General features: G+C 31.1%; 60 protein-coding genes and 2 tRNA genes (2 of these 62 cut by a window edge). 57 read left to right on the plus strand and 5 right to left on the minus strand.

The annotated features are described in order from the left end of the window. Positions 1 to 145, plus strand: partial view of an NADH:flavin oxidoreductase gene (locus C661_RS0102945; RefSeq protein ID WP_017413803.1) — the end only. The gene continues 854 nt to the left of window position 1, outside the view; 145 of the gene's 999 nt are visible here — the last part of the coding sequence; its start codon lies beyond the left edge, outside the window; the stop codon is at positions 143 to 145. A 178-nt stretch (positions 146 to 323) separates the two neighbouring features. Next, the gene (locus tag C661_RS0102950) at positions 324 to 686 is read left to right on the plus strand and encodes a VOC family protein (protein ID WP_017413804.1); all 363 of its coding nucleotides are present in this window, start codon (positions 324 to 326) and stop codon (positions 684 to 686) included. Between the two features lie 299 nt (positions 687 to 985). Here C661_RS0102950 and C661_RS0102955 read toward each other — a convergent pair whose 3' ends face one another. Then, positions 986 to 1,585, minus strand: coding sequence for a stage II sporulation protein M (locus tag C661_RS0102955; protein WP_017413805.1), 600 nt, complete (start codon positions 1,583 to 1,585; stop codon positions 986 to 988). 480 nt (positions 1,586 to 2,065) lie between these two features. Between C661_RS0102955 and C661_RS0102960 the strand changes: the two genes are divergently transcribed. The 31 genes from C661_RS0102960 to C661_RS0103115 all read left to right on the plus strand — a co-directional run bounded on the left by C661_RS0102960 (position 2,066) and on the right by C661_RS0103115 (position 29,419). Then, positions 2,066 to 2,863, plus strand: coding sequence for a lipid II flippase Amj family protein (locus C661_RS0102960; protein WP_017413806.1), 798 nt, complete (start codon positions 2,066 to 2,068; stop codon positions 2,861 to 2,863). A 31-nt stretch (positions 2,864 to 2,894) separates the two neighbouring features. Next, positions 2,895 to 3,551 (plus strand): zinc dependent phospholipase C family protein, encoded by a 657-nt coding sequence (locus C661_RS0102965; protein WP_017413807.1) that lies wholly within the window; start codon positions 2,895 to 2,897, stop codon positions 3,549 to 3,551. Between the two features lie 175 nt (positions 3,552 to 3,726). Further along, positions 3,727 to 4,524, plus strand: coding sequence for an APH(3') family aminoglycoside O-phosphotransferase (locus C661_RS21195; RefSeq protein WP_017413808.1), 798 nt, complete (start codon positions 3,727 to 3,729; stop codon positions 4,522 to 4,524). 1,007 nt (positions 4,525 to 5,531) lie between these two features. After that, complete coding sequence (locus C661_RS0102980) at positions 5,532 to 6,884, plus strand: MATE family efflux transporter (RefSeq protein ID WP_017413810.1); 1,353 nt, start codon at positions 5,532 to 5,534, stop codon at positions 6,882 to 6,884. 7 nt (positions 6,885 to 6,891) lie between these two features. Continuing rightward, the gene (locus C661_RS0102985) at positions 6,892 to 8,190 is read left to right on the plus strand and encodes a GNAT family N-acetyltransferase (RefSeq protein ID WP_192812642.1); all 1,299 of its coding nucleotides are present in this window, start codon (positions 6,892 to 6,894) and stop codon (positions 8,188 to 8,190) included. Between the two features lie 156 nt (positions 8,191 to 8,346). Next, positions 8,347 to 9,579: an alpha/beta hydrolase-fold protein gene (locus C661_RS0102990; RefSeq protein ID WP_026050913.1), complete on the plus strand. Its 1,233-nt coding sequence runs from the start codon at positions 8,347 to 8,349 to the stop codon at positions 9,577 to 9,579. A 179-nt stretch (positions 9,580 to 9,758) separates the two neighbouring features. After that, positions 9,759 to 10,580 (plus strand): GNAT family N-acetyltransferase, encoded by an 822-nt coding sequence (locus C661_RS0102995; protein ID WP_017413813.1) that lies wholly within the window; start codon positions 9,759 to 9,761, stop codon positions 10,578 to 10,580. A gap of 47 nt (positions 10,581 to 10,627) precedes the next feature. After that, positions 10,628 to 11,272, plus strand: a complete 645-nt coding sequence (locus C661_RS0103000) for an MBL fold metallo-hydrolase (RefSeq protein ID WP_017413814.1) — start codon at positions 10,628 to 10,630, stop codon at positions 11,270 to 11,272. 75 nt (positions 11,273 to 11,347) lie between these two features. After that, positions 11,348 to 11,791 (plus strand): GNAT family N-acetyltransferase, encoded by a 444-nt coding sequence (locus C661_RS0103005; RefSeq protein WP_017413815.1) that lies wholly within the window; start codon positions 11,348 to 11,350, stop codon positions 11,789 to 11,791. Between the two features lie 328 nt (positions 11,792 to 12,119). Beyond that, positions 12,120 to 12,881, plus strand: coding sequence for a Nif3-like dinuclear metal center hexameric protein (locus tag C661_RS0103010; protein WP_017413816.1), 762 nt, complete (start codon positions 12,120 to 12,122; stop codon positions 12,879 to 12,881). Positions 12,882 to 12,939: 58 nt separating this feature from the next. Further along, positions 12,940 to 13,524 carry a GNAT family N-acetyltransferase gene (locus C661_RS0103015; RefSeq protein ID WP_017413817.1) on the plus strand — a complete coding sequence of 195 codons (585 nt, stop codon included), beginning with the start codon at positions 12,940 to 12,942 and terminating at the stop codon, positions 13,522 to 13,524. A 122-nt stretch (positions 13,525 to 13,646) separates the two neighbouring features. Continuing rightward, positions 13,647 to 14,105 carry an NUDIX domain-containing protein gene (locus C661_RS0103020; RefSeq protein ID WP_017413818.1) on the plus strand — a complete coding sequence of 153 codons (459 nt, stop codon included), beginning with the start codon at positions 13,647 to 13,649 and terminating at the stop codon, positions 14,103 to 14,105. Positions 14,106 to 14,142: 37 nt separating this feature from the next. Then, positions 14,143 to 15,051, plus strand: coding sequence for a GNAT family N-acetyltransferase (locus C661_RS0103025; RefSeq protein WP_017413819.1), 909 nt, complete (start codon positions 14,143 to 14,145; stop codon positions 15,049 to 15,051). 33 nt (positions 15,052 to 15,084) lie between these two features. After that, positions 15,085 to 16,263, plus strand: coding sequence for a nuclear transport factor 2 family protein (locus C661_RS0103030; RefSeq protein ID WP_017413820.1), 1,179 nt, complete (start codon positions 15,085 to 15,087; stop codon positions 16,261 to 16,263). A gap of 153 nt (positions 16,264 to 16,416) precedes the next feature. Further along, positions 16,417 to 17,304, plus strand: coding sequence for a GNAT family N-acetyltransferase (locus C661_RS0103035; RefSeq protein WP_017413821.1), 888 nt, complete (start codon positions 16,417 to 16,419; stop codon positions 17,302 to 17,304). Between the two features lie 120 nt (positions 17,305 to 17,424). Then, positions 17,425 to 17,889 carry a GNAT family N-acetyltransferase gene (locus tag C661_RS0103040; protein ID WP_017413822.1) on the plus strand — a complete coding sequence of 155 codons (465 nt, stop codon included), beginning with the start codon at positions 17,425 to 17,427 and terminating at the stop codon, positions 17,887 to 17,889. A gap of 19 nt (positions 17,890 to 17,908) precedes the next feature. Continuing rightward, positions 17,909 to 19,138, plus strand: coding sequence for a nuclear transport factor 2 family protein (locus tag C661_RS0103045; RefSeq protein ID WP_157785670.1), 1,230 nt, complete (start codon positions 17,909 to 17,911; stop codon positions 19,136 to 19,138). Positions 19,139 to 19,477: 339 nt separating this feature from the next. Next, positions 19,478 to 19,936, plus strand: a complete 459-nt coding sequence (locus C661_RS0103050) for a GNAT family N-acetyltransferase (RefSeq protein ID WP_017413824.1) — start codon at positions 19,478 to 19,480, stop codon at positions 19,934 to 19,936. Between the two features lie 361 nt (positions 19,937 to 20,297). Next, positions 20,298 to 21,209 (plus strand): GNAT family N-acetyltransferase, encoded by a 912-nt coding sequence (locus C661_RS0103055; protein WP_017413825.1) that lies wholly within the window; start codon positions 20,298 to 20,300, stop codon positions 21,207 to 21,209. 129 nt (positions 21,210 to 21,338) lie between these two features. Continuing rightward, the gene (locus C661_RS23540; RefSeq protein WP_017413826.1) at positions 21,339 to 21,500 is read left to right on the plus strand and encodes a hypothetical protein; all 162 of its coding nucleotides are present in this window, start codon (positions 21,339 to 21,341) and stop codon (positions 21,498 to 21,500) included. A 196-nt stretch (positions 21,501 to 21,696) separates the two neighbouring features. Then, positions 21,697 to 22,224: a GNAT family N-acetyltransferase gene (locus C661_RS0103065; RefSeq protein ID WP_017413827.1), complete on the plus strand. Its 528-nt coding sequence runs from the start codon at positions 21,697 to 21,699 to the stop codon at positions 22,222 to 22,224. Positions 22,225 to 22,265: 41 nt separating this feature from the next. Next, positions 22,266 to 22,514, plus strand: coding sequence for a hypothetical protein (locus C661_RS0103070; RefSeq protein WP_017413828.1), 249 nt, complete (start codon positions 22,266 to 22,268; stop codon positions 22,512 to 22,514). 61 nt (positions 22,515 to 22,575) lie between these two features. Further along, positions 22,576 to 22,791, plus strand: a complete 216-nt coding sequence (locus tag C661_RS0103075) for a hypothetical protein (protein WP_017413829.1) — start codon at positions 22,576 to 22,578, stop codon at positions 22,789 to 22,791. Between the two features lie 27 nt (positions 22,792 to 22,818). Further along, positions 22,819 to 23,499, plus strand: coding sequence for a hypothetical protein (locus C661_RS0103080; RefSeq protein WP_017413830.1), 681 nt, complete (start codon positions 22,819 to 22,821; stop codon positions 23,497 to 23,499). A gap of 262 nt (positions 23,500 to 23,761) precedes the next feature. Continuing rightward, positions 23,762 to 24,346: a sugar O-acetyltransferase gene (locus tag C661_RS0103085; RefSeq protein ID WP_017413831.1), complete on the plus strand. Its 585-nt coding sequence runs from the start codon at positions 23,762 to 23,764 to the stop codon at positions 24,344 to 24,346. Between the two features lie 111 nt (positions 24,347 to 24,457). Further along, positions 24,458 to 25,288, plus strand: coding sequence for a class I SAM-dependent methyltransferase (locus C661_RS22605; protein ID WP_017413832.1), 831 nt, complete (start codon positions 24,458 to 24,460; stop codon positions 25,286 to 25,288). 33 nt (positions 25,289 to 25,321) lie between these two features. After that, positions 25,322 to 26,032 (plus strand): Ntn hydrolase family protein, encoded by a 711-nt coding sequence (locus C661_RS0103095; protein WP_242825968.1) that lies wholly within the window; start codon positions 25,322 to 25,324, stop codon positions 26,030 to 26,032. A gap of 133 nt (positions 26,033 to 26,165) precedes the next feature. Beyond that, entirely contained in the window at positions 26,166 to 26,729 is a 564-nt protein-coding gene (locus tag C661_RS0103100; RefSeq protein WP_017413834.1) for a YdcF family protein, read from the plus strand. Positions 26,730 to 26,838: 109 nt separating this feature from the next. Then, entirely contained in the window at positions 26,839 to 27,885 is a 1,047-nt protein-coding gene (locus tag C661_RS0103105; protein ID WP_017413835.1) for a DUF5700 domain-containing putative Zn-dependent protease, read from the plus strand. Between the two features lie 76 nt (positions 27,886 to 27,961). Continuing rightward, a complete protein-coding gene (locus C661_RS0103110) occupies positions 27,962 to 28,429 on the plus strand; it encodes a low molecular weight protein-tyrosine-phosphatase (protein WP_017413836.1) in 468 nt (155 codons plus the stop codon). 228 nt (positions 28,430 to 28,657) lie between these two features. Then, positions 28,658 to 29,419: a CPBP family intramembrane glutamic endopeptidase gene (locus C661_RS0103115; RefSeq protein ID WP_017413837.1), complete on the plus strand. Its 762-nt coding sequence runs from the start codon at positions 28,658 to 28,660 to the stop codon at positions 29,417 to 29,419. Between the two features lie 57 nt (positions 29,420 to 29,476). Here the strand turns inward: C661_RS0103115 and C661_RS0103120 are convergent, their stop codons facing one another. Then, a complete protein-coding gene (locus C661_RS0103120; protein WP_017413838.1) occupies positions 29,477 to 30,931 on the minus strand; it encodes a UDP-N-acetylmuramoyl-L-alanyl-D-glutamate--2,6-diaminopimelate ligase in 1,455 nt (484 codons plus the stop codon). Between the two features lie 754 nt (positions 30,932 to 31,685). Between C661_RS0103120 and C661_RS21205 the strand changes: the two genes are divergently transcribed. From C661_RS21205 to C661_RS0103200, 15 genes are all read left to right on the plus strand, one after another. After that, on the plus strand, positions 31,686 to 32,519 hold the full coding sequence (locus C661_RS21205; RefSeq protein WP_017413839.1) for a M15 family metallopeptidase: 834 nt from the start codon (positions 31,686 to 31,688) through the stop codon (positions 32,517 to 32,519). 261 nt (positions 32,520 to 32,780) lie between these two features. After that, positions 32,781 to 33,269, plus strand: coding sequence for a DUF4342 domain-containing protein (locus tag C661_RS0103130; RefSeq protein ID WP_017413840.1), 489 nt, complete (start codon positions 32,781 to 32,783; stop codon positions 33,267 to 33,269). A gap of 203 nt (positions 33,270 to 33,472) precedes the next feature. Then, positions 33,473 to 34,186, plus strand: coding sequence for a GNAT family N-acetyltransferase (locus C661_RS0103135; protein ID WP_017413841.1), 714 nt, complete (start codon positions 33,473 to 33,475; stop codon positions 34,184 to 34,186). A gap of 287 nt (positions 34,187 to 34,473) precedes the next feature. After that, positions 34,474 to 35,814: a M20/M25/M40 family metallo-hydrolase gene (locus C661_RS0103140; RefSeq protein ID WP_017413842.1), complete on the plus strand. Its 1,341-nt coding sequence runs from the start codon at positions 34,474 to 34,476 to the stop codon at positions 35,812 to 35,814. Between the two features lie 490 nt (positions 35,815 to 36,304). Then, positions 36,305 to 37,642 carry a M20/M25/M40 family metallo-hydrolase gene (locus tag C661_RS0103145; RefSeq protein WP_017413843.1) on the plus strand — a complete coding sequence of 446 codons (1,338 nt, stop codon included), beginning with the start codon at positions 36,305 to 36,307 and terminating at the stop codon, positions 37,640 to 37,642. Positions 37,643 to 37,870: 228 nt separating this feature from the next. Next, positions 37,871 to 38,359 carry a DUF4342 domain-containing protein gene (locus tag C661_RS0103150; RefSeq protein WP_017413844.1) on the plus strand — a complete coding sequence of 163 codons (489 nt, stop codon included), beginning with the start codon at positions 37,871 to 37,873 and terminating at the stop codon, positions 38,357 to 38,359. A 219-nt stretch (positions 38,360 to 38,578) separates the two neighbouring features. After that, on the plus strand, positions 38,579 to 39,268 hold the full coding sequence (locus C661_RS0103155) for a response regulator transcription factor (RefSeq protein WP_017413845.1): 690 nt from the start codon (positions 38,579 to 38,581) through the stop codon (positions 39,266 to 39,268). Beyond that, positions 39,255 to 40,502: a sensor histidine kinase gene (locus C661_RS0103160; protein WP_017413846.1), complete on the plus strand. Its 1,248-nt coding sequence runs from the start codon at positions 39,255 to 39,257 to the stop codon at positions 40,500 to 40,502. Before C661_RS0103155 ends, C661_RS0103160 begins: the two co-directional genes overlap by 14 nt. A 593-nt stretch (positions 40,503 to 41,095) precedes the next feature. Beyond that, entirely contained in the window at positions 41,096 to 42,682 is a 1,587-nt protein-coding gene (locus C661_RS0103170; protein ID WP_017413848.1) for an ABC transporter substrate-binding protein, read from the plus strand. A 167-nt stretch (positions 42,683 to 42,849) separates the two neighbouring features. Then, positions 42,850 to 43,794 (plus strand): ABC transporter permease, encoded by a 945-nt coding sequence (locus C661_RS0103175; protein ID WP_017413849.1) that lies wholly within the window; start codon positions 42,850 to 42,852, stop codon positions 43,792 to 43,794. 15 nt (positions 43,795 to 43,809) lie between these two features. Further along, entirely contained in the window at positions 43,810 to 44,655 is an 846-nt protein-coding gene (locus C661_RS0103180) for an ABC transporter permease (protein WP_017413850.1), read from the plus strand. An 89-nt stretch (positions 44,656 to 44,744) separates the two neighbouring features. After that, positions 44,745 to 45,737, plus strand: a complete 993-nt coding sequence (locus C661_RS0103185; protein ID WP_017413851.1) for an ABC transporter ATP-binding protein — start codon at positions 44,745 to 44,747, stop codon at positions 45,735 to 45,737. 13 nt (positions 45,738 to 45,750) lie between these two features. Further along, the gene (locus C661_RS0103190) at positions 45,751 to 46,725 is read left to right on the plus strand and encodes an ABC transporter ATP-binding protein (protein ID WP_017413852.1); all 975 of its coding nucleotides are present in this window, start codon (positions 45,751 to 45,753) and stop codon (positions 46,723 to 46,725) included. A gap of 99 nt (positions 46,726 to 46,824) precedes the next feature. After that, positions 46,825 to 47,028, plus strand: coding sequence for a heavy-metal-associated domain-containing protein (locus C661_RS0103195; RefSeq protein WP_017413853.1), 204 nt, complete (start codon positions 46,825 to 46,827; stop codon positions 47,026 to 47,028). Positions 47,029 to 47,407: 379 nt separating this feature from the next. Further along, a complete protein-coding gene (locus C661_RS0103200) occupies positions 47,408 to 48,019 on the plus strand; it encodes a glycerol-3-phosphate acyltransferase (protein WP_017413854.1) in 612 nt (203 codons plus the stop codon). A 263-nt stretch (positions 48,020 to 48,282) separates the two neighbouring features. Here C661_RS0103200 and C661_RS0103205 read toward each other — a convergent pair whose 3' ends face one another. Further along, the gene (locus C661_RS0103205; RefSeq protein ID WP_017413855.1) at positions 48,283 to 48,618 is read right to left on the minus strand and encodes a DUF2085 domain-containing protein; all 336 of its coding nucleotides are present in this window, start codon (positions 48,616 to 48,618) and stop codon (positions 48,283 to 48,285) included. Between the two features lie 30 nt (positions 48,619 to 48,648). After that, positions 48,649 to 49,029, minus strand: a complete 381-nt coding sequence (locus tag C661_RS21210; RefSeq protein WP_017413856.1) for a zinc-ribbon domain-containing protein — start codon at positions 49,027 to 49,029, stop codon at positions 48,649 to 48,651. Positions 49,030 to 49,575: 546 nt separating this feature from the next. Between C661_RS21210 and C661_RS0103215 the strand changes: the two genes are divergently transcribed. Further along, on the plus strand, positions 49,576 to 50,604 hold the full coding sequence (locus tag C661_RS0103215; protein WP_017413857.1) for a DUF362 domain-containing protein: 1,029 nt from the start codon (positions 49,576 to 49,578) through the stop codon (positions 50,602 to 50,604). A 266-nt stretch (positions 50,605 to 50,870) separates the two neighbouring features. On the opposite strand, the gene C661_RS24380 is transcribed toward C661_RS0103215, so the two are convergent. After that, entirely contained in the window at positions 50,871 to 50,996 is a 126-nt protein-coding gene (locus C661_RS24380; protein WP_017413858.1) for a hypothetical protein, read from the minus strand. Between the two features lie 300 nt (positions 50,997 to 51,296). Here C661_RS24380 and C661_RS0103225 point away from each other — a divergent pair, with 300 nt between their 5' ends. From C661_RS0103225 to C661_RS0103260, 8 genes are all read left to right on the plus strand, one after another. Then, the gene (locus tag C661_RS0103225; RefSeq protein ID WP_017413859.1) at positions 51,297 to 51,740 is read left to right on the plus strand and encodes a MarR family winged helix-turn-helix transcriptional regulator; all 444 of its coding nucleotides are present in this window, start codon (positions 51,297 to 51,299) and stop codon (positions 51,738 to 51,740) included. A gap of 193 nt (positions 51,741 to 51,933) precedes the next feature. Further along, entirely contained in the window at positions 51,934 to 53,235 is a 1,302-nt protein-coding gene (locus C661_RS0103230) for an efflux RND transporter periplasmic adaptor subunit (protein ID WP_017413860.1), read from the plus strand. 2 nt (positions 53,236 to 53,237) lie between these two features. Further along, positions 53,238 to 53,930 (plus strand): ABC transporter ATP-binding protein, encoded by a 693-nt coding sequence (locus C661_RS0103235; protein ID WP_017413861.1) that lies wholly within the window; start codon positions 53,238 to 53,240, stop codon positions 53,928 to 53,930. An 11-nt stretch (positions 53,931 to 53,941) separates the two neighbouring features. Next, a complete protein-coding gene (locus C661_RS0103240; protein WP_017413862.1) occupies positions 53,942 to 55,150 on the plus strand; it encodes an ABC transporter permease in 1,209 nt (402 codons plus the stop codon). Between the two features lie 413 nt (positions 55,151 to 55,563). Continuing rightward, positions 55,564 to 55,639 (plus strand) — tRNA-Lys (locus C661_RS0103245). A 7-nt stretch (positions 55,640 to 55,646) separates the two neighbouring features. Next, positions 55,647 to 55,722: transfer RNA gene (locus C661_RS0103250), tRNA-Lys, on the plus strand. A 281-nt stretch (positions 55,723 to 56,003) separates the two neighbouring features. Beyond that, the gene (locus C661_RS0103255) at positions 56,004 to 56,645 is read left to right on the plus strand and encodes an undecaprenyl diphosphate synthase family protein (RefSeq protein ID WP_017413863.1); all 642 of its coding nucleotides are present in this window, start codon (positions 56,004 to 56,006) and stop codon (positions 56,643 to 56,645) included. A gap of 161 nt (positions 56,646 to 56,806) precedes the next feature. Further along, on the plus strand, positions 56,807 to 57,671 hold the 5' portion of the coding sequence (locus C661_RS0103260) for a phytoene desaturase family protein (protein ID WP_017413864.1). It continues 638 nt past the right edge of the window; only the first 865 of its 1,503 coding nucleotides appear in the window; its start codon is at positions 56,807 to 56,809; its stop codon lies beyond the right edge, outside the window.

The raw sequence follows: 57,671 nt of genomic DNA on the forward strand, positions 1-57,671 counted from the left end.
TCCAGTAATTTTAACAGGTGGAATCGTAGATGCTGAGGCTGCTGAAAAACTTCTTGGAGAAGATAAAGCAGACCTAATTGGAGTTGGAAGAGCAATATTTAAGGATTCAACTTGGGCGAAAAGAGCAGTAGAAAGTCTGAGTTAGTAGAAACTAAAAGTCAGCAAAAGCATGGTAAAATTGCTTAGTATAGGTTTTAATGACGAGAGTTTATTTTATCATCTTCAAAAGGTCTTAGGGGAATCAAGAAAGGTTTATTTATACGTTAAGTACCAATTTTGGTTCCTTATAAATTCTATAAGATTATTAATTTAGGAGGATTATAATGAAATTTTGTTGGAGTACACTAAAGGTTAAAAATATGGAGGAATCACTTAAGTTTTATGAAGAGATACTTAATCTTAAGGTAAATAGAAGATTCAATGCTGGTCCAGGAATTGAAATTGCCTTTTTAGGGGATGGAGAAACAAAGATTGAATTAATATGTGATAAAAACAATGAAGATATTAATGTTGGAAAAGATATCTCTTGGGGTTTTCAGGTAGATTCAGTTGATAAAATGATTAGTTTTCTTAAAGAAAAAGGCATAGCAATTGCGGATGGTCCTATCCAACCAAATCCTCATACAAAATTTTTCTATGTAATTGATCCAAATGGTTTAAAAATTCAATTTGTGGAAAATATGTAAGGGGTTTCGAAGAATGTAGTAAAGTTTTAGAAACACTATTAAATTTACAAATTAAGCGGTTAAGATACTTACTAAAGGTTTAGAGCAGGGGCTTTAAACCTTTTTGTTTCCATTAATTTTGAAGTAATAAATAGAGTGTATTGATTAAATCAGTACACTCTACTATTCATAGTAAATGAATAAATTATCCATATTAAATTTGAACTTTTCTTCAAATAAGTGTTACTTTAGATGAAAGTAAAAGTATAGCAATTTATTAAGTATATTACCTTAACTAAAAGTCATAAGTTGATTATGGTTTATAGAAGAAATGCATTCATAAGATAAGGTACTACAAAAGCCTCTATAAAAGCAGCTATAAGTAACATGGGTAATATAATAAAAATAAAAGCATTTTTAATTTCAACAATATACTTCTTTGTTGGAACTTTTTTCACCATTGAAGTAGTGATACTTAAACAAAGGTGAATTCCAATACTAAAAGAATATAGTACTGCTGGAATTTCGAAAATTCCATGTGGAACCAATGTAACTAAAGCAATTAAAAATACATTTTTTTTAAGAATATCAAATCCTGCTAATAGCAGTCCTACAGGATAGGCATTTCTAATGCATGCTACGACAGGTAAAAATACAAAGGGAAGGAATCCACTCAATATAGTAAAAAAACAAACAATTAAATTATTAATAAAAATCTGGCCAAATACATTGAAGGCTGTATCATTTAAAGCTAGTTGAGAAGCTTGATTATCTAAAATACTAATCACATTTTCTGGATTTCTTGTAAATATAAACTTTGTAATAATTAAGGAAGTAAAGAAAAGAAAAAAGCAAAATAAAAAATATTTAAATATAACCTTATTAAATTCTATAAATTCATTAGTAAAAATTTTTTTCATAATGTCCTCCTAAAAAGCATATTTAAGCTTAATAATAAATCACATTAATTGACAGTTTACATCTGGATAAGAAGGATTGTATCCTCAAAAGCTGAAAGAAATCAAATTATCTTCTTATAAATATAACAATAAAAGAATAAAGCAATATAACAATATATAGTATTCATGCGGGTTCCAGGGATTAGACATATATAAATTATATACTGCAAACATAACAAGTAAGGCTTAATTAGAAGATTAAGCTTGTATATAGCCTATATTTTGTCAGATAAGAGGTAGGCTTAAAATTATTTCAGCTTGTACATAAATATAATTATAGTGTAATATGGAAATAAAACAATATCTTGTAAGAAATTTGGTAATACTTATATAACAGGAAGGTTAAAGAATTAAAACCTTAAAGATTTTATTTGCAGACAAGAAAAGTTTTATTGGGAATCTTAAAAAAATGAAACGGTTCATTACTAAAGGGAGATTACAATGATTTTAAATTCTGATTTACTTACAAAGCTAATTTTTTTCACAATTATTATACATATAGTAGACACCTTAGCCTACTCTGTTAGGTTGAATTCAGTTAAGAGTGGAAATTTTGCATTATCAATGTCTTTGTTCAATATTATAGTTTTAGTGGCAAGAACTGCAAACATGGTTCAGGCTCCACTGATTGGATTAATTATTGATAGAAGCATTAATGCTAACCATAATCCTATTATGGAAATTAGATATACAGTGTTTGGAACTACTATTGGTACGGTAATAGGAATTTTACTAATACCTACCTTTTTGAGGATTTTTTCTAAGGCTGTTACAAAACTTGAGGAGACAGGTTCTGTTCCAAGCTTAGTATTACAATCACTAAGCCTTGCAAATATAAAGCGTGTAGCAAGAAATACTGTATCACCATCAAGAAGTATGATTAAAAATCTCAGGTATAAAAATATTCCTAAAAGATTACTATTAATAAATATTTTTATAACTGGGGTCTATACAATAGGAGTGCTAGCAGCTTATTATGCATCAACCTTTAATCCCGCTAATAGGGTAGCAATTTCCTCTTCTTCAGGAATGATTAATGGAATTGCAAGCATACTACTAACTCTTTTTATTGACCCTAAGGCAGCAATGATAACCGATGAGGCAATGAGAGGAAAGAGAGAATATGGAGATGTTAAAGCCTTAGTAATAGTGCTCATTGGAACAAAGCTTCTAGGAACTTTACTAGGTCAGGTGCTATTAGTACCAGCAGCTAGAATCATAGAGTTTTTCTTTAGATAGTAAATAAATTTAATAAATGAGGGAGAGTAATATGGCAACATGGATTGCACATTTAAGAGTAGGGGAAAAAATGTTAAAAAGAGATTTTAACTTGGAGGTAACTCCATTTCTAATTGGAAATATTGGGCCAGATTCAGGAGTACCAAATGAAGATTGGAGCAGTTTTAATCCGCCAAAGAAAGTTACCCACTGGTTAGATAAAGATAAAAAAACTGATGCTGAAGGGTTTTGGAATAAGTATTTAAGTAATTTAAAAGTAAAAGAAGATAAGGAAAGATACTCTTTTCTATTGGGGTATTATGTGCATTTACTTACGGATATTCAGTGGTCAAAGCTTTATAAAAAGAAGAAGGAGCTTCCACTTTATAAGAATGGTCTAGAAAAGGATTCAAACTTTATTTGGACAATAAAAAAGGATTGGTATGGGTTAGATTATTTATATTTAAGTAAAAATCCACAATCCATGTTTTTTACAGTGTTTAAAAATGTTAGACAAGTTCCAGATTATCTAGATTATTTTCCAAAGGGAGCCTTTGAATTGCAAGTTAAGTATATAACTCAGTTTTACCTAGGAGAAAATGAAGAGACCAAAGAAAACTTCATATACATAACAGAGGAAGAAATGGACAAATTTATTGAAGAAGCTACTGAAGAGATTGCAAGTATATTAAAAGAAAAGTTATGTTAATTGAATTAAGTTAAGCTATAGTCTCAATGTTAAGTCATAAGGTAGTAGAAAAAAGAGAGAATAAGTGGGGGGAAAGTTTATACTTATTATCTTAAGGCTTTTATTAAGGTGTAAGATAAGGGGATATAAAAGGTTGAAAATATAAAAGAAGAACATAAGAGGGGATTCTAAGTTTATGAGAATAGATGAGATGATTTGTAGCTTTCCAAAGGAGTTAAAAGAACTTCTTGAAGGTTGTAGTTATGAAGAAAACAAAGTAGGCTGCTCAAATACTATGGTTTACAAAGTTATAAGTAAAGATGAAAATGACAATAGGTATTTGAAAGTAAGTAGCAATGAATTTGAAAACTTCAACTATGAAGTTGATTTGCTAAATTGGATGAAGGGAAAGTTGCCTGTTCCTGAAGTGCTATATCATGGACACAGTGGAGAATATGAGTTTTTCCTTATGTCCGAAGTTTGTGGCAAGGATTCTTCAATGATAGATGAGGATACTGACAAGGTAAAAGTGGCAAAAGCTTTAGGTAGAGGATTAAGATTAATTCATAGTGTACCAATTAAACACTGCAATTTTGATCAAAGGCTAGAAACTAAATTAAAGATTACAGAATTTAATGTGCAAAATGGTTTAGTAGATGAGGAAGACATAAAAAGTACTGACCCCAATATTACCCCAGAGAAAATATTAAAAGAACTACAAGATAATAAGCCTAATAGTGATGATAAGGTGTTAACTCACGGAGACTATTGCCTTCCTAATATCATATTGGATAAGGACTACAATATTTCAGGCTTTATTGACTGGGGAAGAGGGGGAATCTGTGATAGGTACCAAGATATAGGCATCGGGTGTAGATCCATAAAAAGCAATTTAGGAGAAGAAATGGTACCAATATTTCTTGAAGAATACGGCTTAGATAAAATTGACTATTCAAAGATTCATTATTATATATTATTAGACGAGCTATTTTAAAAATCTACAACAAACTTATGTAGCATTTACTAATAGGTTTGTATAAAAGGTCAAAGTGATATTAATTATCTTAATATTACTTTGACCTTTTGTGAATTATGCCATAGTGACAAGGGCTTTAGCCAGTTATAAATATAAATATGTTTAAAATAAATGAAAGAAAATTTAGAAAAAATAAAAAATAATTCTTGATATAATTAGTAACAATGTATATAATTGTAATATAAGTTTTAATGATTATTTGGAAGATGAATTATCTCATGATTTTTGGTGGTAATTCTTAGCTTAAAATTAAGCTTTCATGGAACAAAGTACATTTGTTTGAATTAGAGTTTCTTCCAAAGTAGTTGATAAAATTAATTTGTGTTTATTTAAGGAGGTTCTATTAATGATTAGATATACTTGCTAGTAATTTTCAAAAATGAAAATTCAAAAGAAGTTTTTCCATACCTAGTTATTAGGTCTTTTTGTGATGCTTCTTTAATAGTAAGTTGAAAGAGTCATTTTATAGAATCTAAATATTATATTGTTTTTCAATTATGTGCTTTAAGTTTTAATATGAAGTTTTTAACATATTAAATGCTTTAAAAAAGCCTAAATTTAATTTATCTATATGAATTATTGGTGGGTTTCTTAAAGTGTATGAACTTAGCTTTGCTAGGTTTGTTTATGTGCAAGCAGTTTTGAAAAATAGAATAGGTATTTATGACTATAGGAAGGCAGTGCTTTCTTATAGTCTTTTGTTTTTTTGATTTTTACTACAGCCATAGGTGCACTTCATAAAAGAACATAATTAAAAATAAATAAGGAAATTAAGCAATTACAGGCTTCCTTAGTTAAGGTTTAATTTATTTAGGTTCAAAAAGCCTTAAGGGAACCAGGGTAGGACTCATGTATAAGTTAAGTATTAACTACGGCTCCCTATATAATAGGAAAAAGTTTAAGTTATTTAGGGGGATTAGGATGATAAAGAAAATTTTAAATCAGCAGGAGGAATGGGGGATAAAATGATTAAAAGAATAACAAATTTTAAAGCAACGTCAGATTTAAAAAAAATATTTCAGCTATCTTGGCCAGTAATGGTGGGTATGATACTCCAAAGTTTACTTGGAACAGTGGATATGATGTTTATATCTATCCTTGGAACTACACCACTTGCAGCATCATCCATAGCTAACTCAGCAACCTCAGTGGTATTTGTGTTTTCAACCTTAGTTTCTGCAGGGGTTATAGCTTTAGTTTCAAGAAGCTATGGGGAAGAGGATATGGACTCCGTTAGAAAGTTTAGTGGGGAGGCCTTTCTAATTTCACTAATTATTGGAGGAATTCTTAGCGTTCTTTGTTATATCTACACGGTGCCAATAATAAAGCTTATGTTTAATCCAGGACCTGAAATTGTAGGGTTTGCAAGAGAGTATCTTTCAGTAATGTTTATAGGAACAGTATTTGTGTTTTTAAATTCAGCGGCAAGAACAATTATGCAGGCCCTTGGAGATACAAAAACACCTCTTTATATTTTTGGAGCATCAAATATAATTAATGCAATCTTCACGCCTTTATTTATGTTCCCTTTAAATATGGGAATAGCAGGTGCTGCCTGGGCATCTGTATTATCTATGGTATTTTCAATAGTAGCTATAGCTTATTTATTAGTTAAAAGAATTTATAATAAGAGTTTTATAAGTTTTCTTAAATCTATGAAGTTAGAACTAAGTAATACCTTAAGAATTTTAAAGATTGGAAGCTGGGCATGTATACAACAAATTGCAAGACCTATAACAGGAATGCTAATGGTAAGGCTAGTTTATGAAGTAGGGGGAAATTCAGCTTCAGCAGCCTTTGGAGCAGGAGGCCAATTATTTAACTATACTTTTATATTTCTTGTAGGATTATCTACAGCTATTGCAATTATGGTAGGTCAGAGCCTTGGAAGAAAAGATATTCATGGCTGTGACAATATCATAAAAGAGGGTATGAAACTGGCAGTTTTTAATATGATTTTATTTGCAATACCTTATTTCATTTTCCCGGAGGGAATCATGAAAATATTTTCAAGAGAATATGAAGTTATAAAGGTTGGAGCAGAGTATTTAAGAATAGTTTATGTTGGAGTAATTTTTGTTATATTCCCAACAATTTATGGAGGAGTTTTTCAGGGAGCAGGGGATACCTTCCCTCCTATGATTTCATCCTTAATTGCAAATGTGGTGTTAAAGTTACCAATTGCATATTTACTAGCTAAGACTTTTAACATGGGAACTAATGGAGTATGGATAGCAGTAGCCCTATCTGTAATTATTGAAGCAGCAATCATAATTATTTATTTTAAACGAAACAAGTGGAAAGAGAAGGTTATTTAAAATGTTAATGAAAGTAAAAATGAATAAAGCTATAAGAGACTTTTTAGAAAGTGATCTTATTTATAATTTAAATGTATTAGGTGTAATAGATAACATGCCTGATGCAGAAATATATGTGGATGATGAAGAAGCTCCTAAGGGAGTAATGGTTAGAAAGGATTATTTTAACTATATATACTCGGAAGATGATAAATTCATAGATGAAATGTTAGAAAGTCATTTTGTAGAAGGATTTTTTGGATTCTCAGGGCTTAAAAAATCTATAGCAGATAAAATTAGAACCAGATTTATGAATTCTTGGGAAAGCAAATGCAATCTATATTACTTACCTGAAGAGGCTTTAGATTTAAGCTTAATCAAAACTCCTGTTAGAGATATAGATGTAAAAGATGCTGAAGTAGTTGATAAGTACTACACTTATAGATCACCTTGGAGCATTCATGAAATAAGGGAAGATATAACAAATAGACCTTCTTCAGCAGTATATGTGGATGGGAATATTGCCTGCTGGGTATTAATTCATAAAGATGATTCTATGGGAATTATGTATACCAAGGAAGAGCACAGACAGAAGGGCTATGCGGTGGATGTAACCATTGATCTTGCAGAGAAAATCATTAAAAGAGGAAAGATTCCTTACCTACAAATTGTTGAAGGAAATAGCATGTCCCCAGGACTTGCTAACAAGTGTGGATTTATTCCCTATGGAAAATGTGAATGGTTTGGAATAAATGTAGGATTTCCTAAGGAAACAGTAGAAGCAAGCAAAAAAGGAAAAGAAATATTTATAGAAAACCTTTTAGAACCTCTTAAAAATAGGTTAAGGATTGATAACATTACAGAAAACCATGGGTATAACACCATGTTTGAGTTAGATAAAATAACTTGTAAGGTAGATGACTTTAAGGTTGAGGAAGTCAAAGATAAAGAGAATATCAAAAAGTGGTGTGAAATAGTTACTTCAGCTTATTGCAATAATAAAGAAGAATTTAAAGTATTCAATGATGAACTATTTGCCACTATGACTAAAGAAGAATTACCTTTTACTCTTTATCTAGGATACTTAAATGGAAAGGTGGTTTCAGCAACTTCTACTGTAAGATTTGAGGAAGTGAGCTACTTCTACTTTACTACTGTGTTAGAAGAAGCTAAAAATAGAGAAATTGAGATGGCAACTATAATTGAAGCTTCCAGATTAGAAATGGAAAAGGATATGGAATTAGTTATAGTCCAAACTTGTAAAGAAAAAATAGACTTATATGAAGAATTGGGATTTGTATTTATACCAGAAGAGAAATTAGTTTAATTAAATCTAATATGTGGATTTAACCACTTAAATTTAATTCAACTAAGAAAAAGCTATGATATAAGATCGTATAAAGATAAGGATATAGATAGAATAGGAGTTAGTTTTAGGGGGATTAGAGGAAATTATACAGTAAAGATGAGGGGAAGGGTTAGTATGAAAAAATCATTACTTAATAGTAAGATTATTCTTCAATTAGAAGAGTGTTTTAAACGATATGGTGATAAGGCTGTAGAAGAATTTTTGTATGATTTAAAAAAGTCAGGTACTCCAGTAATAGAAGAGATTGAAAGTGATACCAAAAATAATTTAGTTACTTTTGTATATCAAGGTGATAAAGATTGTACAAGTGTTTTGTTTGTACCAAATATAGGACAAGATAGATTTAAAGATAGTTATAAAGATTTTCAAATGCAAAGAATAGTAGGAACGGACATATGGTACATTACTTATGAAATAGAAAATGATATGCGGTTAATGTATTACTTTTCGCCAAATGATCCACTAGATAATAATTGGGGTGATAGATATGATAATAGATTCGTATATGATAGATTCAATAAAAAATTAATAACCTTTAAGGTGGAAAATGAAGAGGCATATAGTAAAAGCTCTTATGTAATAATGCCAAAAGCACCAGAAGACAAGTGGACGAGAAAAATAGAAGATGTACCAAAAGGCAATGTTAAAGAATATGGCTTTGAAAGTGAAAACTTAAAGGATAAACGCAGAGTTAGAGTTTACACACCTTATGAATATTCTAAAGAAGAAAAACCCTATGGATTTATGGTTCTAACAGATGGTGATGATTATATATATTATCTTTCTGCAATAGAAACACTGAACAATCTTATAGCTTCTAAAAAAATACCTCCTATAGTTGCAGTGTTTATTGATTCAAAAGAAGAAACAAGAGATGAGGAGCTTACCTGTAGTGACTCTTTTGCAGAAGTTGTTACAAAAGAGTTAATTCCATGGATTAGGCAGAATTATAATGTTTCTAAAAGTCCAGAAGAGGCAATAATTTGTGGGATTAGTTATGGAGGATTAATGGCAGCTTACTTAGGGTTAAACTATTCAAAGATATTTGGGAATGTTCTTTCTCAATCAGGTTCTTTTTGGTATAAGTCAGTAGGGTTTAGTGATACTAAAGAGGATTGTTTTATGAGTGACAAGTTTAAAAAAGTAGCTAAACTGCCACTGAAGTTTTACTTAAATGTAGGAGTTTTAGAACATAAGGAAATGATTTATGCAAATATAAATTTAAGAGAAACCTTAGTATCTAAGGGTTATAAAGTTGATTTTCAATGGTTTAATAGCGCTCATGACTATTTATCATGGGGAGAAACCTTGGCACATGGATTGATTTCTCTTATGGGAACAAAGTAGGTTGTAGAAAAATTGGACTAGCACTAGGTTGTGCGTCCAAAATTATATTGGAATGTTTAAATAGCAATGTAGAAAAGAAGTGGAGATGGAAAGAGTTTATATAAGGAGATTAGTTAGCAACTAGGATTAAAGTACTCCTTCTTGTCCATAGAATAATTAGTATTGGAAGTGTTGATGTAATGTTACAAGAAGAAATATTGCAGTTTATAGAAAGCATATCCCCTCAAGCAAGGGATTATGTACAAAGTTCTTTTGAAAATATTGAGGTATTATACTCTTTGATTACAGATAAAAACAGTGGTGTGTTTGTAAAAATTCATAGTGAGGATTGTTGTGTTTTTTATGCATCTTTTCTTAATGAAGATAACATAGAAGATATTCTAGAGATAATCAAAAATAAAACTAATGAAGATCTTTCAAAAGTAGGTTCAAAAGAAGTATGTTTCAATGTATATGGAAATAACCTGAAAATAATTAATTTAGTAAGAAATTTGGGCTTTAAATTAGATATTGAAGGATACTACCTTGAATATGTCAATAAAGAAATACCTCAACTAAAAAATAGTAATTTAACAGTTAAAGGCTTTGAAAGAAGTATGTTAAAAGAATATGTTCATTTATTTGATAGTGCATATTATCAAATAAATATAGATAATCATTGGGAAATAAATAGCTATGCTAAAAATGAAGATCAATTTCATGAAAAACTTAATACTTTGAATAAACATAACCAAGTTTATTCATTTTGGATAGATAAGGAATTGATTGGAGCTTACATTTTAAAAGAGAACTATATTATGGATTTTGTTGTAAATCCAAAACATCAAAACAAAGGGTATGGAAGTTATATATTAGCACACTGTGTAAAAAACATGAAGGAAACTAAGGCTATTGATAAGGTAAGACTGGGAGTGGTAAAAACAAATACTGCTGCTAGAAGGTTTTATGAAAGAAATGGATTTATTGAGGTTTCATGCTATTCAGAACACACATATAGCTAAGGTTATAAAAGGTTAATCCCCTTAGGGGTAAGTCAGGAGGAATTATTATGAAAATCCAAAAAATAAAAAATAGAGGTGTTTTATTTACATATACTACCTCTTCGGGGTGGGATTTAAATATTCATCTAATTATGGGAGAAAAATATAATTATATCATTGATACAGGATTAGGTTCTTTAAGTATGGAGCCAATTAAGGAATATATAAAAGATAGCAATAAACCTATTATTGTAATAAATACACATTATCATTGGGACCATGTGTGGGGAAATGGTTCATTTCAAAGTTCCATAATTATATCCCATAAACTATGTAGAGAGATCATTGAATCAAATTGGGAAGAGATGATGGATAAGAATAAGCAGTATTGTCAAGGGGAAGTAGAAATGTATCTTCCTAACTTAGTTTTTGAACAGGAGCTTTATTTCCCAGAAGATAAAATAAGAATTATATACACACCTGGGCATACCATTGATTCCATAAGTGTAATAGATGAGGAAGAAAAAGTGATTAATGTAAGTGATAATATTGGGGATAATCTTGATGAAATTATTCCTAATATTTATTGTAAAAAAGAGCTTTATCATGCCACTCTTTTAAAGTATATGGATATGGATTTTGATACTTGTATATCAGGCCATAATGTAATTTTAGGTAAGGAAATTATTGAGAAAATATTGAGTATTCTATAATAATTTCTACTATTAAGGAAATTTTAATTTATTGCTATGCAAAGAGTAAAAATAAGTAGTATGAGGAGGGGGAAAATGGAAGATCTTCTTTTATTAAAAATACAAGAACATATGATTGATGAATGTGTGGATTTATTTATTGATACATTCACTAAAGAACCGTGGAATGATATTTACCAATCAAGAGAACAAGTAGTGAAGTTTTTTGAGAATCATTTTATTAATAACTATTTTGTAGGTTATGCAGCTATGCTAGATGATAAAATAGTAGCTTTAAGTATTGGAATGAAAAAGCCCTGGATAAAAGGCTTTGAATATTATATTGATGAATTTTGTGTTAGTTATCAAATGCAGGGCAAGGGTATTGGAAGCTGGTTTATAAACGCAATAGAAGAAAATATTAAAGAACAAGGAATGAATGGAATAATGTTAAACACAGAAAAAGAGTATCCCTCACAAAAATTTTATGAAAAAAATGGATTTAAAACACTTGGTGACTTAATAATTCTTGTTAAGTAGCATGGAAGTTAATTGTAAGGAATTTAGTGGAAGTATGCTCCATGAAATAACATTTAAAATTGACAAAGATTCATTCCGGGATAGTTTAAATATTTGGAATACTAGATGTATGAAAGTTGATAGAGGATTTTAAATTAATGGGGAGATTTAATTGATGAGTTACCAATAGAAGAACTATTAAAGGCTCAAATGTTTATGAATCTAAAATATCTTTTTATGGAAACATGCTTTCTAATATAAACTACTGCAATTTATTTATATTAGATAATTAATGCACAATATAAGGGATTACGATTAAATAAAAGTTTGATAAATTGGGAGGTAGTATATGGAGGTTTCACATATTGTTGAAAGAATTAATGACCTTTTTGATGTAACAAATAAGGAAGTCTATTCTAGTGAATCTGGGGTTACGTACCATGCAGATAGACAAGTTAAAAAAATAGGATACTGTGTTAACCTAACCCTGGAAACTATAGAGGAAGCAAGAATTCATGGAGTTGATATGATGGTGACACACCATCCTGCATGGGATGAAATATATGGGTTAAAAGAGGCGTGCATAGAAACGCTAGCAGAGTATGGTATAAGTCATTACTATAATCACTTACCCCTTGATGACTGTAACTTTGGCACAAATGATAGTTTAATAAAAAAATTAAATTTAGGAAATGTTAAAAAAACTCATGAATGGGAAGGTTTATATTTCGGTAGAATCGCTGAATATGATGAAGAAATTGAATTCAATGATTTAGTAAAAAGTATTGAAAATCTACTTGAAGAACCCGTTAAATCTTGGAGGTTTAATAATAAAGGAGTTAAGCGAGTGGGTGTACTTTGCGGTAATGGAGGGCCAACAGCTTGCCTTAAGGAAGCTGTAGAAAATAAGTGCGATGTGTACATTACAGGTGAATGTAATTTATATACCATTGAATATGCCCAGCTTAAAGGGATAAACCTTGTCATTGGAAGTCATACCTTCACAGAAGTCTTCGGAATTGAAAGTTTAGCATGGAAACTGAAGGAGAAAATAAAAGAACTTGAGGTAGTGAGGCTTAATGAAAAGCATTATGAAGCCAATATAAAATAAGATGGAATAATAGGTGTTTAAAAGCTGATAGTTGATTTTAAATTAAGGGGGAATCTTTGTGAGAGAAGCGGCATATGAAAATTATTTTTGGCAAAATGAAAAGGTAAGACTAAGACCTTGGAGAGAAGAAGATTGGGAATGGATCTATAATACTGGATTTGATACATCTTTAGGTAGGTTAGCAGGATATAAGGTTAATTTACCTCCAACAGTTGTAGAGGCAAAAGAGTATAGTAAGGAAGTTGAAAATTGCAAAACAAAAGATGGCAGAACAGTCTATGCTATGGAAACCTTAGATGGTGTACATGTAGGAAGAATAATTTTTTCCTTAGATGAGGAAAGACACGGCACCTTTGGAATTGGACTTAGGATTGCTAAAGAATATCAAGGCAAAGGCTATGGGACAAGTGCAATGAAGATACTTTTGCAATATGGGTTCATGGAAAGAAGACTAAATAAATGTTCAGCTACTGTTTTAGAAAGCAACGAGGGTAGTATTAAATTGCATAAAAAGCTAGGGTATGACCAAGAGGGTTTACTTAAGGAAAGTATTTATATGAATGGAAGCTATCATAATGAGATATGTTTTGGCTTAACAAAGAAAATGTATTTAAAGAGTATAAGTAATATATGTAAAAAATAGGACCTCAAAGATAAATATGAATGATTTAATAGTAAATGAGATAGGACATGGGAATTTTTAAAAATTATTAGGGACCATTAAATAGATTATTATATAATAAGCAAAATCATGTGGAGGCAACTATGGTTATTGAATTGAATAATAAAAATAAAATAATCTTTGGAGAAAAGATTGATGGTATAAATTATATTCTGAGAGAAGGAGTATATGGGGTAGCATTTAATGATATTGGGCAGGTAGCAGTACTTAAAAATGAATATGGTCATTTTTTGCCTGGGGGGGGACTAGAAGATGGAGAAAAACTAGAAGAATGCCTAGTAAGAGAGTTCAATGAAGAATTAGGATGTAGTATATTTATTGATAAATTTATTGGAGAAGCATCCAAATATTATTTTTCTGAAGCATTCAATCAATATAGACATCCAATTGGATTTTTCTTCAAAGTAATTGTTAAGAATGATGATTTAGAATCAATGGAAAAAGATCAAATCTTAATTTGGATGTACCCTCATGAGTGTATAGAACTTTTACATGAACACCAAGGTTGGGCGGTATCAGAAGCAAAAAAACAACCAAGTTAATATTTGATTTTGAATGGGAAAGGACTGAGAATTAGAAATGAAGGGTATAGGTCAGGAAATTGATTTAAGGGATAATATAAAGTTAGTGTATAAGGATCCAGAGGTGTTTTCTAAATATTATATTATTTATCATGGTCAGAAGTATGCAAATTATTATTTTAGAAAGTCATCATCCTTATTATTAGAGAAAGCAAAACTTATAGATGCGGGTTATTTAATTTTAAAAGATGAGCAGGTTGTTGGTGGGGTTCTCTTAAAGCCTAATTTTATGGCGGATCTATTTATTGTTCCACCATATAAGGACTATGAATTTATAGGAGACAAGGTAATAAAATACCTAAAGAAAATATCAGATAAAAATAAGAATATACTAATTCAAGAAGTGTTAGAGGAGTATTTGCACTTTTATGAAAGTAAAGGGTGTACAATTTTTGAAGATGGTTTTTGGATGACTAGACCTACAGAATCTATGGAAGCCATTGTTCCTGAAAACTATGAGATAAAAGCTGTTAGTGAAGAGCATAAGGAAGGAATTGCAGAGTTATTAATAGCAGCATACTCAGCAAATCCCGCTTTTAAATCAGTGGATAGTAAGGAATGCTATATGGAACATGTAGATAGTGCCATTAAATATAGTAAGAACAATGCTGCACTTTACAATAGTTCAAGAGTAGTGATTTGCAGGGACACAAATAAGGTTGTAGGATCATGTTTGCATATGGAATTTGAAGAACTTCCATTAATTATGAGCTTTGCTGTTAGTCCAGAACATCAAGGAAAGGGAATTGGAAGTTATTTAATTAAGAATTCAATTAGCTGTACAAACACAATTTACCCAGCAACTAGACTATTTGTTTATAGCAACAATCCAGCAATGAAAATTTATGAACACATGGGGTTTATTAAAAACAAAACAATCAACGATATGTATTTAGTTAATGACTAAAGTGCAAAAATAAATTATTTGGGGGAATTAATCATGGAAAGATATAAGAATATAAATTCAATTGAAGAAGTAAAGAAAGTCCTCGGAGATTTTCAAGAGCTATACAAATACAAAGATATTAAAAAGGTTGATAATTATGTAGACGAAGAATTTTCTTCAAGGGAGGGTCTTGCAGTACTTGGTAGCAGCATGGGGCAGTGGTGTTTTAATACTGAGGATATAAAAACGCTTATAAAATCTCATTTGGCTAATGAAAATAACTACTGGAAGGATGTAAATTTCAAATTTCAAGAGGCTAAGATTTTTGCAGATGAAAATGTAGCCTGGGTTGTTTCTATTGGGGTTATTAGAAACACAATAACTGAGGATGAATATATTGAAAATACTATTAAGAAAGTAAAAGAACTATTAGACAGGGAAGATAGAAGCAAGGTAGATGCCCTTAAAGCGGCAAGCCAAATGGCTAATACATTAAGACAGATAGAAAAAGGTGAAAATTATATATGGCCTGTTAGGTTTACTTGTGTGCTTATAAAGGAAAATCAAACTTGGAAATTCCATCAGATGCAGTTTTCCTTTGATTCTGAGACCTGGCCAGATAGATTAGATGATGAAACTTATATTAAAAGTATATTTGAAATGCCTGAAGTAAATTCAAAGGCTAAGTATGAAGAAGTAAGAAATACCCTTCAAATACTTCAAGATGGATATATAAAAAGAGATGTAAATTATGTTGATGAATATATGAAGGAAGTTTTCTTGCTCAATGAAGACTTAATAGTAATAGGTACAGATGCAGATGAGCTTTGCCTTGGGGTTGATGCTGCTAGAGGAATTGTTGAATCTGATTGGAAGTATTGGGGAGACTTTAAGTTTAATGTAGACAATGCGTTAATTTCAGTTAATGGGGATGTTGCTTATTTTACTACAAAAGCATTTTTAGAAAGAAATATAACGGATAAAACAATGCTTGGCTGGATCAGTTCCTCAAATAAATATACATTTAGCTCTAAGGAGATACCTAAACATAAATTGTTGGAAGCTCTTAATGATACTATCGGGTATATGTACGAAATAGAGAAAGGTGAGACCTTTATTATACCAATGAGGTTTTCAGGAGTATTAGTGAGAAAAGATGGTAAATGGCTTGTTCAACATCTTCAGTACTCGGACTACAATGAGGGCATGCCTGAAGTAAGAAAGTTTGAATAATGGTGTCATACCCCATTGTAAATGTTAAGTCTTTTGTAATTTATGGTGAACTAGAGGGTTTTAAATATATTATAAAGTGAAAGTAATGAAAGAGATTTTTATTAATAAAGATGATATTAGGAGTAGAATCTATCGTTGGGGAGAGCTGATTATATGGATATAAAATTTAAAAATTATAGTAAAGATGATTATTTTAAGGTTTGTGAGTTTCTTATAAAAATATCAAAGCAGAGTGAACAGCACATTAATTGGAATTGGGCTAGATGGGGATGGATGATTCATCATGCTGAATTTGACAATAGTATATCAGATAAAATAGGAATGTGGTTTGATGAGAATGAATTAATTGGAATAGCTACTTATGATCATGTTTTAGGTGAATCAATTTTCCTTGTAGATGAAAGGTATAAATTTCTAGAAGAATCTATGCTGAAATATTGTATTGAGAATTACATGGATGAAAATGGCCTTGGAATAGCAATTAATGATGCAGATAAAGAATCAATTGAATTATTAAAAAGAAATAGTTTTGTAGTAAATGAAAATGCAGAGAATGTATTACAAATAAATCTAGAAACAGCTGATATTGAATATGTTATTCCTGAAAATATAAAGATTAGTAATGTTAAGAACTTAGATGATGTTTTTAATTATAATAAAGTACTATGGTATGGTTTTGATCATGAAGGTGATATACCTGAAGATGAGGAAAACATAGCAAAGTTTAGAAGGATGCTTTCAGCACCTCAAAATAACTTTCATTTAAATGTGGTTGCTAAGGACGGAGATAATTGGGTTGCCTTCTGTGCTTGCTGGTATGATAAAAATACGGATTATGCATATGTAGAACCAGTATGTACAGTACATGAATATAGAAGAAAAGGAATCGGACAAGCGGTTGTATTAGAAAGTTTAAAAAGATGTAAAGAATTAGGGGCTAAAAAAGCTTATGTAATATCAAGGGATGAGTTTTATAAAAACTTAGGATTTGAGCAACACTCACATTACACTTTTTATTGGTATAAAGAATGTAAGAATTAGAGCATTAACAAAGGTAATTGAGAAAAAATGTAGCTTAGCAATATGTTTTTTATCAAGGTGAATTGTATGAAAAATATATTATAAAAAGATTATTAAGGTTCTAAAAGGGGATGGGAGAAAATGAGTGAAGTTATAGTTCATGAAATGAAATATTGTGGTGGAAAAGTAAAATCTGATGTTACCTTAGTTAATTATTGTGATGCTTACTATGAGGATTATCGCAAAATTTGTTGTGATTGTTTTCGTAGTCTAAGTTTAGCTACAAATTTAGATCCTGATGAATTTTACACAAGAGAAGACATGATAAAAAAGAAGGATACAGTTTATCTGATGTTCCTTAAGGAAGAAATGATAGGGTCCGTTGAAATACATGATAATGTAATAGATCATCTCTTTGTAAATGAAAAATATCAAAATAGAGGATATGGAAAGAAGCTTTTACTCTTTGCAATTAACTATTTACAACAGCTTGGAGTTAAAGACATTATCTTGTACGTAGCAGATATAAATAAGGAAGCTGTTAAGCTTTATTTGAATAATGGATTTAAAATTACAAAAACAACAAAAGAACATTGGGGAAATTAATAAAAAAGGGGATTTAATTATGAGAAAGATTGAAATTAATTTATTAGATAAAGATACGAATGGGGCTTTAGAAAAAGTAAAAAAGTGTGATAATGATGCACATATAGAAATAAGACAAGTCCTTGAAAAGTTTCAGCAGGGATATACTGAGAGAAATTTAGAAAAGGTGGAAACCTTTGTAGAAGAACTTTTTATTAAGGGAGAAGATACTTGTGTTTTAGGCACTGCAACTGGGGAACTATTTTTAGGTAGTGAAGAAGTTAAGGAGTTGATTAAAGGTGATTGGGAATATTGGGGAAATGTGAACATTAATTGGGAAGATGCCCATATTTCTATGAAAAATCAAGCTGCTTGGTTTTCAACCACTGGTAATGTAAGCTACTCCTTTGAGCATACTCCAGAAAGATACGATGGCTATGTTGATTTTATTAAAAATATTGCTGAAGATAGTAAGATATCACCAAAGCAAAGGGTGGCTTTTATTAACCAAGTTTTAACCTTAACCTACCATCAACGTGAAGGAAAGAAGAGAGAGTATCTATGGCCAATGGGATTAAGTGGAGTACTTTTAGAAGATGGGGGTGAGTGGAAAATCTCTCATCTACAGTTTTCACTTGCAAAATCTAATTTCCCTGATGAACGATTTGAAAGTTCAGAGGAGTTTATAGAGAATTATAATAATCAAAATAACAAGGTTAAGGAATACAAAAATAATCAGATTACAGAAGAGTTAAAAGTTCTTTTAAGAACCTTAGAATCAGAATTAATTGGGCAAAGTGAAGTTTCAGAGGAAATAGTTAAAAAATGTTTTACAAAATATAATGTACCTTCAATTATAGGCACTGAAAACAACCTACACTTTGGAGTTAATAGTATAAGTGAATTTTTCTCTCAGCAAGGTGACTTAACTCTTTCACTAGACTTAGACCATGCAATTGCTCAAAACAATAAGGAACTTATTTGGGTTGAAGCTACTGGATTGTTAAAGAAAGATATAAGTGAAGATAATCTGGCAGAACTTACTTTAAAGGATCTAGGTAATTTATTTAGCAATGATGTTGAATCTAAGGAAAAAATATTTGCTGCACACAAAGCTGTAGCCTGCTCTTTAAGGGAAGGGGCTTCAGGTGAAGCTTACACTTATCCAGTAAGACTTACAGCAGTGGTATCAAGGGAAGATGAAAAGTTAGTATTTGAAAATATACATTTTTCATTCCCATCTTATTGGATATTTGAAGGGAAACTATAATGTAGAGCCATCTTTAGATTCTAATGATTAGCTAGAGTTTCAAAAGATATAAACTAATGAGGAGTAGTGTAATATTATAAGTTTGGCAGTTTAATGAAAATTATGGTAAAATTAAGAAGATAATTTACTAAGCAATTAAGTAATCAAGGCAGAATTCTAAATCCTAGTACTGTTTTTACTATAAGTTAGTGAAAGTAGAATACTAACAAAGGATTTAATTCTGCCTTGAGTTTTATCCAAATGAATACTTTTAACTTGTATTCAATAAATTATAGAGGTGTAAAATGGAAATAGTTACAGAAAGATTATTTTTAAGGGAACATGTAAGGGGGAATGGTTATGTACCAATATTATAAAGGCATGATTATTAGAGAAGGGGCCAATGGATTAAAAGGCGACACTATAAAGAAAATGTATGTGGAAGCTGGCTGGGCAAGCAATAGTCAACCTCAATGGCAAGATGAAAAGTATGAAATTTGCTTTAAAAACTCAATGTGGGTTTTCACTGTATGGCATAAGGAAGATATCATAGGCATGGTAAGGGTGGTATCAGATGGAGTTATGACTGCTACAATACAAGACTTAGTTGTTAAGAAGGAATACAGTAGAAAAGGCCTAGGAAAAAAACTTGTGGAGTTATGTCTACAAAAATTGCCTCATGGAAATTGGTGGGCACATACAACTCCTGATAATTACGATTTTTATAAAAACTGTGGCTTTGAGATTCCACAGATAGCTACAGGAGCAACAATGACCTATATGGGGTTTGCTAAGGCTAAGCTAGATGGCCATAGGTAGGCGTAAAATCTTAAGTTTGAGAAAAATGGAGCAGTCACTAAAGAAGTATATAGAAGTATAGATGGTTAAAAAGAGAAATTGTAAAACATTAAATTATAATTTAGGCATTATATGCAATTAGGCATCTGAAAATAAATAACAAGTCAAAGATGTAAAGGATATTTTGAGTTCACAAGCAAGCTTGTGCGATAAGGAAACAGGTTCTGCAGATAGTAGAGCTATCTAAGGGTTCTGTTGACGCAGTATAACACAAAATAGCCGAGCATACTGACTTATTTATTTTTTGAAGATGCCTTATACTGAACGGCAATGAAAAGTTAGCATAAGCAGGTAGACTTAATGGATTAGAGGGAGACAAACCATGGAGAGAGTTTGGTCAAAGGATTTAAAAGAATATGATTTAAAGGATGGGTATAGTATTGAGAAGGCTCAGTGGGAGGAGTTCTCAGTATACTTTGCTGTATATGAAGTATTTGAAACTAACATTTGGTTTAGGCAGAGCTTTGATACTTATTGTTCAGTTTTAAAAGATTGTGATATATGTTTTTGGATTAAGAAAGATAATTTCAGAATTGGTGGTGTATTACTAGATTTAAATTATATGAACTGTTTATTTCTTCAACCACCGCATAATGAATATGATCTTATAATAGGCAAGTTAAAAAATTTATTATTAACTTACTCAGATAGTAACAAACCAATTTATGTTGGCACAGTTAAACCAGATAAAGTTAAATACTATCAAAGAGCAGGTTTTAAGAGTGGAGAGTCTAGAAGATGCATGATTAGACCTACGGAGGAATTTCATATAACTTGGGATTGTGATTATGAAATTGTTTCAGTAACAGAGGATAAGAAAGGTGACATAGCAAAGCTATTTACTGAAGCATTTAGTAATGAAAGTAAAGATGGAACAAGTTTTGAAAAAGAGAGTGAATCAGCTGAGTTTTATTTTGCTAAAAACCCGAAAAATACTTTAGTAAATAAAGCGTCTACTCTAATTTATGAAAAGAAAACTAATGAACTAGTAGGTGCATGCCTAATTTCTATTTGGGAAGAATGGCCTAATGTTTATGATATAGCTGTAAAGCCATCCTTTCAAAAAAGAGGACTAGCTAAAAATATGCTAAAAAGGGCATTAACAGTATTAAGAGAAGGCTACCCTACACTAAGACTATTTGTAACATTAGGTAATGAGGCAGAAATGCTTTATCATCAAATGGGATTTTTAGCTGGTACGGAAACAACAGAAATGATTTTGCCTGCAAGATAAAGCCATAAATAATCAATAAAGAAATAAGAAATTGGGTTGGTTTTGTATTATAAGTAAGGGTGAATTAAGTCGTAGTGGTAATTTGGAACGAACTAAATGTGATTCTAATAATCAAGAGGGGGAAATATTTTGGGTGCATTTATACTTGTATTAATTTTTGCTGGAGTATTATTGTACATTAATATAGTTTCTACAATGAAAAAAATTAGGAAAGAACAGGGGACAGAACGTAATACTTTATTTGGGTGTATTTTAGTGGCATTGATTTTATTCTTACTTTGCTTGCTATGAGGTTGATTTTCATGATATAAGGAGTCCAATATAATGTTGAGTATGCTCGTTATAAAGTATGGCACACTTTTATTATATACCGAATTACCAGCAAAGGTATTAATATGTTATATACAGAAAATAGTATAAAAGGAAAAGAGGTGAGTTTTAGTGGGAGTTTAGTGCTTGTTATACACTCTCTCACTAAAGATAACTTATGTTTTTTACAAATTTAGAGACAGAGAGATTATTATTAAAAAATATAAATGTTAAAGATAGAGAATTTATATTTGATATGTTTTCAAATCAAATGGTAAATAAATATTTATTTGATGCAGAGCCATTGACAGATATTAGTGGTGCTGATGAAATTATTGAGTTTTATTTAGAACCTGAACCACGATTACAACATAGATGGATTATTATACGAAAATCAGATGGTGTAAAAATGGGCACTTGTGGATTTCATTGTTGGAATACTTCAAATTCCACTGTTGATGTGGGCTATGATCTAAAGGAACAGTTTTGGGGAAATGGATATATGCAAGAGGCAGTTAAAGAAATTGTTGGATTTGCTAAAGATAAGATGAAGATTGAGACTATAAGTGCTTCTATTTATATAGAAAACAAAAAGTCAGTAAAACTTGCAGAAAGTCTTGGGTTTACTAGGGTGGGTTATTCTACAGAATTATTTAGAGGAAAAGAATATCAGCATTATAGATATTCTCTTATCTTCAATAAGTAAAGGGCTATGCTAAAAATCCATTATAAGAAAGGGTGAAATATGTGAAAGAGAGTGAAATTGACAAGCGAAATATTCTTGATGAGGAACCATTTTCATATAAGGTTACTAAAGATAAGAAGGTCTTTATTTATTGGCAGGGTAAACAAGTAACCATATTAAAAGGAAAACTCAGTGAAGAGTTTTTGGCCAAAATACAAAACGCAGATACAAAAGAAACTCAGCTAGTTATGGCAAAGGTAACTGGCAACTTTAAACATGGTAATGAAAAGGATAATAAGACTAAATATTAATTACTTATAAGTGAAGATATATACAATACTTAATATGAGGGTTATAGAAAAGGGGAATTAAATGAGAAGATATACAGAACTAGAATTAAAAAAGGCACTAGATACAATAGAAGAAGGCAGCACTTTTTCAGAAGTATCAAGGGAAACGGGACTTAATAAAAGCATTCTGGCAAGAGAAAGGAGAAAGAGAAAAAATGAAAAGGGTCATATGAATATAGCTAGAGATAGGGTAAGAATAACTGAAGAAATTATAGATGCATATGAAAAAAATGTTTAAGAGCTATTGAAAGGGGATATAGTGAATATGAAGAAAATATATAAGGCTTTACTTATTGTGCTTGCTACTTTAGCTATCTTTATAGGGTTATATTATATCCAATATCCAACAAAGGAAGATAGAGCAAGTTTAGAAAGTGAAATTCAAAGTTTTCAGGATTTTGAAGGTATAAAGATACAAAATGAAAAAATAATAGACAATAAAATAATTGCAATGTATACATTTAATGGTGGAATGGGCTATGCAATTTTTAATAAAGGAATTAATGGGAGATGTTTACTTACTTCTGCTCATAATAGCAATGGTGATACTATCCTCATTGGCTGTGAAGAAACTAGTAAAGATAGCTACAAAGTTTTTGCAGGTAAGAATTATGACAATAAAATTAACACTATTGAATTTATTGATACAGATGAAAGAAGAATTACAGTAGATGTTTCAAAGGAGGATTATTATATTTTAGCACTAAGTAATCTGAAGGAAGCATCTCCAATGGGAAAATTCAATTTATATGATGCAAACGGAAATAGCATAAAGGAAGAAATTATATCAAAGTATTTACGATATGGTAAAGGCGGGGACTCAAAATTTAAGATGGAACTTAAGATGTTTGATTTATGGTATGTAGTTGTAACTTTTATTAGTGGGATATGTATTTATTTGATTTATAAACCTAGCAAAAAGGAAAACATAGCAACAATAGGATAGTAAGAGGGAGAGTTAAGCTGCTAAAAGTGGATGAGCTTTTAAAAAAGTATTGGACAAGAATTTTGAAGTAATTCAAAGAATCAATATCAGTGTTAATATATATATTATCTTGAAATTAATATTATAATTAGGGTATAGATTAATTATAATTTATTACATAAATGTAGTATTTTAAAGTATATAGATTTTAGTAATGTTACAGGAATAAAGTTGTTTGATTTAATTACAATTTTTATGATAATTTAACAGGGAGAATAATACTATGAATTTTGAAGAAAAAATGAAGATGAATAAACCATATATATCTAAATATGAGGACATGGATCCTACTTTAAAAACAAATGCAAGAAACTTGTTGTGGGAGTTTAATAATACAAAACCAGATGACAATGAAAGAAGGCAGGAAATTTTAAGGGAACTTTTTGGTTCATGCACACCAATGACCTTTATAGAACCAACTTTCCGATGTGATTATGGCTTCAATATTCATTTTAGTGGAATGGCAGTTATCAATTACAATTGTGTCATGTTGGATACTTCACCAATTCACGTTGGGAAAAATGTATTTATCGGACCAGGCACCTGTATTTCATGTGCAGGTCATGCAGTTGATTCAAAGCAAAGAGCTGAAGGGATAGGAGATTCAAAACCAATTACTATTAAAGATGATGTTTGGATTGGAGCAAATTGCACTATTCTCGGAGGAGTGACTATTGGTGAAGGAAGTATAGTGGGAGCAGGAAGTGTAGTAACAAAAGATATTCCAGCAGGTGTTATTGCAGTAGGTAATCCATGTAAAGTACTGCGAGAAATCACAATAGAAGACAAGTGGAATTTGTGTGAATAAGTTTAAATAAAATTAAATAGGGGAAGTCCTTTGGCTTTCCTTAAAACTTATATATTTTTAGCATTATTATAAAACACAGCCTATTATTAAATAGTAATTAAGGGGAAAAAAATGAGTGACGAAAATAAAAGTGGCACTAACTTATGGGATAAGGTTGCATTAAACTTTGGTAAAGTAGGACCAAAGTATTGGGATAGCTTTGGATTTAAGTTGGTTGAACTATCAATCATTGGAAGTGGAGCAAAAGTATTAGATGTTGGAATGGGTAGAGGTGCTTCATTATTTCCAGCAATACATAAAGTGGGTAAAACTGGACATGTTATTGGTATTGATAATTCAGAAGTAATGGTTAGAGAAACCTATAAAGATATTATAAGTAAGAATATAAGTAATGCAGAAGTTAAGGTAATGAATGCTGAGCACTTAGAGTTTCAAGAGGATTATTTTGATAATGTTTTCTGTGGTTTTGGGTTTGGATACCTTATGTTAAGTGAAAATAAACTACAAGGTGTAAAAAGGATTTTAAAAACTTGTGGGCAGGCTAGCTTTAGCATATGGGGAGTACAAGAAGAACAAAAATGGTTGACAAAAATCATTGGTAATTATATCAACAATGATAATAAAAGCATTAATAACAATGCTAAAAACTATATTCCTAAATTTGATACGGTGGATACAGTAACAAAAATATTAAAAGATGAAGGGTTTAAAAACATTAAGGTTTATGAAGAGAATAATGTTGTTATTTATGAAAGTAAAGAACAGTGGTGGATGGAAATGTGGGCTAATGCTGTAAGAGGGATTTTTGAACAAGTAGAAGCTTTGGGCTTAGATAAGCTTGAAGAGTTTAAAAATGATGTATTTAATGAACTTGAGAACTTTAAGAAAGAGGATGGGATATGTTTTAATATGCCAGTTATATATGCTTACGTAGAAAAGTAAGTTTATTATTATAAACAGTTAATATACGAGGAGATGATATTTGTGTGTACAAGCTTTATTTATAGAGGTAAGGATACAATTATAGGAATGAATTTTGATAACAATGGCATGAAATATGCAATAGATACTAAGAATTCTAAGTGGTTCACAGTACTTGTTGATGGGGGCCGTGGAAAATATCCTTCCTTTGGAGTAGATAGCAGTGGTAGATTTTTTAATAGCCTTGTTGTGAATTCAAACGGTAAAGGTCTATATCGAAGACCAAGCAAAAAAGTAACTCATACAACTAAGCTTGTTACAGATATTATAAATGAAGTTATTCATCCTGAGAATTTGGGGGAGTACTTAGATAATATTGAAGTTGTTAATACACCAGACTGGAGTTGTCATAATATGATTTGTGATGCAAATGCAAATGTTTGGGTGGTGGAGCCTGGCCGTGGAAATATAAATAATACAGTAAATGATTCACCATTTTTTGTTATGACTAACTTTTCTTTATGGGAGCATTTACATGAAAATGTTGAAAGTAATTGTCCACGTTATAAAGCAGTTTCTAATGAATTATCAAATGTAGAGGAATTAGATATTAGCAAAGCGTTTAATATATTAAATTCAGTAAGTCAACGAAATGAGGAATGGGTTACAGCCTTTTCATTGGTATACTCAAAAAAAGCACATACTGTATATTACTGTTTGGATGGCAATTTCAGCGAAATAGCAGAGTATAAGTTTCCTATTTAGCTGTAATAGCTTATGAGAAGGCTCTTCATTTAGACAAGCCTTAATTATGATGCTAAGCTAAATTTTACTAAGTATTTAATTAGTAAAAGTTTAAAATGTTATGTGAAATAGCTAAGGAAATGGAGGTTTTAAAATGAGTTATCTCTTTGATTGTATAACGGATTTAGTTTTTGTGAAAACGGAAATAAAACCAGCAGATATAATTTTAGTGCCAGGGGGAAGTCATCCCCAATTGATGGAGAAGGCAGCAGAATTATATAAACAGGGGTTAGCACCATATATATTGCCAAGTGGGCACTATAATCCTAAAATACCTGATTATAACTCAGAATGGGAATTTTTAAAATCCATAGGAGTAAAATTAGGTGTACCAGAACAGCGAATACTAAAGGAAGATCAAGCAGCACATACCTTTGAAAATGCAGAATTTTCATGGAAGGTTATAAAAGAAAACAATATAACTGTAAAAAAGGCTATATTAGTTTGTAAGGCATATCATTCAAGACGCGCATTATTAACTTATCAATCAGTATTTCCAAAGGATATAGAGTTTTATGTTGCATCTGTCTCAGATAAGAAAAATATTGAAGAAAATAATTGGTTCTTAGAGGAAGAAAAAGTAAGCACTGTAATGGGTGAAGTTGTAAAAATAGGTAGGTATTTTGAACCTTATATTAAAAAACTGCAAGAAAAATAAGGGGGAGAATTTAAAACACTAATTAACCCAAGTTAAGAAAGGTATTGGGTACAAGAAGCGAGATGGAACAATAACTAAAAAAATAGTAGAAATAAAGGGTGGGGATTTTATGGAGATTAACATTAGGTATGAAACAGTTTCTAAAATGCTAGAGCTTTGCAGAAAGCACAAAGAAGGAAAATTACAGAGACGAGAGTTAGAAGAATTACTAAACCATGATGATTACAAAGTAGAGTTTGAAAGATATAATCAGAAGGGTTTACCCATGTGTGGTATAGAAAAGGAAGAGTTTATAGAATACTTTATGAATTTTTTTCACTTAGATATCGCAGATATAAAGAATGAAAGATTAAAAATTCATCATGGCCAATACACTTATCTTTTTAATAACTTAGATTTTTATGAGAAAGAAATTGAAAAGTTAAATAGCTTTAGTGTCAATATATTTGAAGAAGGTCTTGAGTACACATTTAATGGGTTGCCAAAACAAGTGAATTTTAATAGATTAGATTTTATATTCACTATTAGTATAGGAAATAGTTTTGGTTGGTTTTACGAACACTACTTGCATTTTGATATACTTTATTTTTTTAAAGCAGTGGATATGAATATATTTAGAAGTTATATTGGACATGAGGTACATCATATAGGTTTCAATAAATTTACTGAGAAAATATATGAGAGAAACCTATCTCTAGAGGATCAATTATATTTATTTCTTGCCTTTGAAGGACTAGCAGTAAAATATTGTAATAACGGACAAGGGATATTAACTAACTCCATATATGACGGAGAAGCTAATATAGGAATAGATAAGTTTACTTGGAAATACTTTGAAAATGATTTTAATCATATGTATGATAATTTTAAAAACCAAATAAGATCTATTAGAGAAGGCAGGATTAAAGATATTGATGAGTTAAATGAAATCATATCAAATTATTGGCTGAATTTATATACTGATGAACAGGAAAAAAGTGAAGTTCCAAAACTTATGCATTCTAGAAATTATTATTTCGGATGTAACATATGGGGATTAATTCATGATATATATGGAAAAGAGAAAGTTTACGAAGTAGTAAGTAATCCTAAGTTGTTTCCAGAAGTATTTAATAAAGCTCTAAAGCACATAGGAAAAGAAGAACTCTATATATAATGAAATAAGGTTTTTTAAAAAGTGGTAGAATAAAATGAATTTGTTCATAATTTAAAGTAAGGAGTTTTAGGAAAATATGATAAAAGTAATGTTTGTATGTCATGGTAACATTTGTAGAAGTCCTATGGCTGAATTTGTGTTTCGCCACATGGTGAAGGAGAAAAAACTTTTGAACAAGTTCCATATAGCCTCATCAGCTACTAGTAGAGAAGAAATAGGGAATGATGTTCACTCAGGAACGAGAAAAAAGCTAAGGGAAGTTGGAATTCCTTGTGACAGCAGGACAGCAGTTCAACTTACTAAGAGGGATTATGAGGAATATGATTATATTCTTTGCATGGAAAGCTACAATATTAAGAATGCACAGCGTATTGTGGGGGAATATAAGGCTGGCAAGATTAGGAGATTACTTGATTTTTCTAGTAATCCAAGAGATATTGCTGACCCTTGGTATACAGGAAACTTTCATGAAACCTATGGAGATATTGTAGAGGGGTGTGAAGCTCTGCTAGAACATATTTTAGAAAAAGGAATCATTTGGTAAAAAGTTTCTCTATTATAATCAATGGAGCGCCGTGAAAAGTAACTTCACAATATAACTTTAATTTAAGTAAAGTATTCACCTACGGGCTTTCATGGTGAAACTTTATTTTATTAATGTTCAAAAGCCTTAGGGAAACTAAGGTACATACAATAAGCAAGTTATGGCCTAAAATTGATTTACTATATATCTACTATTTATTAATTTAAGGGGATTTAGGGGGGGATTTGTATGGCAGCTGATGGTATAGCAAATGCCATTGTCAATTTCATAATTTTTGGCATTGTTTTAGCTATAAGAAAAGCTATAAGTGGTGAAGGATTAAGCTCCTTTCTTATTCATTTTGATAAGAGGGGTATAAAGTTATTTTTAGAGGGATTAATTTTAGGTATTGTACTTGCTGCAATGTACCCGGTTTTAGTTATTATATTTGGATATGGTGAAGTAACTTTTAATGCAGCTAAACTAGGAAGAACAATTGTTATAGCAATACCAGCGGCAATTGGCTTCCTAGCAGTAGCCTTATTAGAAGAAGCTGTATTTAGAGGATATATATTTTTAAAGTTAGAAAAGAAATATTCATTAACTATTGCTTTAATAATTTCTTCAGTGATATTTGGAGGATTACATTTTGGAACATACTCAGGTAGTGAGGGATTTTGGGTAGGGCTTATTAATGCAGGAATAATAGGAGTCTTACTTTGCTTAGTTGTTTATAAGAGTAATTCTTTGATGCTAGCTATAGGTTATCACTTAACCTGGAACTTAACTCAGGAGATAATAATGAGCAAAGGGGAAACGGCAATAGGGTTAATGGTAAAAGGAAGTGTGGGATCAGGCTCGGGGGGCATGTTCGAAACAGAAATCTTAACTACAGGAATTTTGCTTATAATGGCTATGTACATCTTTGTAAGATTTAGGAGAACTGGTAAGAATAGAAGGATGAGTTTAAATAATGAAGCGAATACAAATACAGGTTATATAGATAAGTAAAGCCTAGAATATAAGTTAATGAGAATTAAAGGAAGCAAATGTTGCTTCCTTTAGTATTTATCTGTTGAAATATTCTATAAGAACTTCTTTATCATCAAAATGTATAATAGTGTCTCCAAGGATTTGATAGGTTTCATGGCCTTTTCCCGCGATGATTACTACATCCCCTGAACTAGCCTTACCTAAGGCAGTAAATATAGCCTCTTTTCTATCTTCTATTTTCAAGTAATCACAAGTTGTTTTTAAAGTGCCATGTTCAATTTCATTAATAATTGTCAATGGATCTTCTTTTCTAGGATTATCTGAAGTTATCACAACAAAATCAGAAAGGTTTCCAGCTATTTCTCCCATTATAGGACGTTTTGTTTTGTCTCTATTACCACCACAACCAAATACTGTGATTATTTTCCCTTTAGAAATTTCTCTCATAGCTCTTATTATATTTTCAAGGCTATCAGGAGAGTGAGCATAGTCAACCACAGCTAATATACCTTTATCATTTGGTACTTTTTCTATTCTTCCAGGAACCCCTGTAATACTTTTCAAACCATGAATTATTGTATCAAGATCTAAGCCAGCTAGATAGCATATTCCAATAGTTGCTAGAGCGTTGTACACACTAAACTTACCAGGTATATTAAATCTAACCCTCTTTACGTTATCTTTAAAGGTCAAAGTGAATTCTACAAAATTTAGATCATAAATTATATCAGAAGCTTTGAAGTCTGCGGCCTCTTCTATACCATAGGTGTAAACTTCACCAGTTGATATTTCTTTTATTTCTTTAGCAACTGATTCATCATTATTAATTAAAGCCCTTTTACACATCTTAAAGAGTTTAAGCTTTGCATTTTTATAATTTTCCATGGTGCCATGTTCTTCAAGATGATCTTGGGTAAGGTTTGTAAAAGCTCCAATATGAAATTCACATTGATGCACTCTCTCCTTATCAAGGGCTGAAGAGGTAACCTCCATAACCACATGTGAAGCCCCAACCTCTGCTATTTCTTTAAAGGACTTTTGTAGTTCAATGGAGTCAGGAGTAGTGGGGTTCAGTTTTTCAGTTTTGAGAACCTTGCCACCAACTGTATTTTCAATTGTTCCTATTATTCCTGTTAATTTACCAGCACTTTCTAAAACCTTTGAAACGAAATAAGTAACTGAAGTTTTTCCGTTAGTGCCAGTTACACCAATAAGATTAAACTTTTTGGAGGGTTCACCGAAGTAAATGCTTGCAATACTAGCCATCGCTTTTTTAGAGTTAGGAACTTTAATAACTGTAATATCTTCAGGAATATTTTCTATATCATGCTCAACAACTAATGCAGTAGTCCCTTTTTCTATTGCTAAAGCTGCAAATTCATGTCTATCAACATTTTTATTTTTAACACATATAAATAAGGAATTTGAATCTACTCTTCTAGAATCCCAACCTATGCTTTGAATTTCTATATTGTCATTGCCTTGAACAACCTCATAAGTTAAGTTTTTTAATAACTCGTTTAGTTTCATATCTTTACCTCCAGAATTTTAATAATTTCAGAAATATATAATAAAGTTAGTTCCATTTATAGGAAACAAAAGTCAAAGTTTATTAGATTACACCTGGGGACTTAGTTTCCATAAGTTTTTTAGGTAAACAAATTAGAAATTCAACCTAAAAAACAGATTAAATTTAAGGAACCTCAATAAATTTTAGGGACTTCAATAAGGTATCTGAAAATAAATAATAAGTCAAAGATGTGAAGAATATTTTGAGTTAGACAAGGAACTAGGTTCCGCAGATAGCAGAGCTATCTAAGGGTTCTTGTGACGCAGTATAACTCAAAATAGACAAGCATACTGACTTAATTATTTTTTGAAGATGCCCAAATGTTAATAAACAATTTGGTATAGATTTCAGTCTAATATATTATATTGATAGTGTATCCTAAATAAAGTCAGTTGATATTGCTAATAATGGTTAATATATTGCAAAAACTGCTATAATAAGCTAAACAAACAAATGAAAATAATTTAATATGGTTTATTTTATGAAAGTTTAAAGTTCAGTTTTAAATGTATATAAATAATTGAAATTATGTGTAATTGTGTTATTGCATATTAACTATAAAATATAGTATGATGTGTTACAGATGAGCAATATAATTTTAACAACACTTAATAGTAAATTAATGAATAGATAGGTGTTGTAGCCTGTTTTGGGAATAATATTTGTAATATAATTGGTATATAGGAATATGTTTTTAGAGAGGGGGATTATGCAGTGAGTGAAGAACAATTTGGTCAAGGAAAACAATTCAGTGAAAAAAATAAAAATATAGACAACATGATTAAACTTAGTTTTGTGGTTGTATTATGTAGCATAATTCTCATTGGTGGAAGAGAAACAATAAAACCAAGTAAAGGCGACAAACTTATATATAACAGTAGCCATTCTGATTCCACTATACCTGGTAGTAATAAGGATATAACAGATAGTCAAGCCTTAGTAAATGAAATTTCAGCCAAGTTAAAGGCAAAGAATAAGCAAAATCAGGAACAATGGAATTTGATGCTTGTTAATAAAAATAATGAAATACCAGATGACTTTACTGTTAATCTAGTTAAAATAGCAGGTGGACATGCTATCGATGAGCGTGTTTATGCAGATTTACAGCAAATGATGAATGATGCCAGGGCAGCTAACTTATCACCATATATTTGTGCATCTTATAGAACTCATGCAAATCAAGTGGCTCTTTATAATACTGATGTAAAAAAATATAAAAAGGAAGGTTACTCAGAAGAAGAAGCAAAGGCAAAGGCAGGTAATTGGGTAGCCGTACCAGGCACTAGTGAGCATCAGTTAGGATTAGCGGTAGATATCGTTTCCTCAAATTATCAAGAGTTAGATAAAAAACAAGAAAATACGCCTGAACAAATTTGGTTGATGGAAAATTGCTATAAATATGGTTTCATACTCAGATACCCTTCCAATAAAAGTGATATAACAGGAATTGGCTATGAGCCTTGGCACTACAGATATGTGGGGAAAGAGGCTGCAGAAGAAATTACTAAAGCTGGAATTTGTCTTGAAGAGTATCTTGAAAGAAATTAATAAAAAAGATATAGTATGTTCACGTAATTAAGTGCTTTTTAATATTATATAATAGAAAAATATTGAAAGTTGAGTTTGTTGATTTATTCAGCAAATTTTTTTTTGCAATAGTTAAAAGAAAACTAGCTTTAAGGATTAATTATAAATGAATAGTTTTCTAATCAAATTCTAATCTTTCATTAATTATACTTTAATCTTATCCCCCTATAATAAGATTATAAGGTTGAGAGAAACCAATAAAAATGTTTGGAGGAATTATAAATGACAGTAAGATTAGAAAATATTGATGAGGTAAGAAGAAGAGCTAATGTGAGTTATGAGGATGCAAAAGCAGCATTAGAGATGTGTAATGATGATTTAGTTGAGGCTCTAGTATACTTAGAAAGACAAAAGAAATTTAAGACTAATTCTTGTTGTGGAGAAGAAACTTCTTTTGGAACAAAAGTTAAAGAACTTATAAAAAAGGGAAATAACACAAAGTTTATGGTGAAAAAGAAAGAAGATGTGGTTCTTAGTATGCCTGTAACTGGAGCAACTATTATCACAGTTATTGCTCCGTATGTAACTGTGGGAGGTTTATTAGTAGCTTTCTTTACTGGACATAGAATAAAGTTTCAAGGAAAGAATGGAGATTGCACAGGAGTAAACAGTGTTTTTGACAAGGTTGCAAATACTGTTGATAATGTTAAAAAGGATTTTACCGAGGAAAAAAGTCATAGAGAAGAAACTAATCAGGAAAATAATATTTAAGGATATTTTGAAGGGATAATTTCCACATTTTTTATGGGGGGATTATCCTTCTGAGTTTTTCAATGAAATTGTTCATTATTTAATTGAAATGGCTCACATGAAAAATGTGAGCCGTTTTTATGCCTATAATTAAACTTTTGTTTTATAATTATAAGATATAAGAGCTGTTAAAAAGTAAGGAGTAATAGTAGGGGGATAAATTTATGAACAGTAAGAAAGAAATATTAGAGCATTTAAAAAAGAATCAATGTGATAATTTAAATATTATTAATTTTATAGAAAGTTATCCTATTCACCATTTTGAGAAAGTGGGAGATTCTGTTTTTATTAAAGGCACAAGTGATAGAAAATGGATTTATATTAGTAGCAAATGTAAAAAAGAGCTTCACCTAATAAAAAATAAATTAACAAAAGAAGATAAGTGTTTCGCTATAATTGAGGATTGGATGCTCCCTATTTTGACAGATGGAGCTAAAATAAAATGGAAATTATCAACTACTAGATTAGTACTGACACGGGACGCGGATTTGCCTAAATCTACATGTAAAACTGAGAATTTGACATTAGAAGATAGTAAGTTTATCTATGATAACTCTGATTACAAGGAGTTCTTGTCCACTGATTATATAAAGGAGCGCATAACAAACGGAATAAGTTCCTGTGTACGTATAAAGGGAAATCCGGTAGCTTGGGGAATGACACAGGATGATGGAGCAATAGGCTTTTTACATGTTTTGCCTGAACATAGGAAAAATGGATATGCAAAAGCAGTAACTTTAGACTTAATAAAAAAAATTAAAAATGCACAAGAAATACCTTTTGTGCACATAGAAGAAAGTAATGAAAATTCAATGAAGCTTGCTATGGGATTAGGGTTTCAGAAGGATAGGGTGGTAAATTGGTTAGAAATAGAATAGGAACTTTATATGGAAAATCAATTTGTTTACAATATGTAACATTTAGTACATATAAAGGAATACACTTAAGAAATGTAGAATATATAAAATAAACTAATGAATTCACTATAAAAGGAAAAAAACAAGGCTTAATAAATGATAGAAACAAGGAGGGATTAATGGGGCAAGTTACTAAGCGGGGAATAAATGAGTAAAATACAACTAGAGATATGTCTAAAAATTAATATATAAAATGTAGTATGTAAATAGAATAGTATAATAAAGTAATTATTTTGGGGAGGGGTAAAATGAAAAGGAGTAAAAAACTTGTTGCTATAGCATGTGCTTTATTTTTTACTTTATCATTTACAGCTTGTAAGGGGAAAGATAATAAAAACAGTTCTGAGGCTGTGGTTAATTTTGATACCATCACTTTTACTGACTTCAAAGAAAAAATCTCAGCAGAGAATATTTACAGCACAATTGAAAAGTTTTCAGCTACGGATAATGCAAGGGTTACAGGCTTCGATGGAGAAAAAAACACAGCACAGTATATAAAAAAGCAATTTCAGGAAATGGGATTTGAGGTAACGGAACAAAGCTTTCCAATAACTTCATACTTATGTAATAGTACTGAACTTAGCATTGGTGAAAATGAAAAAATTGACTCCAAGTCTTTACAGTTTACTAAAGGTACCCCTAAGGAAGGTGTCACTGCAGAACTTGTTGATGTAGGTATGGGAAGTCATGCTGATTTGGAAAATAAAGATCTTAAAGGCAAGCTTGTGCTTATGAAACGAGGGGAAGATTATTTTAAAATAAAGGTGGAAAGAGCATTTAAAAAAGGCGCTGTGGGAGCAATTTTTTATGATCCTGCAAATGAGGATTTCATATCAGCCACTTTAGGACAACTTTCCAATATGCCAGCTGTGGCTATAAGAAAACCTGAGGCTGAAAAGCTTGTGAAGCAGCTTGAGGAAGGAAATTCACTAAAAGTCACTTTAAAGGTTGATAGTGAATTTAAGGAAGCTTCCTCTACAAATATAATTGCAACTATGAAATCTAAAAAAGAAAGCAAGGGTAAACATATTGTAGTTGGGGCACATTATGATGGAGTTGACACCCCAGCAGCAAATGATAATGCCTCTGGAATAGCTACAGTACTAGAAGCAGCAAAGGTTTTATCTAAAGAAAACCTTGATTGTGATGTTAAGTTTATTGCTTTTGGAGCAGAGGAAATTGGACTCGTTGGTTCCAAGTATTATGTTGAATCTTTAAGCTCAGAGGAGAAAGATAATATTGCTGCTATGCTAAATCTTGATATGGTTGGAGTAGGGGATACATTAATGGTTCACACAATGGATGAAGGGGTTAAATCCTTACCAGCTGATTTAGCGGTAAGCTGTATGAATAAGTTCAGCTTAAAAAATGAGAGAACTGAACAACCAAACAGTGACCATTCATCTTTTCAATCTGTAGGAATACCAGCAGCATGTTTTGCCTATGGTACTGATAATAATTACCATACAGATAGGGATACTGTAGATAAAATTAAGAAGGAGAATTTGCTAAACACCTGTAACGTACTATTAAATATGTGTAAGGAAATAAGTAAAAATCCTGAAGGTTTTTCTGAAAATAATAAGTAATGTTGGATCACAGTAAAATTAGAAAATATTGATGAGGTAAGTAGAAGAGCTAATGTAAGTTATAAGGATGCAAAAACAGCACTAGAGATGAGAAACTACGATTTAGTTGAAGCTGATAATCTAAACAATTTATAAAATTAGTTTTACCCATATGCAACCCTGCATATGGGTTTTATTATGCATATGTTTAAAGATAAATTTTTAGAATTTTAGTAGATTAGAAAATTAACTCGTTTACAAAAATTAACATGGTATACAAATAAAGGTATAAGGGGGTGGAGTGTAGAATACATGTATTGAATTAGTTACAGCACACAATACAAAACTTAGTAAAATGGGGAGGAAGAAGGGGTTTTCAAGGGTGTATAGTTGCTAAGGCAAAAAAATAAGTCAATTAATTACAACTAGGAATATGGCTAGAAGTTAATATATCATGCTTATTATGTAAATGGAATAGGATAATAAAGTAATTATTTAAAGGAGGGATAAAATGAAAAAGGGTAAAAAACTTGTTGCTATAGCTTGTGCACTTCTTTATACTTTATCATTTACAGCTTGCAATGGAAATGCGGAAAGCAAGTCACAGGATGTGGTTAATGTTAGTACCATTAAGTTTACAGATTTCACAAAGAAAATATCAGTGGATAATATTTACAGCACCATCGAGAAATTTTCAGCTACAGACGATGCAAGAATTACAGGCTTTGATGGTGAGGGAACCACGGCACAGTATATAAAAAAACAATTTGAAGATTTAGGCTTTGAGGTAAAAGAACAAAGCTTTCCAGTTAATGCATACAAATGCAAGAGCACTGAACTTAGCATTGGTGACAGTGAAGACCTGAAAATTGACTCCAAGTTTTTGCAATTTACTAAAGGTACCCCAAAAGAAGGAATCACAGGAGAAATTGTCTATGCAGGCATGGGAAGCGATAATGATATGGAAAATGCCAAGGTTAAGGGCAAACTTGTACTTATGAAACGTGGAGGAGATTATTTCCGTGTTAAGGTAGAAAGAGCATTTAGAAAAGGTGCTGTGGGAGCTATATTCTATGATCCTGACAAGGATGAATTTATATCAGCTACTTTAGTAGAAGTATCAAATATACCGGCAGTGTCCATAAAAAAATCTGAGGCTGAAAAGCTTGTGAAACAGCTCGAGGAAGGAAAATCCCTGAAAGCTACGTTGAAGGTTGAGTGTGATTATAAGGAAGCTTCCTCTACAAATATAATTGCAACTATGAAATCTAAAAAAGGAAGCAATGGCAAGCATATTGTAGTTGGGGCACATTATGATGGAGTTGATACCCCAGCAGCAAATGACAATGCTTCTGGAATAGCCACAGTGATGGAAGCAGCAAAGGTTTTAGCTAAGGAAAAACTAAATTGTGATGTTAAGTTTATTGCCTTTGGAGCTGAAGAAATTGGACTAGTAGGTTCATCAAATTATGTACAAACCTTAAGCTCAGAAGAGAAGAAAAACATTGTAGCTATGATAAATCTTGATATGGTTGGAGTAGGAGATACTTTAGAAGTACACACAATGAAGAAAGAAACTAAGTCCTTACCTGCTGATTTAGCAGTAAGCTGTATGAATAAGTTCAACTACAAAAATGAGAGAACTGAACAAGAAAATAGCGATCATGTTCCTTTTGAGTCTGTAGGGATACCTACAGCATATTTTGAGTACGGTCCTGATACTAATTATCATACAGATAGGGATACTATAGATAAAATTAAGAAGGAGAATTTGCTAAACACCTGTAACGTATTATTAAATATGTGCAAGGAAATAGGCAATAATCCTGAAGGTTTTTCAAATAAGTAATAAATAAGAGGTTTTCACAACTAAATTAAAAGGTTAAAAATCCAGTAGAAAAGCTATATTTTTGCTTACTACTGGATTTAGCTTATTAAAAAGCTTTTAGTTTTTCAGCAGACTTTTAAATTTTCTAATCCAATTCTAATCTTTCATTAATTTTACCTTAATCTTGCCCCTCTATAATAAGAATATAAGGTTGAGAGAAACCAATAAAATATTAGGAGGAATAAAAAAATGACAGTAAGGTTAGAAAATATTGATGAGGTAAGAAGAAGAGCAAATGTGAGTTATGAGGATGCAAAAGCTGCATTAGAAATGTGTAATGATGATATAGTTGAAGCTTTAGTATATTTAGAAAGAGAAAAGAAATTTAAAACTAGCGCTCAATATGAAGAAAGACCATCTTTATGGGATAAATTTAAAGCTCTTGTGAAGAAGGGAAACAATACATCTTTCATAATAAGAAAGAGAGAAAATACAATTTTCAGTATGCCAGTAACAGCAGCAGTTATCATTACAATTATTGCACCATATTTAACTGTTATAGGAGTATTAAGTGCTTTCTTTACAGGTCATAGAGTTAAGTTTCAAGGTAAAAATGGAGATTGTACAGGGGTAAACAGTGTTTTTGATAAAGTAGCAAATACTGTTGACAATGTTAAAAAGGACTTTTCAGAGAATAAAGCTGCTACACCTGAAAATGGAAATGAGAATAACATCTAATTAAGTGACCTACATGGTAAATGTAGGTCATTTCCATATATCCACTACAGTAAATTTAAAGTATAATTATTAGTGTAAGTTTTTGTGTTCAATGTATTATAAATAAAAATGAAAATAACATTATATATTGTGGTTTAAGCTATAGATTATTGGTAATAGTTAGTTTTGTAGCAGAACCAGAATAAAAATTTATTATAAAACTGTAGTGGAGGATTTAACATGGCAGGGCAAAGAATTTTAATTGTAGAGGATGAAGTTAAAATTGCTCGTTTTGTAGAGCTAGAACTTAAATATGAGGGGTACTTGGTGGAACAAGCTCATGATGGTAGAGAAGGGCTAGAAAAAGCTCTTTCAGGAGGCTTTGATTTAATTATTTTAGATATCATGCTACCTTCTTTAAATGGTATTGAGGTTTTAAGAAGACTTAGACAAAGCTCTGAAGTCCCTGTAATAATGCTTACAGCTAAGGATGATATTATGGATAAGGTTATGGGACTTGATAATGGAGCGGATGATTATGTAACAAAGCCCTTTGCTATCGAAGAGCTTCTTGCTAGAATTAGAGTAGCTTTAAAGAGAAAGAAAGTAGAAGAAGCCGCTTCATCAGTTTTAAAGTTGGAAAATCTTTCTATTGATTTAGAAAAGCATACGGCCTCTTACAATAAGGATTTAATAGATTTAACTAAAAGAGAATTTGACCTATTAGTGTATCTTTTAAAGAACAAAAATATCGCACTTTCAAGGGATAAGATTCTTGAAGCTGTATGGGAGTTTGATTACTTTGGAGATACTAATGTGGTAGATGTATATATTAGATATTTAAGAAGTAAAATTGACGATAAATATAATAGAAAGTTTATTCACACCATTAGAGGGGTGGGATATATGTTAAAGTATGAAGAAAGATAATGAATTAAAAATCTTAATAAAAGAAGCAGTTTTAGGTGTTTTTAAAATTCTTATGAGTTTAATTGGACTTCTTCCAAAGCTATTTGTAAAGGGTCTTCAATATATAAATGACAGACTCCGTTTTTCTATAAGCTTTAAAATCACTACTTTTTATGTTTTCATTTTTTCTACTTTATTAATTCTTTCAAATGCCATGGTGGTAGGTGGATTTTTATATTTTATTCAGCAACATGCAACAAACATAGCTGCTGATGGAAGTAAGGTTTATATCAGCTTTATACAAAATACTGTAGAGGTAAGTCCGTATATTGGTATTATTCTTGCCATTACTATAATATCAGATGTTGTTTTGCTGTTAATATTAATACCAATTGGGGGTAGGGTTAGTAAAAAGTTGCTACTTCCAGTAAAAAAAATGAATGAAACCATTGAGAATATATCTGCACAAGATTTAAATACTAGGCTCAATGTTAGTGGATCAAAGGATGAATTAAAGGATTTAGCTAAAACCTTTAATGATATGTTAGACAGACTTCAAAGAACCTATGAAGCTCAAAATCAGTTTGTATCTGATGCTTCTCATGAGTTGAGAACACCCATTGCCGTAATTCAAGGATATGCAAATCTATTAGATAGATGGGGAAAAGAAGATAAAGAAGTTCTAGATGAAGCCATCGTTGCTATAAAATCTGAAGCTGAGGCTATGAAAACCTTGGTTGAACAATTATTATTTTTAGCTAGAAGTGATAAGCATACCCAAAAGGTTGAAATGGTAGACTTTAAGGTAAATGAACTAATAGGAGAAGTAGTTAAAGAAACAAAATTAATTGCTCCTAAGCATAAGATTTTAAATATACATAACGAAGAAATAATTATAAATGGTGATAGAAGTCTTTTAAAAGAAGCTTTAAGGGTTTTTATAGATAATAGTATAAAGTATACGGAAGAGCAGGGAGTTATAAAAATAAATTCCTATGTTAAGGGAAAAAAACTAGTATTAGAAGTAGAAGACACAGGTGCTGGTATATCCAAGGAGGATTTACCCTTTGTCTTTGATAGATTTTATAGAGCTGATAAATCAAGGACTAAGGAAAGTGGAGGAACAGGTCTTGGATTATCTATAGCTAAGTGGATAATTATAAAGCACAAGGGGCAAATTGAAGTTCATAGCAAGGTTGGACATGGAACTAAAATAACAATCCTATTACCTTTGAAGGAAGATAATTCACAGTAAATAGTGGCATAGCTTTAAAGTTTGTTGCAATTTATTTATGGTAAACTAAAATAATATATTGAAAAGTATAAGCTACTAACAAGGAAAAATTGTTGGTAGCTCTATTTTTTATGCTTACTTTTATTAAGCTTTGAAAAAGTGAGTATGAATTCTTGCCATATAGAGAAAATTGTGAAGTAACATATCTATAATAGCCAATCGAAGATAGACTATTTTTAAATATTCCATAAGAATTTGGTTTGCATGTTAATGAAAGGTTATTAAAGTTTACAGATTGTAAATATATATGGATTGAATATTTTAATAAGGTGTAAGTTGAGTATTTATATTTTAAATAGCTAGAAGAATATAATGTTATAAACATTTGTAATCGTATACTTATGTTAATAATTTAAAATTAAGTACAAACCGAGATGGAGCAACAGGTTTATCAAATTTGTTTTTGCTTATTTATAATTTGTTTAAAAATTCTATCGAAAAAATGAATAGGGTTTAGAGGAAAGATTGAAAAATGCAATTTCACATAAATTTTCTACTATGCTAACATTACAAATTGTTGAGATAAATCTAAGGATTTATAAGGAGGAATTGAAATGAAATTTAAAAGATTGCTATCTACACTTGTTGTGACTAGTATGCTATTTGCTGTTGGATGTGGAAGCAAGGCAGAAAGTCAAGGAACAAATACAGCTACTGAAAAACAAGTTGGAGGCTCAATTGCTATTGTAGTGGGTGGAGACCCAAATAGTTTAAACCCTTTGTTCTCTAGTGACAGAGTTTCAATGACAGTTAATAATACTCTATTTGCTCCACTTTATGTAGAAGAAAGTAATGGAGATTTGACTTATTTTCTTGCTGAAAGCTTAAAACCTTCAGAAGATAAGTTAACTTATAAGTTAGTTTTAAAAAACAATTTAAAATGGCATGATGGACAGCCTATTACTGCTGATGATGTTGTGTTTACAATGGAAAAGATACTAGATAAAAGTCAAAATACTTTTTTAAGAGATTTATTTGTTTATAATGACAAGGCTATTGAAGTTAAAAAAATAGATGATAAAACAGTGGAATTTAAATTACCAACAGTATCGTCTACTTTTATATCTTCTTTAACTCAAGTTTTACCGATACCAAAGCACATTTACAATGGTGAAGCAGATTTAGCTAAAAGTGCTAAAAATGCAAACCCAATTGGCTCTGGGCCATTTAAGTTTAAGGAGCATAAAAAAGGTGAGAGTATTGTTTTAGAAAGATTTGATGATTATGTTGGAGGAAAACCAAGCTTAGACTCTGTAGTATATAGAATACTAGGTGATAATAATACTGCAAATATAGCATTACAAAATGGTGAAGTAGGAGCAAAATACATAACTCCAAATGATGTTGAGAATATGAAAGCTACAGGAAATCTTCAAGTTGAAACTTACAATGAAGGTATGCTTGATAACTTAGTATTTTTACAACAGAACAATGAAGCTTTAAAGAATAAAGATGTAAGACAAGCTATTGCTTATGCTATCAACAAAGATGAACTTATAAAGGCTGCCTATAAGTCTGAAGAGTTTGCAGCTAAGGCTTATTCAGTATTTACTCCAGATACAAAATACTATAGTGAAGAAGTAAATAAATTTGATTTTAATGTAGAAAAAGCAAAAGAGCTATTAACTAAAGCTAAAGTAAAAGATTTAAAATTAAAATTAGGATATTCAAACAATAAAGGAACTTTAGAGTCAGAAGCTTTAATAATTCAACAAAATTTAAAAGAAATAGGAATAACTGTGGAACTTGTTCCAATGGAAAGAACTGCCTTTGTAGGAAAGTTATTTGATCCTAAAAATAATAAGGAATTTGACTTAGCATTAAATGGCTATGTAATGGGTGTTGAACCAGATTCTTATAAAAGTGTGTTCGTTTCTGGACAACCATATAATACAGGAGATTTTAAAAGTCCTAAAGTAGATGAGCTATTTGCAAAAGGTGCAGTAGAAACTGATCAAGCTAAGAGAGAGGCTATTTATAAAGAAATTCAACAAGTATTAGTAGATGATTTAGCAGTATATCCAATGGCTTATCCAAAATCAGTAGTGGCTATTGGAAAACAATATGGTGGAGTAAAAGATGCTAAGTTAGTTCCAATATTTATGTTTAGAGATTTATCTAAATTAAACATGCAAAAATAATTATTAGATGAACAAATATAGTTGCTAAAATTGAAAGAGTAGATGGGATTCCCCCCCTCTACTTTTTTGCATGAAGGCAATTTAAGAGTTAAAGTTTAACAACTACATAAGGTTTGAGAAATTAAACATAATCTTAGAAGTTAAATATATTTTAAGAGGTGAAGAGAATGAAAAGTAATATAAAAAAGAGGCTATTCGAAGTTATTCCTATGGTTTTATTCATATCGGTAGTTTCTTTTATATTAATGCAATTAGCACCAGGAGATCCAATTCAATCTTATATAACCCCTACAATGAGTCCAGAAGATGTGGAAAGGGTAAGGCATAACCTAGGATTAGATCAATCTATTTTTATTCAGTACATCAATTGGATTAAAAATGCGGTTAAAGGAAATTTAGGATTTTCCTTAATAAATTATCAGCCAGTAACTGAGATTATCTTAGAAAAAATACCTGCAACATTAGGACTTATGGGATCAGCTCTATTACTTTCCTTAATTCTTGCTATTCCCTTAGGTCTTATTGCTGCTTACTATAGAAATTCCATGATAGATAAAGTACTAAATGTTATGTCTTATATTGGCATATCAATCCCAAGCTTTTGGTTTGCCATTATTTTAATATATATCTTTTCTGTTAAATTTCGATTACTTCCAAGTGTAGGAATGAGAACTATAGGAGTAAATTCAACTTTAGATGTGATAAGGCATGGTATACTTCCATGTATTGTACTTAGTTTTTCTAACTTATCAGTTTACATGAGATACATTAGATCCAGTACTATAAGCCAATTGGAGGAGGATTATGTAGTAACTCAATATGCTTATGGAGCAAGCACTAAGAAGGTATTATTTAAACATGTATTTAAAAACACATTGCTTCCTGTAATTACTATATTGGGGATGTCTCTTCCGCAATTAATAAGTGGAGCATTTATTACGGAAACAGTATTTGGCTGGCCTGGTATGGGGCAATTAGGGATAAAATCTATATTTAGCTTTGATTACCCTGTTATTATGGGTATAACTATATTTTCTTCACTAATGTTGATTTTAGGAAATTTAATAGCAGATGTTTTATATGCAAAAGTTGATCCAAGGATTAAAAATTAGGATGGAGGTGAAATAATGAAGGGTAGAAAGTTGGAGAATTTAAAAATACAGCTCAGGGAAAATAAACTAGGATTAGTAGCAATTTTTATAGTTATTGTCTTTGTAGTAGCAGCTAGTCTTGCCTTTTTAGCTCCTTATGACCCTAATAAGGTTGAAGTAACTAAAGGATTATTAAAACCAAGTGGAACCCATTTTTTTGGAACTGATAATTTAGGAAGAGATTATTTTACTAGAGCACTATATGGTGGTAGGATTTCTTTAACGGTAGGATTAATGTCCATGATAATTTCTGTGGTTATTGGCACTGTTGTAGGCGCAATAAGTGGTTATTTTGGTGGGAAACTTGATAACATCATCATGAGAGTCATTGACATATTAATGTGCATTCCTACTTTCTTTCTTATTTTGATAATAAATTCTTATTTAGAACCAGGAATAAAGAATGTAATTCTTGTCATTGGTTTTTTAAGTTGGATGAGTATAGCTAGAATTGTTAGAGCGGAAACTCTTTCAGTAAAGGAGAGAGAGTATGTACTATATTCTAAGGTGTCAGGGGAAACCCCAGCGAAAATTATAATAAAGCACATAATCCCAAGTATTATTCCCACAGTAATAGTAACAGCAACTATTAATATTGCTTCTGCAATATTAATGGAATCTTCGCTTAGCTTCTTAGGCCTTGGAGTTCAGCAGCCTAATGCTTCTTGGGGGAGCATGTTAAAGGATGCACAAGGATATATTGCAAATGCAGCTTATCTTTCCATTTTTCCAGGGGTATTAATACTTTTAACAGTGCTTAGTTTTAATGTTCTAGGCGATATATTGAGATCTGCTTTTGAACCAAAGGCAAATAAGAGATAAGAGCTTAGTTATAGTATGAAATAAGTTTTCTACTTAGAAAAGGCTTTAAGAAAGTCATTGGTAGAATTTTACTAAAATGAGGTGAAGATATGTGGCAACAGATATTAGAAGTAAAGAATCTCAAAACCTCCTTTTTTACTCATAAAGGAGAAGTGGAAGCTATTAGAGGAATAGATTTTTCTATAAATAAAGGAGAAATAGTAGGACTTGTAGGTGAATCAGGTAGTGGTAAAAGTGTTACTTCAAAGTCTATTATGGGGCTAATAAGAAAACCAGGTGAGATAGTTTCAGGTGAAATAGTGTTTAATGGGGAAGATTTAATTAAAAAATCTCAAAAGGAAATGATGAAAATTAGGGGTAAGAAAATATCTATGATATTTCAAGATCCTATGACGGCCTTAAATCCAGTTTATACCATAGGGCAGCAAATAACAGAAGTTATTACAAGACATGAAGGTCTTACTAAGGAAAAAAGCAGAGAAAAAGCAATAGAAATGCTAAGAATAGTTGGAATTCCTTCTCCAGAAAAAAGGATAGATAATTATCCCCATGAGTTTAGTGGGGGCATGAGGCAAAGGGCGCTTATTGCAATGGCAATAAGTTGTGAACCAGATTTACTTATTGCGGATGAGCCCACTACTGCACTTGATGTGACTATACAAGCACAAATCCTTAAATTAATTAAGAAACTTAAGGATAAAAATGTAAACTCTTCTGTACTATTAATAACTCATGACCTAGGTGTAGTGGCTGAAACCTGTAATAAGGTTATGGTTATGTATGGGGGAATGATTATGGAAGAAGGTACAGTAAATCAGATATTTCATAATCCAAAACATCCTTATACCATAGGGCTATTAAGCTCAATACCTAAAGGAGTAGATGGAGAAAAGGAAAGATTGGTTCCCATTGAAGGCACCCCTCCAAGTTTAATAAATCCACCCAAAGGTTGCCCTTTTAAGGATAGATGCATAAAAGCTATAGATATATGTAAGGATAAATGTCCTTCTTACTTTCATATAGAAGAAGAACATAGAGCTATGTGCTGGCTATTAGGTAGTAACAAAGACTATGAAAAATAAGTAGGTGAAAAGAATGAGCGATGACACATTAATAGAAGTGAAAAATTTAAAAAAGTATTTTTCTATAGAACAAGGGATTTTTAAAAAGACAAAACAGTATGTAAAGGCTGTGGATGATGTAAGTTTTCACATAAAAAAGGGTGAAACTTTAGGATTAGTTGGTGAATCAGGTTGTGGAAAATCTACTTTAGGAAGAACACTAACAAGACTTTATGAGCCTACTGGGGGAGAAATAATTTTTAGTGGTAACGAAATAGGATCAATGAAGGAAAGGGAGTTAAAAGAATTTAGAAAAAGAATGCAGGTTATATTCCAAGATCCTTACGCATCACTAAATCCTAATATGACTGTAAAACAAATTATTTCAGAACCAATGGACATTCACAATATATATAAATCTAAGGAAAAAGAAGAAATGGTATATGAACTTTTAGAAAAGGTTGGATTAAATAAGGACTTTGCAAATAGATATCCTCATGAATTTAGTGGAGGACAAAGACAACGTCTTGGAATTGCTAGAGCACTATCGGTAAAACCAGAGTTTATCTTTTGCGATGAACCAATATCTGCCTTAGATGTTTCTGTACAAGCCCAAGTAATAAATTTATTAGAAGATTTACAAAGTGACCTTGGGATAACTTACTTATTCATTGCCCATGACCTTTCCATGGTTAGACACATATCTAATAGAATTGGAGTTATGTATTTAGGGAAATTAGTGGAAATTGGTGAAGCAGAAGAAGTTTATAAAAATCCCATACACCCATATACTAAGGCATTGCTTTCTTCTATTCCTATACCAGACCCAGATTTATCCTTAAAAACTGAAAGGGAAATTTTAATAGGAGATGTGCCAAGTCCGTTGAATCCACCTTCTGGTTGCAGATTCAGGACAAGATGTAAGTACGCAACAAAGAGATGTAAAGAAGAAGAACCCATAATGAGACCTATGGGAAATGGTCATAGTGTAGCTTGTCATGTAGTGTAATTTTCATGGATAAAAATACTTCTCAAAATTCATACTATAACTGATGAAAATATTATGTTTAAAAAGCTATAAAAGTTATTGTATGGAAGGAGATTTACTATGGAAAACGCGCATTATAATGTTTCAGGTATGGCAAACTCACAAAGCAAAACGCAACTTCACAATGCATTAGAAAAAATGCAGGGAGTTCAACAAATTGCTATAGACCTTTCTAGAGGAACTGTTGAGGTTGAATATAACTCACCAGCAAGTTCAGAGCAAATAAAGGCTTGCATTGAGAATACAGGCTATTCTGTGGAATAATGTTTTATAATCAATTAGAACCATACGGCAACAATAAAAGGCTGTATGGTTTTTCATTTATAATAAGGTATTTATTAAAGAAAATAATCCGTGATATAATTAGATGCAGAAAAGATACTAGATTCATAGAATATACTATGTATTATATAGGCTTTCTTAGTGAAAATTTATCTTTAAAGGCTTTATGAGAACCAAGATAAGTTCTAGGTATAATTCAAGTCTTTACTTGGGTTTATCTATATTAAAATAAAACAAATTATTTTTGCTATATAAATTGGGTTTTCAAGCTATAAATATTAAGGTTAATGTTTTATACTTCAGTTTTCTCTGATATGTTAGAATCAAATTTTGCTTTAAAAGTTTATAATGGAGGGCTAATATGGTTATTTATGATATTCTCATTTCACTTTTAATTGGGTATTGCTTTGGATTAGTGCATCCTGCTTACATTTTAGGAAAAGCTATAAAAGGAATAGATATAAGAAATGGTGGCTCTAATAATTCAGGAGCTTCAAATGCCACAGTAGTTCTTGGATGGAAATATGGAGTTATTACAGCACTTATTGATATACTTAAGGGGACTTTAGCTATACTAGTAGGAAGGTATATTTTACATTATAATATAATACTTCTATATATTATTGGTTTTGGAGTAATAATAGGACATGATTTTCCCTTTTACATGAACTTCAAAGGTGGAAAGGGGACAGCATCAGTTATTGGAGTGTTTTTAGGGATTAATCCAATAATTGGACTTTTAATGGGAATTACTATAATCTTAATTACAGTAATTACAGATTATATAGTCATTGGAACAATAGCTATCCATATTGTAGCAGTTATTCTTACATTTATAAATTATCCAATGGTATGCACCATGCTTGTTTTCTTACTTACCTTGCTCACCATAAGCAAACATTGGAGTAATATGATAAAGATAAAAAATAAAACTGAAATTGGATTAAGATCAACTTTAAAGAAGAAAAGATAAAATTTAATATAGGCTTCCGAAGTAAAAATGTATTTTTTCATCACCAAGGCCTTAAGAAAATCAAGGTAGGGGTAAGGCATAAGCTAAGCCTTAAAGTTGGTTTCCTATAAAAAGAACTATTTCTTCATTTAAATTATGAAGAAATAGTTCTTCTATCATTGCATAACTAAGAAACTAGCCATTTAAATATCTTAAACAGTCCTTTTGAGTCTAATATAAAATAGTCATATGGCTCAAGTTCCCATTAGCATTTCAAAAGTATTTTAAGAACTAATTAACCGCTTTACAGCTTTCCCATGGGAATATCCAAGGGTGGCAATAGATCTTACAAGTAGAATAGTAGCCATACCTGCAAAAATTCCAGTTAAAAATCTTCTTGGGTTATTACTAATCCATTTGCCTTTATATTGACCTACTCCATCAATTAATAAAGGAATAAAAAACATAAGTACCATAAAGATATTACTTGAAAAGCCTATAATTAGCCATAATAATCCTAAAAAGTAGCCTATTAGAATGCCAGTACAACGGGCACAAATAGGAAATTGTTTTCCCTTTATAAAAAAAGATCTTTCAGGTAATCTATGACAAAAAAACATGTAGTGTAAAAGCTTATCCATCATAGCGTTTTAATAGTATATATCAGATGAAAATGAAAATGCTATGACTAAGAATATTATATATATTGCTACATACGCAACAATTCCACCAATCATCCAATAACATATGCGTTTTGAGCTGTTTGGTTTTTCATCTCTCCATAAAAAATAAAGAATAAATCCAACAATAGGAAAACAGCAAGAAACTACACCAGCAAAATTAGATGGGTTATCCTTAGGATTCATAGGTTGAGAGTTAAAATTAGTGCTATTAAAATTTGAATAGTTTGTTGACTCTGCAAATTGATTTGGCTGATTAAAACTGGTAGCTTCACTATGAAGGTTATTCCCACAGTTGCTACAGAATTTAGCATCATCATTTTGTTGAGATCTACATTTTGAACAATGCATATTAAAAATACACCTCCCCATTATAATTATCGGTCTATTTAATTATATATTTATAAACTTTATATAATTACTTAATATAAGTTGAAAATTTGTTACTATACCATGATATCAAAAACTATACTAGGTTGAACAGAATGTATGTGCAAATTTTCAGTTTTAATTATATTTTTTATCTAAATATATACAATAATGACGAAAGGGTTAAATAAAATTAAGTAGGATAGTATTTTGTGAAAGTCCACCTATAGATATTGGTATTATTAAATTACTTGAGATATAATAATAATTAATACTTGTAATAATTACTTACATAAAGCTTTAAGCTATTAATCTTTATAAGCATCAAGGATCTGAAGTATAAGTTAAATACTTAGGTGATATTCAAAGAGAGCTTGAAAACCTGGATAAAGTAGTGAATATCCATGGTTATTATAATTTGAAGAGCATTTTAAAAACTAAGAATAGATTGCATTTTGAGCTGATTAATTAGATATAAATCAGGTCAATATTTAAAATATATAAGTCTACATAAAGGGAGTTGTTAATTTGAGTAAAGTATATTTTATTAAAAATTCAGAGTCTGATTATAATAAGCTTGGAAAAGAGGCTTTGGAGCTATTGAAAAAGGTAGTATTAGATACTGGACATAAGTTTGAAAAAGAAGTACCTATAAAGGTTCATTTTGGAGAGAAAGGAAACAAAACCTTTATCCCTGCAAAATGCTATGACGAAACCATAAATTATTTAAAGGAAAATGGAGTAGCTCCAGCTTATATCGAAACTAATGTGTTATATAGAGGATCAAGAACTACTACAGAGCTTCATCTTGAAACAGCAAAGGAGCATGGCTTCACACAAATTCCAATTATAATAGCAGATGGAGATATTGGAACAGAGTATGATGAAGTAGAAATAAATAAAGAGTATATAAATAAATGTAAAATAGGTAAAGGATATGGAAAGTACAAACAATTTATTGTTATGAGCCATTTCAAAGGACACGCAGAAGCAGGATTTGGAGGCGCACTGAAGCAGCTTGCTATGGGCTTTGCAGCTAGAGGCGGAAAGCTAGAGCAACATTCAGGTATATCACCTCAGGTAGATGCTGAAAGATGCATAACTTGTGGTATTTGTGTGAATAAGTGTAACTTTAATGCCATTGAAACTTCTGATGTTGCCGTAATTGATGAAAATAAGTGCATTGGTTGTGCAGGATGTATTGCGGTTTGTCCGCAAGGAGCAATTGAAAACACTTGGGGAGGTTCTCATTTTTTTGAAAAGCTTTCAGAGTATGCTTACGGAGCAGCAAAAGATAAGGATATCATATACATTACTTTTGTTCACAATATTACCAAGGAGTGCGATTGTGCTGGTACAGCAATGAAACCAATTGCTGCAAACATTGGTATTCTTGCTGGAAAAGATCCTGTTGCCTTAGATGCAGCATGTTTAGACTTAATACAGAAAAATAGTGGGCAAAAGCTTTTTGAAAAAGGCAGAGCTTCCCTTAATCATGCAGAAAAAATTGGATTGGGAACAAGGGAGTATGAGCTCGTTGAAATCAATAACATATAGTTGGAACAATTAAAGTTTTAATATAAAAATAATCCTTTTGTGTGATTATTTTAAATAGGTTTCTGCTGGGAAAGGCCTAAGTACTAAGTAACAGTAACTTCTTAATCCTAATAGTATAAGGATTTAAGCTACAATGAAAATTCCATAGTAAATAATTGACGTCTGAAGCTTTCATATGCCCCCTGTGAAGTACACAGGGGGCAGTTCATTTTACAGACGTTAAATTTTTATCCATTTATAGGTGTATAATGTGATAATTTAAAGAGCTAATCCGATTTTTTTGCCATATTGTAAGGTTCTCCTACCTCTTCTATACACAGTTTTTCTATTATTTTATCAATTATAGCAACACAAGCTTTATCTATAGCAACTGGATTAGTAAAAGCAAACACTTCTATAGCATCAATAAATTTTAATTGTAGAGATAAACTAATAATAATTATTGACTAATACAAATAAACATTTATAATAGAAAATATATGTATAGAAAATATTCGTATGCGAAATATTATTATAGAAAATACTTTTGCTGAATATTTTTATAGAGAACTAAAATTGACACTAAATTTATATGTAAAGTTTACCCTAGTTCCCTTAAGGCTTTTAAAGAGGTATATAATAAAATCTAGCATATAAGCTTATGGTATATGACTAGTTAGCGAATTTTACAATAAGGTAGGAGGAGTTATAGGATGAAGGAAAGCAACGGACAAGCTGTTTCCAAGCTTCTAAGAGATATAAATTCATTAATTCAAGATAATTTTAAAGAACATTTTTGTGAGCTAGGACTGACCCCACCACAAATTATGGTTGCAGGGGTACTATGCAATAAAAAGTCCATGAAGATTAGCGAGATAAGTGAAAAGATAAATTTATCTAACAGTACAGTATCTGGTATAGTTGATAGATTAGAGAAAGTAGATGTAGTACGAAGAGTTCGAGATGCAAAGGATAGAAGAGTAGTAAGAGTGGAGCTTACTGATGAATTTGAAAATATAAATGTAGGGTTTCATGATAAAATAAAAAGTTATTTTGAAGAACTTTTAAGTAACTGTAATAAGGAAGAGTGTAGAAAAATAATAGACGGATTAGAAATGCTAAAGGAAGTACTTGAAGGAAAAAGTACAAATAATTAGGTTGTATGAAACATGGTAAAACAAGTGTTATAAAGTGATTTAACCTAAAGTTTAATTTAATACCATGCTTTGAAGTAATCCTATAAAAAAATATTAGGAAATTGATTTTAGTTAAGTCAAGTATCATAAGCAATTAAGTTATCTAGAAATTAGTTGGCTGCATGCCAATAAATTAAGTGAGGGGAATTTGAAAATGAAGAGAAAAGGTTTAGTAATAACGGCAGTTATAATATTGCTTGCTGTAATATTTGGAGGAGTAGCTTTTAAGGCAAAAGGAAATAAAGGAAAAGAAGTTACCCTACATAAGATTCAAAAGGGAGAGTTAAACTCTTACCTAGCTACCTCTGGTACAGTGAAGTCTAAAAATGTTAAAGAATACTTTGGAAGTGGGCTTAAAATTAATAAAGTAAACGTAAAAGTTGGAGATGCTGTTAAAAAGGGTGATGCTCTTATAACTTACGATACATCTGATTTAAATGTTCAGCTTAAACAGGCAGAAATCCAGCATAACAACGCAGTGTTACAAAAGCAGGATATAGTTAATCAAAAAAATAATTTAGAAGGAAAAGTTGCAGAACTAAACAAGTTAATTAAACAACTCGAAAATAGCACTAATAATCAAACCAACAATAGTACTGCACAGTTAGAAGATATAATTAAGGAGCTGCAAAATAATCCTCAGCTTCAAACTAACATTGAAGATTTAAATAAGGTAATTGGCACACTACAAAATAATGCTACTCCCCAGAATAATGTTGAGCAATTAAAAGCTACAAGAGATCAATTAAAAGCACAAATTCCATCTTCTGAAAAGTTAAAGCAGTTAGATAATTCAGTAGCTCTAGCTAAGACTTCATTAGAGGCAGTTCAAAGTAAATTTAATGCAGTGAAAGATGGAATAGTGGCGGACTTTGATGGTGTAATTACTTCTTTAAGTGGAACAGTAGGTGCAATGTCAACTCCAAATATGGCAGTAATAACTCTTCAAGATTTAAATAGCCTTAAATTAACAATTTCACTAAATAAGTTTGATACAGAAAAAGTTAAGGTAGGACAAAATGCTGAAATAAAAAATAATAATAAAGCGTACAGTGGTCAAGTGGCTTTTATTAGCCCATCAGCAAGTAAGCAGGGCAATGCAGCAATGGCTGCAGTAGGTGGAAGCAGTGAAGGAAATTTAAGTGCAGACATTGATGTGCTAGAACCTGCACAAGAATTAAAAGTAGACTTTCAGGCAGATGTAAATATCTTAACGGGAACTGTGACAGATGCACTAAAAGTTCCAATTGAAGCACTGGTTACTGAAAAGGATGGAAAGAATTTTGTATTTGTAGTTGAAGGTGGTTTAGCAAAGAAGAAGGAAGTAAAGGTTGGACTTCAATCAGATACAGAAATACAAATAGTTGAAGGCTTAGGAGAAAATGAAGCTATAATTTTAAATACCACAGACTTAAAAGATGGAGATAAGGTTATAGAAAGCCAGAAGGAGGAATAGTTATGGTTGAAGTTAAAGACCTGGTAAAGATATATTCCACTGGTGAACTAAAGTTTACAGCCTTAAGAAGTGTTAGCCTTAAAATTGAACAAGGAGAATTTACTTCCATTATGGGGCCCTCTGGATCAGGAAAATCTACTCTTATGAATATTTTAGGGTGCCTAGATAAATTAGACGGTGGAAAGTATTTGTTAAACAACAAGGATATCTCTCAGATGAAGGATGATGAACTTGCACGTATAAGAAATAAGGAAATTGGTTTTGTTTTTCAAGCTTTTAATCTTCTACCAAGAATGACTATTCTTGAAAATGTAGAACTTCCAATGACTTATGCAGGAATATCGCCAAAGGAAAGAAGAGAAAAGGCACTTCTTGCTTTAAAGAGAGTTGGCCTTGAAGATAGAGTCAAACATAAACCAAATGAAATCTCAGGGGGGCAAAAACAAAGGGTTGCCATTGCTAGAGCCATAGTAAATAATCCTTCTGTTATTATGGCAGATGAACCAACAGGAAACTTAGACTCTAAATCTACTGAAGAGATTTTAAGGATATTCCAAGGATTAAATAATGAGGGAGCTACTATTATTATGGTTACCCATGAACCAGATGTAGCTCAATATACAAAGCGAATTGTACGTTTTCGTGATGGAGAAATAGTTTCAGATGAAAATGTGAAAAATAGAATTTTATTGTAGGAGGGGATACCATGAACCTTATAGAAAACTTTAAAATGGCTCTAGATAGTATCATAGCAAATAAAATGAGATCCTTTCTTACAATGCTAGGGATTATTATAGGAATCAGCTCAGTTATAGCTATTGTATCTCTTGGTCAGGGGGGACAAAAAACTATAACCAGTGAGTTTGAGAAAATAGGTTCTTCTAGTGTTACTATTAGTGTGAGAAGTGCAAATGCTAGCACTAGTGATTATATTACGGAAGAGGATGTAAGTCAGATTAAAGAAAGACTTCCTATGGTAAAGTATGCTACGCCTGTACTACAAAAGAGAGGCAACATAGTTTCTGAGAAAGCATCGAAATCCGTTGTACTAATCGGTGGAAGTGAGGACTTAAAGCAGCTTCAAAATATTGAAATGCTCTATGGAAGATATTATAATGCCAGTGAAACCTTAGAAGGAAAAGCGGTAGCTATAATTGATCAAGTTTCTGCAAAGGCTTTATTTGGCTATGAGGATGCAGTAGGTAAGGTTGTAACGGTTGGCCCTAAAACTGGTACGAAGAAAGCTACAATTATAGGAATTAGTAAAAGTCAATTTGACACCTTTGGTATGAGTGATGAAAATATGCCTGTAATGGCTTATGTTCCAACACGTTTTGTAATGCAACTATTTCCAAATGACACTTTGATTAGTAGTGTTATGATAACTTCAGATGATAAAAAAAATATAGAAGCTGCAGGAATTACCACCATAAAGCTATTAGAAAATAGACATGGAAATAGAGAAAGAGAAATATATAAAGCAGAGAATGTTTTAAAGCAGCTTGACCAAGTTAATAAAGTTCTTGGAATCTTTACAGCCTTTATTGGGGCTGTGGCAGCCATATCCTTAATTGTTGGAGGAATAGGAGTTATGAATATAATGCTGGTGTCAGTAACAGAGCGTACAAGAGAAATTGGAATTAGAAAAGCCATTGGAGCTACAACTAAAACTATTTTACTTCAATTTCTAACTGAGTCAGTGATTATTACCCTTATTGGTGGAATAATCGGGATGATACTAGGAATAGCCTTAGCTTATGGCCTTGGAACATTTGCTAATATTACCCCAGTAGTGTCACCTATGGTTATTGTAGGAACAATAATTTTCTCCTCTGCTGTTGGAATATTTTTTGGAATTTATCCAGCCAAGAAGGCAGCGGATTTAGATCCAATTGAAGCTTTAAGATATGAGTAGGATTTCACTTTGAAATAAGAATTAAATATAAAAAATTTAATATTAGTTTTTTAAAAGTTCATTTCAGATTTAAATAAGAACTAAAATAGCCCACAGAATTAAGCCTACTAAGGTTAATTCTGTGGGTTATTTTATACTTATATTGATAGGAAACTCAAAATCCTATGTATTAATAAATAGAGTTGCTAAGCTTACAGGAGGTTATTAGGCTTATTAATTTTTAAAGAATGCTTATTTTAAGAAACTATTTTCAAAAGGAATAGTTTAACTAGCTTAGATACATAAAAATCCTATAAAACAAAAGCAATAAACATTAATTTTACCAATAAGTAAAAATACATATATTAGATATTAAAATAGTTATTTACATATATGTATCAAAGTAGTACAATGTTTTTGTAAGCAATACTTGTGTGCCATTAGCTCAGTTGGTAGAGCACTTGACTCTTAATCAAGGGGCCCAGGGTTCGAGCCCCTGATGGCGCACCACATATTTGTGTCATTAGCTCAGTTGGCAGAGCACTTGACTCTTAATCAAGGGGTCCAGGGTTCGAACCCCTGATGACGCACCAAAAATACCTTAAAGCTTTTAATAGCTTTAAGGTATTTTTTATGCTTTAAATCTGATTATAGGGACCAGAAAAAACTCATTTTGTCATAAAAAGTTTTATAACGGGAAAATCACTTGTGATTACTTCTTATAAACATGTCAATAATTATAAAGATAATAACGTTATAAATTATGATAACTATTAAATTTAGCTGATGCTAAAAGGGTTAGACATAAGTCTATAGCTAAGGGAATATTTATCAATTCGAAATAAAAGAAATCGTATGATATTAGGAGGATTTTATGAGAGTACCTAATCACATTGGAATAATTCCAGATGGCAATAGAAGATGGGCAGAAAACAAAGGATTTGGAAGAGAAAAGGGGTATGTGGCAGGAATTGACCCAGGGTTAATTCTTTTTAAGTTGTGTCAAAGTGCAGGAGTGAAAGAAGTGACCTACTACGGCTTCACTGTTGATAACACTAAAAGACCAACTGAACAAAGGGAAGCTTTTACAGAAGCCTGCATTAATGCAGTTAAAATTCTTGCCAATGAAGATGCAGAGTTATTAGTTATAGGAAATACAAGGTCTCCTATGTTCCCAGAGGAGCTACTACCTTATACTACAAGAAAGGTTTTTGGAAAAGGTGGTATTAAAGTGAATTTTCTAGTTAATTATAGCTGGAAATGGGATTTAGACGAACTTAAAAAATCCACCTCTAAAAGTAATAATATAGCTAATCAAATCCAATCCAATGACATTTCAAGAGTAGACTTAATAATTCGTTGGGGAGGAAGAAGAAGATTAAGTGGCTTCCTTCCAGTTCAATCTATATACTCTGATTTTTATGTTATTGATGAGTATTGGCCAGACTTTAAGCCACAACATTTTTATGATGCTATAAGTTGGTATGAGGAACAAGATATAACCCTTGGAGGTTAATAGATAAGTTATAGGTATTTAAATAAGAGGTTTTATAACTTGGTAATAGGCTGGAGCTTACCAGCCTAATATTTATCAGTTATTTATATAAGATATTTTATAACTAACCGATTGTTGCAGGAAATGATATTTTCTAAAGTTTTTTGAGGAGATGTATAACTTTGAACAGTAAAGTAATAATTATTGGTGCTGGAATAGGAGGGCTCGCTACTGGTGCAAGATTGGCTAGCAGAGGTTATAACGTAGAAATATATGAAAAAGAAGATACTATTGGTGGAAAAGTTAATAGGTTTGAAAGTGGAGGTTTTAGTTTTGATAGCACAGCATCTATATTAATGACACCACAGGTTTATAAAGAGGTATTTACTTATGCCAACAAGGCTAGTGAAAATTACCTAGAGTTTATAAAATTGGACCCAAATTATAGAGTGTTTTATCATGACCAAACTACTTATGACTTCTCTAGCGATTTAACTAAGCTTGTTCCTACTTTAGAAGAAATATCAATTGAAGATAGTGCCTCTTTTATTAAGTTATTGGCACACTCTTATGAAAAATATCTTATAGCGGATAGATATTTTCTAAGTAAGCCTTTTACAAGGTTTATTGATTTTTTCAATCCTCTAACAATCTCTAAGGCCATAAAGACCAATACCCTTTCAACTACATTTAAGTATACAAAAAACTTTATTGATAATGAAAAGTTAGTGAAGTATATTTGTTTCCAAGCTATGTATGTAGGAATATCTCCTTATGAAGGACCTAACATATACACTCTTGTTCCAGCAGTATCACAACTTTATGGTTTGTGGTATCTAAAGGGAGGGATGTATTCATACGTAAAAGCACTAGAGAAAATTATTCTTGAATTTGGCGGGAAGATACATAGGAATTCTCCAGTAAAAGAAATCTTATTTTTAAAGGATAGAGCTATTGGAGTAAGTACTGATGAAGAAGAAGTTAAAGGGGATATTATAATTTGTAATGCAGATTTTTCTTATTCCATGAAAACGTTAATTAAAGATA

The organism is Clostridium tunisiense TJ (assembly GCF_000300195.1).
In the GTDB taxonomy this organism is placed as follows: domain Bacteria; phylum Bacillota; class Clostridia; order Clostridiales; family Clostridiaceae; genus Clostridium_J; species Clostridium_J tunisiense.

Excerpts from the sequence above, each read along its gene's own strand:
- C661_RS0102950 (WP_017413804.1), top strand. The coding sequence starts at position 324 with ATGAAATTTTGTTGGAGTACACTAAAGGTTAAAAATATGGAGGAATCA.
- C661_RS0102955 (WP_017413805.1), bottom strand. The coding sequence starts at position 1,585 with ATGAAAAAAATTTTTACTAATGAATTTATAGAATTTAATAAGGTTATA.
- C661_RS0102960 (WP_017413806.1), top strand. The coding sequence starts at position 2,066 with ATGATTTTAAATTCTGATTTACTTACAAAGCTAATTTTTTTCACAATT.
- C661_RS0102965 (WP_017413807.1), top strand. The coding sequence starts at position 2,895 with ATGGCAACATGGATTGCACATTTAAGAGTAGGGGAAAAAATGTTAAAA.
- C661_RS21195 (WP_017413808.1), top strand. The coding sequence starts at position 3,727 with ATGAGAATAGATGAGATGATTTGTAGCTTTCCAAAGGAGTTAAAAGAA.
- C661_RS0102980 (WP_017413810.1), top strand. The coding sequence starts at position 5,532 with ATGATTAAAAGAATAACAAATTTTAAAGCAACGTCAGATTTAAAAAAA.
- C661_RS0102985 (WP_192812642.1), top strand. The coding sequence starts at position 6,892 with ATGAAAGTAAAAATGAATAAAGCTATAAGAGACTTTTTAGAAAGTGAT.
- C661_RS0102990 (WP_026050913.1), top strand. The coding sequence starts at position 8,347 with ATGAAAAAATCATTACTTAATAGTAAGATTATTCTTCAATTAGAAGAG.
- C661_RS0102995 (WP_017413813.1), top strand. The coding sequence starts at position 9,759 with ATGTTACAAGAAGAAATATTGCAGTTTATAGAAAGCATATCCCCTCAA.
- C661_RS0103000 (WP_017413814.1), top strand. The coding sequence starts at position 10,628 with ATGAAAATCCAAAAAATAAAAAATAGAGGTGTTTTATTTACATATACT.
- C661_RS0103005 (WP_017413815.1), top strand. The coding sequence starts at position 11,348 with ATGGAAGATCTTCTTTTATTAAAAATACAAGAACATATGATTGATGAA.
- C661_RS0103010 (WP_017413816.1), top strand. The coding sequence starts at position 12,120 with ATGGAGGTTTCACATATTGTTGAAAGAATTAATGACCTTTTTGATGTA.
- C661_RS0103020 (WP_017413818.1), top strand. The coding sequence starts at position 13,647 with ATGGTTATTGAATTGAATAATAAAAATAAAATAATCTTTGGAGAAAAG.
- C661_RS0103025 (WP_017413819.1), top strand. The coding sequence starts at position 14,143 with ATGAAGGGTATAGGTCAGGAAATTGATTTAAGGGATAATATAAAGTTA.
- C661_RS0103030 (WP_017413820.1), top strand. The coding sequence starts at position 15,085 with ATGGAAAGATATAAGAATATAAATTCAATTGAAGAAGTAAAGAAAGTC.
- C661_RS0103035 (WP_017413821.1), top strand. The coding sequence starts at position 16,417 with ATGGATATAAAATTTAAAAATTATAGTAAAGATGATTATTTTAAGGTT.
- C661_RS0103040 (WP_017413822.1), top strand. The coding sequence starts at position 17,425 with ATGAGTGAAGTTATAGTTCATGAAATGAAATATTGTGGTGGAAAAGTA.
- C661_RS0103045 (WP_157785670.1), top strand. The coding sequence starts at position 17,909 with ATGAGAAAGATTGAAATTAATTTATTAGATAAAGATACGAATGGGGCT.
- C661_RS0103050 (WP_017413824.1), top strand. The coding sequence starts at position 19,478 with ATGTACCAATATTATAAAGGCATGATTATTAGAGAAGGGGCCAATGGA.
- C661_RS0103055 (WP_017413825.1), top strand. The coding sequence starts at position 20,298 with ATGGAGAGAGTTTGGTCAAAGGATTTAAAAGAATATGATTTAAAGGAT.
- C661_RS0103065 (WP_017413827.1), top strand. The coding sequence starts at position 21,697 with ATGTTTTTTACAAATTTAGAGACAGAGAGATTATTATTAAAAAATATA.
- C661_RS0103075 (WP_017413829.1), top strand. The coding sequence starts at position 22,576 with ATGAGAAGATATACAGAACTAGAATTAAAAAAGGCACTAGATACAATA.
- C661_RS0103080 (WP_017413830.1), top strand. The coding sequence starts at position 22,819 with ATGAAGAAAATATATAAGGCTTTACTTATTGTGCTTGCTACTTTAGCT.
- C661_RS0103085 (WP_017413831.1), top strand. The coding sequence starts at position 23,762 with ATGAATTTTGAAGAAAAAATGAAGATGAATAAACCATATATATCTAAA.
- C661_RS22605 (WP_017413832.1), top strand. The coding sequence starts at position 24,458 with ATGAGTGACGAAAATAAAAGTGGCACTAACTTATGGGATAAGGTTGCA.
- C661_RS0103095 (WP_242825968.1), top strand. The coding sequence starts at position 25,322 with ATGATATTTGTGTGTACAAGCTTTATTTATAGAGGTAAGGATACAATT.
- C661_RS0103100 (WP_017413834.1), top strand. The coding sequence starts at position 26,166 with ATGAGTTATCTCTTTGATTGTATAACGGATTTAGTTTTTGTGAAAACG.
- C661_RS0103105 (WP_017413835.1), top strand. The coding sequence starts at position 26,839 with ATGGAGATTAACATTAGGTATGAAACAGTTTCTAAAATGCTAGAGCTT.
- C661_RS0103110 (WP_017413836.1), top strand. The coding sequence starts at position 27,962 with ATGATAAAAGTAATGTTTGTATGTCATGGTAACATTTGTAGAAGTCCT.
- C661_RS0103115 (WP_017413837.1), top strand. The coding sequence starts at position 28,658 with ATGGCAGCTGATGGTATAGCAAATGCCATTGTCAATTTCATAATTTTT.
- C661_RS0103120 (WP_017413838.1), bottom strand. The coding sequence starts at position 30,931 with ATGAAACTAAACGAGTTATTAAAAAACTTAACTTATGAGGTTGTTCAA.
- C661_RS0103130 (WP_017413840.1), top strand. The coding sequence starts at position 32,781 with ATGACAGTAAGATTAGAAAATATTGATGAGGTAAGAAGAAGAGCTAAT.
- C661_RS0103135 (WP_017413841.1), top strand. The coding sequence starts at position 33,473 with ATGAACAGTAAGAAAGAAATATTAGAGCATTTAAAAAAGAATCAATGT.
- C661_RS0103140 (WP_017413842.1), top strand. The coding sequence starts at position 34,474 with ATGAAAAGGAGTAAAAAACTTGTTGCTATAGCATGTGCTTTATTTTTT.
- C661_RS0103145 (WP_017413843.1), top strand. The coding sequence starts at position 36,305 with ATGAAAAAGGGTAAAAAACTTGTTGCTATAGCTTGTGCACTTCTTTAT.
- C661_RS0103150 (WP_017413844.1), top strand. The coding sequence starts at position 37,871 with ATGACAGTAAGGTTAGAAAATATTGATGAGGTAAGAAGAAGAGCAAAT.
- C661_RS0103155 (WP_017413845.1), top strand. The coding sequence starts at position 38,579 with ATGGCAGGGCAAAGAATTTTAATTGTAGAGGATGAAGTTAAAATTGCT.
- C661_RS0103160 (WP_017413846.1), top strand. The coding sequence starts at position 39,255 with ATGAAGAAAGATAATGAATTAAAAATCTTAATAAAAGAAGCAGTTTTA.
- C661_RS0103170 (WP_017413848.1), top strand. The coding sequence starts at position 41,096 with ATGAAATTTAAAAGATTGCTATCTACACTTGTTGTGACTAGTATGCTA.
- C661_RS0103175 (WP_017413849.1), top strand. The coding sequence starts at position 42,850 with ATGAAAAGTAATATAAAAAAGAGGCTATTCGAAGTTATTCCTATGGTT.
- C661_RS0103180 (WP_017413850.1), top strand. The coding sequence starts at position 43,810 with ATGAAGGGTAGAAAGTTGGAGAATTTAAAAATACAGCTCAGGGAAAAT.
- C661_RS0103185 (WP_017413851.1), top strand. The coding sequence starts at position 44,745 with ATGTGGCAACAGATATTAGAAGTAAAGAATCTCAAAACCTCCTTTTTT.
- C661_RS0103190 (WP_017413852.1), top strand. The coding sequence starts at position 45,751 with ATGAGCGATGACACATTAATAGAAGTGAAAAATTTAAAAAAGTATTTT.
- C661_RS0103195 (WP_017413853.1), top strand. The coding sequence starts at position 46,825 with ATGGAAAACGCGCATTATAATGTTTCAGGTATGGCAAACTCACAAAGC.
- C661_RS0103200 (WP_017413854.1), top strand. The coding sequence starts at position 47,408 with ATGGTTATTTATGATATTCTCATTTCACTTTTAATTGGGTATTGCTTT.
- C661_RS0103205 (WP_017413855.1), bottom strand. The coding sequence starts at position 48,618 with ATGTTTTTTTGTCATAGATTACCTGAAAGATCTTTTTTTATAAAGGGA.
- C661_RS21210 (WP_017413856.1), bottom strand. The coding sequence starts at position 49,029 with ATGCATTGTTCAAAATGTAGATCTCAACAAAATGATGATGCTAAATTC.
- C661_RS0103225 (WP_017413859.1), top strand. The coding sequence starts at position 51,297 with ATGAAGGAAAGCAACGGACAAGCTGTTTCCAAGCTTCTAAGAGATATA.
- C661_RS0103230 (WP_017413860.1), top strand. The coding sequence starts at position 51,934 with ATGAAGAGAAAAGGTTTAGTAATAACGGCAGTTATAATATTGCTTGCT.
- C661_RS0103235 (WP_017413861.1), top strand. The coding sequence starts at position 53,238 with ATGGTTGAAGTTAAAGACCTGGTAAAGATATATTCCACTGGTGAACTA.
- C661_RS0103240 (WP_017413862.1), top strand. The coding sequence starts at position 53,942 with ATGAACCTTATAGAAAACTTTAAAATGGCTCTAGATAGTATCATAGCA.
- C661_RS0103255 (WP_017413863.1), top strand. The coding sequence starts at position 56,004 with ATGAGAGTACCTAATCACATTGGAATAATTCCAGATGGCAATAGAAGA.